This is a genomic window from Thalassospira xianhensis MCCC 1A02616 (assembly GCF_003326475.1).
GTDB lineage: Bacteria > Pseudomonadota > Alphaproteobacteria > Rhodospirillales > Thalassospiraceae > Thalassospira > Thalassospira xianhensis.
The window spans coordinates 1-47,664 of the sequence record NZ_JPWA01000037.1; the positions used below are offsets into that span (position 1 = coordinate 1).

At 54.3% G+C, this 47,664-nt stretch carries 46 protein-coding genes; 25 read left to right on the forward strand and 21 right to left on the reverse strand.

Annotation, left to right across the window (positions count from 1 at the left end; genetic code table 11):
* Positions 1–367: hypothetical protein (locus TH5_RS25695; protein WP_208638508.1), on the forward strand; the 367-nt coding region annotated here is incomplete at its 5' end.
* 157 nt (positions 368–524) lie between these two features.
* The gene (locus tag TH5_RS21170; RefSeq protein WP_114123539.1) at positions 525–2,105 is read left to right on the forward strand and encodes a type IV secretory system conjugative DNA transfer family protein; all 1,581 of its coding nucleotides are present in this window, start codon (positions 525–527) and stop codon (positions 2,103–2,105) included.
* Between the two features lie 29 nt (positions 2,106–2,134).
* Here the strand turns inward: TH5_RS21170 and TH5_RS21175 are convergent, their stop codons facing one another.
* Positions 2,135–2,905 carry an MOSC domain-containing protein gene (locus TH5_RS21175; protein WP_114123540.1) on the reverse strand — a complete coding sequence of 257 codons (771 nt, stop codon included), beginning with the start codon at positions 2,903–2,905 and terminating at the stop codon, positions 2,135–2,137.
* A 385-nt stretch (positions 2,906–3,290) separates the two neighbouring features.
* Here TH5_RS21175 and clpB point away from each other — a divergent pair, with 385 nt between their 5' ends.
* Both clpB and TH5_RS21185 read left to right on the forward strand, forming a co-directional pair.
* Positions 3,291–5,882 carry an ATP-dependent chaperone ClpB gene (clpB, locus tag TH5_RS21180; protein ID WP_114123541.1) on the forward strand — a complete coding sequence of 864 codons (2,592 nt, stop codon included), beginning with the start codon at positions 3,291–3,293 and terminating at the stop codon, positions 5,880–5,882.
* Positions 5,883–5,998: 116 nt separating this feature from the next.
* The gene (locus tag TH5_RS21185; RefSeq protein ID WP_244204994.1) at positions 5,999–6,805 is read left to right on the forward strand and encodes a DUF4197 domain-containing protein; all 807 of its coding nucleotides are present in this window, start codon (positions 5,999–6,001) and stop codon (positions 6,803–6,805) included.
* Between the two features lie 4 nt (positions 6,806–6,809).
* Here the strand turns inward: TH5_RS21185 and TH5_RS21190 are convergent, their stop codons facing one another.
* Positions 6,810–7,232 (reverse strand): ATP-binding protein, encoded by a 423-nt coding sequence (locus TH5_RS21190; protein WP_114123543.1) that lies wholly within the window; start codon positions 7,230–7,232, stop codon positions 6,810–6,812.
* A gap of 9 nt (positions 7,233–7,241) precedes the next feature.
* Positions 7,242–9,062, reverse strand: coding sequence for an AMP-dependent synthetase/ligase (locus TH5_RS21195; RefSeq protein ID WP_114111823.1), 1,821 nt, complete (start codon positions 9,060–9,062; stop codon positions 7,242–7,244).
* Positions 9,063–9,507: 445 nt separating this feature from the next.
* On the opposite strand from TH5_RS21195, the gene TH5_RS21200 reads away from it, so the two are divergent.
* The 5 genes from TH5_RS21200 to TH5_RS21220 all read left to right on the forward strand — a co-directional run bounded on the left by TH5_RS21200 (position 9,508) and on the right by TH5_RS21220 (position 16,390).
* Positions 9,508–11,283 (forward strand): M3 family oligoendopeptidase, encoded by a 1,776-nt coding sequence (locus TH5_RS21200; protein ID WP_114123544.1) that lies wholly within the window; start codon positions 9,508–9,510, stop codon positions 11,281–11,283.
* Position 11,284: 1 nt separating this feature from the next.
* A complete protein-coding gene (locus tag TH5_RS21205) occupies positions 11,285–12,664 on the forward strand; it encodes an ABC1 kinase family protein (RefSeq protein ID WP_114123545.1) in 1,380 nt (459 codons plus the stop codon).
* Between the two features lie 719 nt (positions 12,665–13,383).
* A complete protein-coding gene (locus tag TH5_RS21210; protein WP_114123546.1) occupies positions 13,384–14,544 on the forward strand; it encodes a Re/Si-specific NAD(P)(+) transhydrogenase subunit alpha in 1,161 nt (386 codons plus the stop codon).
* Positions 14,537–14,980: an NAD(P) transhydrogenase subunit alpha part 2 gene (locus TH5_RS21215; protein WP_114123547.1), complete on the forward strand. Its 444-nt coding sequence runs from the start codon at positions 14,537–14,539 to the stop codon at positions 14,978–14,980. The genes TH5_RS21210 and TH5_RS21215 overlap by 8 nt, the downstream gene beginning before the upstream one ends.
* Before the next feature lie 12 nt (positions 14,981–14,992).
* On the forward strand, positions 14,993–16,390 hold the full coding sequence (locus tag TH5_RS21220; protein WP_114123548.1) for an NAD(P)(+) transhydrogenase (Re/Si-specific) subunit beta: 1,398 nt from the start codon (positions 14,993–14,995) through the stop codon (positions 16,388–16,390).
* Between the two features lie 58 nt (positions 16,391–16,448).
* Here the strand turns inward: TH5_RS21220 and TH5_RS21225 are convergent, their stop codons facing one another.
* Positions 16,449–17,873 (reverse strand): hypothetical protein, encoded by a 1,425-nt coding sequence (locus TH5_RS21225; RefSeq protein WP_114123549.1) that lies wholly within the window; start codon positions 17,871–17,873, stop codon positions 16,449–16,451.
* A 221-nt stretch (positions 17,874–18,094) separates the two neighbouring features.
* Between TH5_RS21225 and TH5_RS21230 the strand changes: the two genes are divergently transcribed.
* The gene (locus TH5_RS21230) at positions 18,095–18,682 is read left to right on the forward strand and encodes a hypothetical protein (protein WP_114123550.1); all 588 of its coding nucleotides are present in this window, start codon (positions 18,095–18,097) and stop codon (positions 18,680–18,682) included.
* A gap of 89 nt (positions 18,683–18,771) precedes the next feature.
* Here the strand turns inward: TH5_RS21230 and TH5_RS21235 are convergent, their stop codons facing one another.
* A complete protein-coding gene (locus tag TH5_RS21235) occupies positions 18,772–20,253 on the reverse strand; it encodes a Na+/H+ antiporter family protein (RefSeq protein ID WP_114123551.1) in 1,482 nt (493 codons plus the stop codon).
* Between the two features lie 435 nt (positions 20,254–20,688).
* On the opposite strand from TH5_RS21235, the gene dctP reads away from it, so the two are divergent.
* From dctP to TH5_RS21250, 3 genes are read left to right on the forward strand one after another with little or no spacing between them, the layout of a single operon-like run.
* Positions 20,689–21,750: a TRAP transporter substrate-binding protein DctP gene (gene dctP / locus TH5_RS21240; RefSeq protein WP_114123552.1), complete on the forward strand. Its 1,062-nt coding sequence runs from the start codon at positions 20,689–20,691 to the stop codon at positions 21,748–21,750.
* 17 nt (positions 21,751–21,767) lie between these two features.
* Positions 21,768–22,286 carry a TRAP transporter small permease subunit gene (locus tag TH5_RS21245; RefSeq protein WP_114123553.1) on the forward strand — a complete coding sequence of 173 codons (519 nt, stop codon included), beginning with the start codon at positions 21,768–21,770 and terminating at the stop codon, positions 22,284–22,286.
* A gap of 1 nt (position 22,287) precedes the next feature.
* A complete protein-coding gene (locus TH5_RS21250; RefSeq protein WP_114123554.1) occupies positions 22,288–23,595 on the forward strand; it encodes a TRAP transporter large permease in 1,308 nt (435 codons plus the stop codon).
* Between the two features lie 64 nt (positions 23,596–23,659).
* Here TH5_RS21250 and TH5_RS21255 read toward each other — a convergent pair whose 3' ends face one another.
* Positions 23,660–24,397, reverse strand: a complete 738-nt coding sequence (locus TH5_RS21255) for a GntR family transcriptional regulator (RefSeq protein WP_208638509.1) — start codon at positions 24,395–24,397, stop codon at positions 23,660–23,662.
* Positions 24,398–24,534: 137 nt separating this feature from the next.
* The gene (gene rpsU, locus TH5_RS21260; RefSeq protein ID WP_062953404.1) at positions 24,535–24,738 is read right to left on the reverse strand and encodes a 30S ribosomal protein S21; all 204 of its coding nucleotides are present in this window, start codon (positions 24,736–24,738) and stop codon (positions 24,535–24,537) included.
* 329 nt (positions 24,739–25,067) lie between these two features.
* Between rpsU and TH5_RS21265 the strand changes: the two genes are divergently transcribed.
* Genes TH5_RS21265 through TH5_RS21280 form a run of 4 tightly spaced genes read left to right on the forward strand, consistent with a single transcriptional unit; the run spans position 25,068 to position 28,095 of the window.
* Positions 25,068–25,514, forward strand: coding sequence for a hypothetical protein (locus TH5_RS21265; RefSeq protein ID WP_114123555.1), 447 nt, complete (start codon positions 25,068–25,070; stop codon positions 25,512–25,514).
* Positions 25,507–26,739 carry an HlyD family secretion protein gene (locus TH5_RS21270; RefSeq protein WP_114123556.1) on the forward strand — a complete coding sequence of 411 codons (1,233 nt, stop codon included), beginning with the start codon at positions 25,507–25,509 and terminating at the stop codon, positions 26,737–26,739. The genes TH5_RS21265 and TH5_RS21270 overlap by 8 nt, the downstream gene beginning before the upstream one ends.
* 57 nt (positions 26,740–26,796) lie before the next feature.
* Positions 26,797–27,399, forward strand: a complete 603-nt coding sequence (def, locus tag TH5_RS21275) for a peptide deformylase (protein ID WP_114123557.1) — start codon at positions 26,797–26,799, stop codon at positions 27,397–27,399.
* Positions 27,400–28,095: a COQ9 family protein gene (locus TH5_RS21280; protein WP_114123558.1), complete on the forward strand. Its 696-nt coding sequence runs from the start codon at positions 27,400–27,402 to the stop codon at positions 28,093–28,095.
* Positions 28,096–28,191: 96 nt separating this feature from the next.
* On the opposite strand, the gene TH5_RS21285 is transcribed toward TH5_RS21280, so the two are convergent.
* From TH5_RS21285 to purE, 3 genes are all read right to left on the reverse strand, one after another.
* Positions 28,192–28,839: a thermonuclease family protein gene (locus TH5_RS21285; protein ID WP_114123559.1), complete on the reverse strand. Its 648-nt coding sequence runs from the start codon at positions 28,837–28,839 to the stop codon at positions 28,192–28,194.
* Positions 28,840–29,002: 163 nt separating this feature from the next.
* Positions 29,003–30,097, reverse strand: coding sequence for a 5-(carboxyamino)imidazole ribonucleotide synthase (locus tag TH5_RS21290; protein WP_114123560.1), 1,095 nt, complete (start codon positions 30,095–30,097; stop codon positions 29,003–29,005).
* 97 nt (positions 30,098–30,194) lie between these two features.
* Complete coding sequence (purE, locus tag TH5_RS21295) at positions 30,195–30,695, reverse strand: 5-(carboxyamino)imidazole ribonucleotide mutase (protein WP_062958324.1); 501 nt, start codon at positions 30,693–30,695, stop codon at positions 30,195–30,197.
* Between the two features lie 264 nt (positions 30,696–30,959).
* Between purE and TH5_RS21300 the strand changes: the two genes are divergently transcribed.
* Positions 30,960–31,802: a GGDEF domain-containing protein gene (locus tag TH5_RS21300; protein ID WP_114123561.1), complete on the forward strand. Its 843-nt coding sequence runs from the start codon at positions 30,960–30,962 to the stop codon at positions 31,800–31,802.
* Positions 31,803–31,879: 77 nt separating this feature from the next.
* On the opposite strand, the gene TH5_RS21305 is transcribed toward TH5_RS21300, so the two are convergent.
* Positions 31,880–32,086 (reverse strand): YdcH family protein, encoded by a 207-nt coding sequence (locus TH5_RS21305; protein ID WP_007091089.1) that lies wholly within the window; start codon positions 32,084–32,086, stop codon positions 31,880–31,882.
* 119 nt (positions 32,087–32,205) lie between these two features.
* On the opposite strand from TH5_RS21305, the gene TH5_RS21310 reads away from it, so the two are divergent.
* Together TH5_RS21310 and TH5_RS21315 are read left to right on the forward strand one after the other, a co-directional pair.
* On the forward strand, positions 32,206–33,312 hold the full coding sequence (locus tag TH5_RS21310; protein ID WP_097052993.1) for an ATP-dependent 6-phosphofructokinase: 1,107 nt from the start codon (positions 32,206–32,208) through the stop codon (positions 33,310–33,312).
* A gap of 39 nt (positions 33,313–33,351) precedes the next feature.
* Positions 33,352–33,825: a TIGR02444 family protein gene (locus TH5_RS21315; protein WP_114123562.1), complete on the forward strand. Its 474-nt coding sequence runs from the start codon at positions 33,352–33,354 to the stop codon at positions 33,823–33,825.
* Between the two features lie 15 nt (positions 33,826–33,840).
* Here the strand turns inward: TH5_RS21315 and TH5_RS21320 are convergent, their stop codons facing one another.
* Positions 33,841–34,458, reverse strand: a complete 618-nt coding sequence (locus tag TH5_RS21320) for a UbiX family flavin prenyltransferase (RefSeq protein ID WP_114123563.1) — start codon at positions 34,456–34,458, stop codon at positions 33,841–33,843.
* Positions 34,459–34,573: 115 nt separating this feature from the next.
* Here TH5_RS21320 and TH5_RS21325 point away from each other — a divergent pair, with 115 nt between their 5' ends.
* Together TH5_RS21325 and TH5_RS21330 are read left to right on the forward strand one after the other, a co-directional pair.
* Positions 34,574–34,738, forward strand: coding sequence for a YdcH family protein (locus TH5_RS21325; protein ID WP_007091085.1), 165 nt, complete (start codon positions 34,574–34,576; stop codon positions 34,736–34,738).
* A gap of 406 nt (positions 34,739–35,144) precedes the next feature.
* Entirely contained in the window at positions 35,145–37,085 is a 1,941-nt protein-coding gene (locus TH5_RS21330) for a propionyl-CoA synthetase (RefSeq protein ID WP_279627773.1), read from the forward strand.
* Positions 37,086–37,599: 514 nt separating this feature from the next.
* Here the strand turns inward: TH5_RS21330 and TH5_RS21335 are convergent.
* The 4 genes from TH5_RS21335 to TH5_RS21350 form a co-directional block, all read right to left on the reverse strand.
* The gene (locus tag TH5_RS21335; protein WP_147250153.1) at positions 37,600–38,070 is read right to left on the reverse strand and encodes a hypothetical protein; all 471 of its coding nucleotides are present in this window, start codon (positions 38,068–38,070) and stop codon (positions 37,600–37,602) included.
* A 208-nt stretch (positions 38,071–38,278) separates the two neighbouring features.
* Positions 38,279–38,974: a YfbU family protein gene (locus tag TH5_RS21340; RefSeq protein ID WP_114123566.1), complete on the reverse strand. Its 696-nt coding sequence runs from the start codon at positions 38,972–38,974 to the stop codon at positions 38,279–38,281.
* A gap of 157 nt (positions 38,975–39,131) precedes the next feature.
* Positions 39,132–40,376 (reverse strand): MFS transporter, encoded by a 1,245-nt coding sequence (locus TH5_RS21345; RefSeq protein ID WP_114123567.1) that lies wholly within the window; start codon positions 40,374–40,376, stop codon positions 39,132–39,134.
* Positions 40,373–40,945 carry a GNAT family N-acetyltransferase gene (locus TH5_RS21350; protein WP_114123568.1) on the reverse strand — a complete coding sequence of 191 codons (573 nt, stop codon included), beginning with the start codon at positions 40,943–40,945 and terminating at the stop codon, positions 40,373–40,375. The genes TH5_RS21345 and TH5_RS21350 overlap by 4 nt, the downstream gene beginning before the upstream one ends.
* A 107-nt stretch (positions 40,946–41,052) precedes the next feature.
* On the opposite strand from TH5_RS21350, the gene TH5_RS21355 reads away from it, so the two are divergent.
* Positions 41,053–41,952 (forward strand): LysR family transcriptional regulator, encoded by a 900-nt coding sequence (locus TH5_RS21355; RefSeq protein ID WP_114123569.1) that lies wholly within the window; start codon positions 41,053–41,055, stop codon positions 41,950–41,952.
* Positions 41,953–41,962: 10 nt separating this feature from the next.
* Here TH5_RS21355 and TH5_RS21360 read toward each other — a convergent pair whose 3' ends face one another.
* The 4 genes from TH5_RS21360 to TH5_RS21375 form a co-directional block, all read right to left on the reverse strand.
* A complete protein-coding gene (locus TH5_RS21360; protein WP_114123570.1) occupies positions 41,963–42,772 on the reverse strand; it encodes a DeoR/GlpR family DNA-binding transcription regulator in 810 nt (269 codons plus the stop codon).
* A 169-nt stretch (positions 42,773–42,941) separates the two neighbouring features.
* Positions 42,942–43,622 (reverse strand): DUF1013 domain-containing protein, encoded by a 681-nt coding sequence (locus TH5_RS21365; protein ID WP_040060006.1) that lies wholly within the window; start codon positions 43,620–43,622, stop codon positions 42,942–42,944.
* 12 nt (positions 43,623–43,634) lie between these two features.
* Positions 43,635–43,964, reverse strand: a complete 330-nt coding sequence (locus TH5_RS25390; protein ID WP_147250154.1) for a hypothetical protein — start codon at positions 43,962–43,964, stop codon at positions 43,635–43,637.
* Positions 43,933–44,955: an NAD(P)H-quinone oxidoreductase gene (locus TH5_RS21375; RefSeq protein ID WP_114123572.1), complete on the reverse strand. Its 1,023-nt coding sequence runs from the start codon at positions 44,953–44,955 to the stop codon at positions 43,933–43,935. The genes TH5_RS25390 and TH5_RS21375 overlap by 32 nt, the downstream gene beginning before the upstream one ends.
* A gap of 80 nt (positions 44,956–45,035) precedes the next feature.
* Between TH5_RS21375 and TH5_RS21380 the strand changes: the two genes are divergently transcribed.
* Together TH5_RS21380 and TH5_RS21385 are read left to right on the forward strand one after the other, a co-directional pair.
* Positions 45,036–45,230 carry a DUF1192 domain-containing protein gene (locus TH5_RS21380; RefSeq protein WP_114123573.1) on the forward strand — a complete coding sequence of 65 codons (195 nt, stop codon included), beginning with the start codon at positions 45,036–45,038 and terminating at the stop codon, positions 45,228–45,230.
* Positions 45,231–45,676: 446 nt separating this feature from the next.
* Entirely contained in the window at positions 45,677–46,126 is a 450-nt protein-coding gene (locus tag TH5_RS21385) for a DUF1465 family protein (RefSeq protein WP_114123574.1), read from the forward strand.
* 60 nt (positions 46,127–46,186) lie between these two features.
* Here the strand turns inward: TH5_RS21385 and TH5_RS21390 are convergent.
* A partial coding sequence (locus tag TH5_RS21390; RefSeq protein ID WP_147250155.1) for an adenylate/guanylate cyclase domain-containing protein occupies positions 46,187–47,664 on the reverse strand: 1,478 nt, incomplete at its 5' end.

Consider the following 47,664-nt stretch of genomic DNA (forward strand, 5'->3'; position numbering starts at 1 on the left):
CCGCCAAAGGCGGCGTCCGAAGACAGTGACCAGCCGTCTTTGGATATTGCGCCGGCTGACAATGCCGATGCGGATACATCCGCAGATGGCGAAGAAAAAAAACCGCGCAAAGCCGCTGCCGGAACAAGCCGCACACGCGGTCGTCATCCGACAGCTCGTCGTGGCCGCAGCCGCGCTGCCGGTCGTGAAGACGGCGAAGAAGGCTCAAGCGAAGATAAATCGGCGGAAACTGTTTCTGCCTGATTCTTTGCCTTACGCGATTACAACAGACCCCGTCGGAGAAATCCCGCGGGGTTTGTTGTTTTCTGGTTTTGAAAAGCAGCGTTTTGACTGGTTTATTTACCGGACTGTCAATTGGACTTCTTGATGTGAAACTGCCCGTCCATAAATAGGTAATATGGTGCAACTTCCGATTTTAACTGATATCACTTGATGGTCACGGGGCCTGCTGGCGGGGCTAAAGGCATAAAAATGCAACGGGGTCACTTCGCCAAAAGACAGGCAAACATTCTTGGGGGTGAATGATGGGAACAGGTCTGTTCCGGGTCGTCATGGTGCTGCTGTGGGCGCTTGGCGCGATGGTTGTCGCGCTTGGCGTGTTTAACGGTGACTATGAACTGGCTTTGCTAGGGGCTGTCTGTTTTATCATTCCGATGTTCCTGCCGCTGATTGTTATCGTCCTTAATCGTCTGCAATCGTCGCCGTCCAAGAAAAAGCAATCCGTTTCGCCGATGCAGGCCGCAAGAATGAAGGCCGAAGGCCAGTGGGCGAAGGTAGAAGACCTTGACGCTCGCAAGCTTCTTGATCCCAAGCCGTCAATCGTTCTCGGACGCTGGGGAACAGAGAAGAGGTTGATCGGGTCATCGGGACTGCGTCGGGTGATCACATTTTCCAGCAAACCCGAAGAGTATTACCGCGCCTCGGCAGAACCGAACGCCCTGCTGCATACTGGTGCGCTGTTTGTTTATGAACGTCATGGCAGCATTTACCGCGCCGTGCAGGATCGCCGCAAGAAGTTGGGGCAACGGGTCATTCTGATTGATCCACATGGGCAGGCCGGGGCGGAAAGCGATCAGTTCAATCCTTGCGATTTCATGCGCCAGCAGGGCGAAGGGTTGATTGCGGATGCAGGGTTGATTGCCGATACATTGCTGGCGCCGGTCTTTGTTCAGGAACTTGACGAACAGGAAACCCGTGCTGCACGTACTCTTTTGCAGGGGTTCATCGTTTACACCATGCAAAAGAGCCTGAAAGAAAACAGAAGCCTTGCCGAGGTACGGCGCAATCTGGTGATGCCGTCTCATCGGTTTTATAAAATCCTTGAGGAACTGATGGGAATCGAATCTGCCGATGGCAGGATTTCCGATATTGCCCTGACCATTCTTGATATGACCGAGGACCAGCGTCTGTCGATTATCGAAGCATGTCGCATGGCAACAGCAGATTTCGACAATCCCGCGATTGCACGGGTAGTAAGCAACAGCACGTTTGGCATTGATGATCTGACCGGTCGGCCCGTCTCGATTTTCATTGTCGGGCAGATGGGCGGGGAAACACCCGACACCCAGACTGCATTCAGCCGGGTGATGATTGGCGCCATGATGCAGCTTATTACCCGTCGCGACTGGAAAAGCGGGGATGCGGAGTTTCTGGTTCTGTTTGACGGGATCGAGGCGATTGGCCGCATGCCGCTATTTGAACGTCTTCTGGGTGGCGGGCTTGGCGATGGCATGATCATCTGGCCCGGTTTTTCCGGTGTCAGTGGCCTGATGGATGTTTGCCTGAACTGGGAAAACGTTGTCGGGCGGGCGGATGCGATTTCGGTGCTCAGCCAGGATGGCGCGTTTAACCTTGACTGGGTTTCCGGACTGACGGCGATGTCGAAGTTTAACGATACAGGTGGCGGTGCCAGTGGTGACCGGCCGGTGCATTTGCGACCACAGGACAATCAGCCGATCCTGCGATCAACTGAAGTCGCGCGGTTTCCGGTCGAAGAACAGATACTGTTTCGGAAAGGTGTCCCGCCGATCCGTGCATACCGGATTGACTGGTATCATGACGAGATGTTTCAGGGGATGGCAGTCCACGCCCCGACTTTCAGCTAGCTGACGTCGGGGCGTGACAATCTCGCGTGTCAGTCTTTGATAATGGCAATTTTGTCGCCGGGCTGGATCTGGCCGGAAGTGACCGGTTCGACGTAAACTCCCATGTAAAGGTGGTTCAACCCCTTGCGCAGCATCAGCGGAACGTTGATATCAGACTCGGCTGTGCCTGGATTTACACTGGTTGCCTTGCATCGCGTGATCGGATGGATGACCCGAAAATCAATGCTGTTGATCTGAACGATCTGGCCCTCTTCCCATTTCAGTTCGGCCCACGGCTCAAGCCCGTCAATCAGCAGATTGCCACGAAACCGCATCGGATCAATTTCTTTCTGCACAATACGGTCGCCGAAATCGCGTACCGATGCCAGATTGATGACCGATATATAGGGTTCCTTCATGTCGCCAAAGCTGACATTGGGGACCGAATAGATTTTAGGTGTCCCGGCGGCGTCATTTTTCAGGAAAGCCTTCAGAAAGTCCTCGACCACGGTGCGGCCCATCTTGTCTTCAAGATTGCCTTTGCAGATTGCACGACCATTTCGCAGGATCGATAACGTTGTTGTTGCGTCGTCATATTCGATGCCAAGTTCAGCGAGTTTCGGCGTGTTGACCAATTGCAGGAAATTGCTTTTGCGTGCCCATTCATGCACGCCGTCCTGTCCGACCGATGACTGGGTCGCGATGATAAAGCGACGGTCATCTTTCAGCATCTGATGAGCCGTGATGTCAGCAGCAGGCATTTCGATGCCGCTTAGCCCTTTGACCGGGTATCTTTTTATGGCTTTGAGTTCGATAGTCATGGCGTTCGATCCTGTGGGGCGCGGTTATCTTTCGGCAAACGGGGCGGGCCGATAGACGAGCCAGAAAAATATGAATGGCGACGTTAATGCGTTGTAATCCCGAGGGCAAGACTTCCCGCTAGTTGACAGCCAACAGATTTAGCCAGAATGACAACGCCTTTCGCCGTAATCTTGAATGGTGCCAGAAAATGGTGCTGCGGTGCACAAATAATTCTTGCAACTTTTGTAGGGGTATCGTCTTGCAAAGACCGGGAACTGAGACATATCAAAGACGTCGGCAATAGAATGATTGATAATTTCTATTGTGGATAAAACCACTTAAGGTCGCGGATGCTTCCAAGAAGGTCCGCATGATACGATACTGTTGGCTCAAGGAGTGACAGGCATGGAATTCGAAAAGTTTACGGACCGGTCCAAAGGGTTCCTTCAGGCGGCGCAATCATTGGCGTTGCGTGAAAACCATCAGCAATTTGTGCCGATCCATCTTCTGAAAGTGCTGCTTGACGATGAAGAAGGTCTAGCCGCAAATCTTATCAAAGCGGCGGGCGGAAAGCCCAAAACTGCACAGGATCGCTGTGCACAGGAACTGGCAAAACTGCCCAAGGTTTCGGGCGGCAATGGTCAGATTTATCTGTCATCCGAGTTTGCCCGTCTGATTGATCAGGCACAGGAAGTCGCCAAGAAAGCCGGTGACAGCTATGTCACAGCCGAACGGTTGCTTTTGACTATCGCGCTTGATCCCAAATCGGTGGCTGGCAAGGTTCTGGCCGATGCCGGTGTTACCGCACAGGCTCTGAACGGGGCGATCAACGACATCCGCAAAGGTCGTACGGCCGATAGTGCTGGTGCGGAAAACCAGTATGACGCGCTTAAGAAATATGCACGTGACCTGACGGCGGCGGCACGTGAAGGCAAACTTGACCCTGTGATTGGTCGCGATGAAGAAATTCGCCGCGCCATTCAGGTTCTGTCGCGCCGGACAAAAAACAACCCGGTTCTGATTGGCGAGCCCGGAGTGGGTAAAACTGCCATTGCTGAAGGTCTGGCGTTGCGCATCGTCAAGGGGGATGTGCCCGAAACGCTCAAGGATAAAAAACTTCTGTCGCTTGATCTTGGTGCGCTGATTGCCGGTGCCAAGTTCCGTGGCGAGTTTGAAGAACGCCTGAAAGCGGTGATGTCCGAGATTGAGGCAGAGGCCGGGCAGATTGTTCTGTTCATTGATGAATTGCACACGCTGGTCGGGGCCGGAAAGGCCGAGGGATCAATGGATGCCTCCAACCTTTTGAAACCGGCACTGGCGCGTGGTGAACTTCACTGCGTCGGGGCGACAACCCTGGACGAATATCGCCAGCATATTGAAAAGGACGCGGCACTTGCCCGTCGTTTCCAGCCGGTGTTTGTTTCCGAACCAAGCGTTTCTGACACGGTTTCGATCCTGCGCGGCATTAAGGAAAAATACGAACTCCATCACGGCGTGCGTATTGCCGATAATGCGCTGGTTGCGGCGGCGACGCTGTCGAACCGTTACATCACGGATCGGTTTTTGCCGGACAAGGCGATTGACCTTATGGATGAGTCGGCGTCGCGTCTTCGGATGGAACTTGACTCCAAGCCCGAGGAAATTGACGAACTTGATCGCCGCATCATTCAGCTGAAGATCGAACGCGAAGCTCTTAAGAAAGAGGAAGACCGGGCATCGAAAGATCGTCTGGGACGCCTTGATAAGGAACTGGCCGAACTTGAAGGCAAATCGGCGGAGCTGACTGCGAAATGGGAAGCCCAGAAAAAGGAACTGGCGGCATCGACCCACATCAAGGAACAGCTTGATCAGGCACGCGGCGAACTTGAACGTGCGATGCGTGACGGGCGTCTGGACCGTGCCGGGCAGCTTCAATACGAAGAAATCCCTGCACTGGAAAGGTTGCTTGAAAAGGCCGAAGACGATCAGGCCGACGGCATGAAAGAAGAAGCGGTGACTGAAAAGCACATTGCTTCGGTTGTGTCGCGCTGGACGGGTATTCCGGTCGATAAGATGCTGGAAGGCGAACGTGAAAAGCTGCTGGGAATGGAAGATATCCTGCGTAAACGCGTCGTCGGTCAGGATGAAGCTGTTCGGTCGATCTCGAATGCTGTACGCCGTGCGCGTGCTGGGTTGCAGGATCCGAACCGGCCGATGGGGTCGTTCCTGTTCCTTGGCCCGACCGGTGTTGGTAAGACCGAATTGACCAAGGCGCTTGCGCAGTTCCTGTTTGATGATGAACAGGCCATGGTCCGTATCGATATGTCGGAATTCATGGAAAAGCATGCGGTGGCGCGTCTGATCGGTGCGCCTCCGGGCTATGTCGGGTACGAGGAAGGCGGTTCGCTGACCGAGGCAGTGCGGCGTCGTCCCTACCAGGTGGTGCTGTTTGACGAGGTCGAAAAAGCCCACCCCGACGTGTTCAACGTTCTGTTGCAGGTCCTTGACGAAGGTCGTCTGACCGACGGGCAGGGGCGGACGGTCGACTTCCGCAATACGCTGATTATCCTGACCTCGAACCTGGGGGCCGACATTCTGGCCAATCAGGAAGAAGGTCACGACAGCAGCGAATTGCGCAGTCAGGTCATGGAAGTCGTGCGTGCATCGTTCCGTCCTGAATTCCTGAACCGGCTCGATGAAGTCCTTCTGTTCCATCGCCTGAAACGTGCCCAGATGGATACGATTGTCGATATCCAGCTTGGTCGCCTTGAAAAGCTGCTGTTTGATCGCAAGATCACCCTGCAACTTGACGAGTTCGCCAAAAGCTGGCTTGCCGATAAGGGGTATGATCCGGTCTATGGTGCGCGTCCACTTAAACGTGTTGTCCAACGCTATCTGCAAAACCCGCTGGCGATGCAGATCCTTGAAGGAACGGTTAAGGATGGTGATACCATTCCGGTTTCGGCCGAAGGCGGTCAGTTGCTGCTGAATGGCAAGAAAGTCGAGCTGGTCGACTGATCTATCAGCCTGAATTTGAAATGTTGCAAAACCCCGGTCATTGATCGGGGTTTTGTCTTTTCAAGGCCATGATCTGCTTGCAGGATGATGAAAATATCAAAACCAAGGGGACATCTATGCGAGCACAGCCACCGAAATCCACCACCTTTACCCGCCTGATCGTATCAGCCTCTTTTTGGGCTCTGATCGCCGGAATATCGGTTGATGCATCGGCGCAATCCTTTTTTGACAAGGCCAAGGAAGCACTTGGCAACGTGACGGGGAACAACACAACCAGCAGCGGTTCGGGCGGTAGTTCGGCATCGATGGCGGGGCTTTCGGATGAAACGGTTTCCGATGCCCTGCGTCAGGCGCTTGATAAAGGGGTTGAGGTTGTCACCACCGACCTTGGCGTAACGGACGGTTTCAATGCCGATCCGGTGGCGCATATACCGCTGCCCGATAGCGTCAAGCATGCCCAATCGTTGCTAAGTGCGGCAGGGCTTGGCAGTTACGGCGAAGAAATTGAATTGCGAATGAACCGTGCGGCCGAACAGACGATGCGGGATGCCGGTGATATTCTGGCCGATGCCGTCAGCCGCATGACGCTCGAAGACGCCAAGGGTATTCTGGACGGGCCTGAAGACGCGGCGACAAAATATCTGCGCCGTGTGTCGGGTGGCGATATCGAAAACAGGTTAAGACCGATGATTGGCGAAGCATTGGCTGATACCGGCGCACTGCAGCTTTACGATCAAATGATGGGACAGTACGACACATTGCCGATGGTGCCTGACATCAAGGCATCACTTTCCGATCACGCGACCAACAAGGCGATGGATGGCCTGTTTTATTACATCGCAAAGCAGGAAGCCGATATCCGCAACGATCCGGCACGCTGGACAACGGATGTTCTCAAGAAGGTCTTCTCGACCGTGAATTGAGCGGCTAGCGATAACTATCAGGAAGCTGTTGCCAGCGTTTGCGCATGGCATCGATTTTATCGTCGGGGACGCCGTGGACATTACGAAATTGTCCATGGCATTCGATGATCTGTAACGGCACGTCATGACGTTCTGCCATGTCGAGATAGGCCTGCATTTCCCAGATTTCACTAAATGTGTTGGAAACAACAACTCCTTGTCCGGCGGATAGATACCCATCGCATTCGGTTTCGCAGCGCGTGTGGACGTCACGCAGTTTTCGACCGTCAAACCGGTAATCGCCGTTGTGGTCGATCATGAACTGATCTGCTTCGAGATGGATGGCGTCGGTCTTTTCGCAAATCGTTGCAGCAAGAGTCGATTTCCCTGATCCGGGAAGGCCCCGGATCAGAGTTAATGTCGGTTTTGTTGGCGTACGGTTTGCCATTGGCCCGGCTTATTGGCCGCCGCGTTTGCGCTGATACAGGGTATCAAGCGCCTGACCATACGCCGCCTTGATCTTGTGACGGCGGATTTTCATGGAGGGTGTCAGCATCTCGTTTTCAATCGAGAATGGGCTTTCGGCGAAGGTAAAGCTTCGAACCTTTTCGATTGTTGAAAGGCGTCCGTTGACATGATCGACAGCCGCGCGGATTTTTTTGCGGAATTCCTCGTTCTCGCCAAGGGTATCAATATTGTTTTCAATCCCGTTTTCCTTGGCAAATTCACGCATAAAATCGTCATCCGGCCACAGAACGGCAACCAGATAGGGTTTGTCATCGCCGTAAACCATTGCTTGTGAAATCTCGGTTTCAAGGGTCAGAAGCCCCTCTATCCGCTGCGGCGAGATGTTATCGCCGCCGGAATTGACGATGATATCCTTCTTGCGATCGGTGATGACAAGGCTGCCTTCTTCGTCGAACTTGCCGATATCACCTGTATGAAGCCAGCCATCAATGATGGTGGCGGCGGTGACTTCGGGCAGGTTCCAGTACCCTTTCATCATGCTTTCGCCGCGCAGAAGAATTTCACCGTCATCGGCGATTTTTGCCTCGGCCCCGACCATCGGTGGGCCAACCGAACGCAGTTTATTGTTTTCAGCACGGTTGCACGACACAACCGGGGCGAATTCGGTTTGGCCATATCCCTGAAGGATGCGAATGCCGCATGAAACAAACAGGACGCCCAGTTCGTAGTTCAGGGGGCCGCCACCCGATACCATCGCCTTGATCCGGCCGCCGAAACGCTGGCGTAATTTACGGCGCAGCAGGATTTCGCAGATGAAATTCTGAAATTTCTCGATCAGATTAAGCGGTTCTTTTTCGTAGGTTTTGCGACCAAGCCTGAGTGTCAGGTTAAACAGCTTCTGTTTGAAGCCACCTTCCTTTTCGACCATGCGGCTCATACGCTGATAGAGCATTTCATAAAGGCGCGGAACGGCCGTCATGATTGTCGGGCGCACTTCGGCCAGGTTCGCGGCAAGCTTATCAAGGCTTTCGGCGTAGTAAATCTGCGCGCCGATGCTCATCGGGAAATAAAGGCCTGCCGTATGTTCATAGGAATGCGACAGCGGGAGGAAAGACAAAAAGACTTCTTCGTCAATTCCGAGCGTTTCGATGATGTCAAATGCACCCATGCAGTTTGACAGGATCGCCCCGTGGCTGAGCATCACACCCTTGGGTGCCCCGCCGGTACCCGATGTGTAAATCAGGCAGGCCAGTTGATCACGCGCAATTTCCGACACCCATGCATCGACGTCGTCTGTCAGTCCGCGACCTTGCGAAATAACATCTTCCCATCGGGTTATGGTGATATCGCCGACAAAGCTTTGGCCCCAGTCTTCCATCATGATGGCATGACGGCAACGCCCGCTATCAAGGGCTGCGTGCAGGAAGGGCTGGGCGAGTTTCTTGGTCGAGATAATGGCAATGCCCGCACCACTGTCTTCGATCGCGTGCAGGTGGTCGCGCTCGGTATTGGTGGTATAGGCCGGAACGGTCAGGGCGCCGACACACATGATCGCCAGATCGGCAATGCCCCATTCGGTGCGGTTTTCCGAAACCAGCAATACCCGGTCACCGGGGCGGACGCCAATTTTGTATAGCGATCGTGCTAGCGCGCGCACCTGATCGGCGGCGTCATTCCAACTTGTCGGGACAAAATCACCCGCTTCACCATCCTTGGTCCACAAGAATGGTGCATCCCCGTATTTTTCAGCCTGTTTGAAAAACATCGACGGCAAGTTCTGCCAATCGGCATAATCCTGCAAATTCGTCATGACGCTTCCTTGCCTTGTTGTCGTTTCTCTTGCCTTCATACAGTGATCTTGGCGTCACTGTTCAAGTCTGTCACTGCAAAGTGATCGCAAATGTTGGTGACGACTCTCAGCAGTCCGGACTTTCCATCATGGATACACCTGACCCCATTGATTTAGTTATCAGGGATTGCTTCGTTACGCAGCCGGAAAATGATGTTTGAACGGTTCAAATGAGTACGACTTCACATCATCGGAAAAATTCATTGATATCCATCGATGTTAGCGATTTCACAAGGCGGGATCAAAACGCTATTGTCGATCTCTAATTCGCCCTGTTTGGTGCGTCTGTAACTGCAAAGCCGTGATCGGCACTGGCGCAGATCGCCCGTCCATCATATATCGGGGCATGACTGTTTCAGGCCGGAATGTATAGGCCCGGTTACATAATCGACTGTCTGGAGGACAAATGAACGCGATCGACAAGAATTTGCCGACATGGGATCTTACCGATCTCTATAACGATCCCAAAGACCCGGCCATCCGGCGCGATCTTGATGATGCCAAATCCCGCTCAGACGCCTTCCAGAAGACCTATCAGGGCAAGCTTGCCGATCTTTCGGGCGATGAACTTGCCGCCGCGATTGCCGAATACGAAGCCGTCAGCGAAATCTGCGGCCGGATCGGATCGTTCGCGCAGCTGCTGTATGCAGGCGATAGCTCGGACGCCGCGATTGGCCAGTTCTATCAATCCGTTCAGGAAGAAATGACCAGCATTTCCAGCCTGTCGTTGTTCTTCGGTCTTGAAATCAACCGCATCGAAGAAGAAGTCCTTTCGGTCAAGTATAGCGAAAGTGCCGCCCTTCGCCGCTATCGCCCGTGGCTTGATGAAAACCGTGCTTTCCGTCCGCACCAACTTTCGGACGAGGTCGAGCAGGTCCTGCATGAACGCCGTGTTGCCGGTTCAAGCGCATGGGTGCGTTTGTTCGATCAGACGATGGCCGATTTGCGGTTCCCGATGAATGGCGAAGAACTGACCATGTCGGATGTCGCCAACATGCTGTCTTCGACCAAGGTGGCGGAACGCAAGGCGGCGGCAAAATCGATTGGCGATGTGCTGGGCAAAAACATCAAGCTTCTGGCCCATATCACCAACACGTTGGCGAAGGACAAGGAAATTGACGACCGGCTGCGTAAATTCGCAACCCCCGTGTCGGCGCGCAACCTGTCCAACCAGGTCGAGGACGAAGTTGTCGAAGCGCTTAATTCCGCTGTCGCCAGCAGCCATGCCGATCTGTCGCATCGCTATTACCGCCTGAAAGCCAAATGGTTTGGTGTTGATCAGCTTGATTACTGGGATCGCAATGCGCCGCTTCCCGATGATGATGATCGCCATATCGATTGGGATACCGCACGCAAAACCGTCCTTAAGGCATATGGCGAATTTTCGCCCGAGCTTGCAGAAGTCGGTCAGAAATTCTTTGATAATCCGTGGATTGATGTGCCGCCGCGTGCCGGTAAATCATCGGGGGCGTTTGCCCATCCGACTGTGCCGTCGGCCCACCCATATTTGCTGCTGAACTATCATGGCAAAACGCGTGACGTGATGACGCTGGCGCACGAACTTGGTCATGGTGTGCATCAGGTTCTTGCCGGGGAGCAGGGCTATTTCCTGTCCGACACACCGCTGACCCTTGCGGAAACGGCATCCGTTTTCGGTGAAATGCTGACCTTCCAGTCGATGCTACGCGCGGAAACCGATCCGAAGATGAAACGCATCATGCTGGCCGGCAAGGTTGAGGATATGCTCAACACCGTCGTGCGCCAGATCGCGTTCTTTGAATTTGAAAAACGCGTTCATACCAAACGCCGCGAAGGTGAATTGACGGTCGATGAGATCTGCGAGATCTGGCTTGCCGTACAACATGAAAGTCTGGGTGATGCGATCCGGTACGAGGACGAGTACAAATATTACTGGTCCTATATCCCGCATTTCATCCATTCGCCCTTTTATGTTTACGCCTATGCGTTTGGCGATTGCCTCGTGAATTCTCTGTATGACGTTTATGAAAATGCCGAAGACGGTTTCCAGCAGAAATATTTCGACATGCTGAAAGCTGGTGGCACCAAGCGCCATCAGGAATTGCTGGCACCGTTCGGTCTGGATGCCTCCGATCCGGCATTCTGGCAGCGTGGCCTTAACATGATCAAACGCATGATCGACGAGTTGGAGGAACTTTCCTGAGATGAGCAATGACGACGAAGATTTCACCGCCCAAAACGAGAGCAATCGGTTCGGCGGGAGGGTTCGTCGTTATGCGAAGGTGGGGGCGTCGGCTGGAAAGCTGGCTGCACGCCTTGCCACGGGAAAAATGTTCGGCGGTGATATCGATCATGCGAAATATGCCGCCGAACTGACATCCGCCTTGGGCGGGCTTAAGGGCCCGTTGATGAAGGTCGCGCAAATACTGTCGACCATTCCCGACGCCCTGCCAAAGGAATATACCCAAGCTCTGGCAACGCTTCAGGCCGATGCACCCAGTATGGGATGGCTGTTTGTCAAACGCCGGATGCGCACCGAACTGGGGGCGGGATGGCAGGAAAGATTTGGCGATTTCAGCCATGAAGCGGTTGCCGCGGCGTCACTCGGGCAGGTTCATCGTGCGACACTTGAAGATGGCCGCGAGGTCGCCTGCAAGCTGCAATATCCCGATATGTCGGCGACAGTGGAAGCCGACCTTAAGCAGCTTCGCGCTGCCTTTGCGATCTATCGCCGGTATGACAGCGCGATTGATGCCGAAAATATCCAGTTGGAACTGACCGCGCGCCTGCGTGAAGAACTCGATTACGAGCGCGAAGCTCGCAACATGCTGCTTTATCGCCACATGCTGGCCGATGAGGATTGTGTGCATGTGCCCGAACCGGTGATGGACCTTACGACCAAGCGGCTTCTGACCATGACGTGGCAGACCGGGCAGAAATTCCAGAAATTCCTTGATAGTGATCCGTCGCAGGAAGCGCGCAATCAGGTGGCGCTGAACATGTTTCGTGCGTGGTATGTGCCATTTTACCGTTATGGCGTGATTCATGGCGATCCGCATCTGGGGAACTATTCGCTGCGCGACGATCTGTCGGTCAATCTGCTTGATTTCGGCTGTATCCGTATTTTCCCGCCTGCTTTCGTCAATGCCGTCATCACGCTTTATGAAGCATTGCGGGATAAGGACGAGGAAAAGGCGGTTCATGCCTATCAAAGCTGGGGATTCGATAACCCGTCACGAGAACTGATTGATGTTCTTAATATCTGGGCTGGTTTTGTGTATGGCCCGATCCTTGATGATCGTGAACGCCGGATGGATGAAACCAATTCGGTGGCCTATGGTGCCGAAGTTGCGGGCAGGGTGCATAGGGAATTGCGCCGCGTCGGTGGGGTCAAGCCGCCGCGCGAATTTGTTCTGGTGGATCGTGCGGCCGTTGGGCTTGGTGCGGTGTTCCTGCGCCTTGATGCGCACCTGAACTGGTATCAGATATTCAACGATCTGGTCGGAAACTTTGATGCGGACATATTGGCCCGCAATCAGGATGCTGCCCTTTCCAAAGTCGGGCTGGATCGTCCAGAAAACTGATCCGATTTCCCTGTTTTATAATTTTATTTTTGACGTTCCGGATCGAAAGAATCGGTTGGGTCGATTTGCTAATTGATCGGCTATTTCGGAACAATACGGTTTTACATGATCCTTTTTCGGCTATTTAATCCGAAATTTCCCGACTTGAACGACCCGGGGTATTGAAAACTTTTTCCTTTCTTTGCTTGCGTTGTGATGGGTTTGATGAAAACCTGCGGGTGTGTTTTTCAAATAATATTCACTTACCGCGATGGCGTGAAATAGGGGAAACTTCCATAAATCAAGGGATTGATTCTATCTGTTCGGGATAAGGACCTGTTACAGGGTGGAAATAATATGTGCGAAAAACCGCTCATATGTGTTTTGATATAATGTAAACTGAAATTAAGTTAAAGTGATTTTTTATAGGGTTTTGATGTTGTCGCAAGCCGGAAGAAATCGCATCTTGCATCCAACGCAGACAAGGCAGGGCGTCATTGATTGTTTGTCCTGAGCACCAATGGCGGGTGGGACCTGACTTGTCGCCAAGGCTTTATGCCTCGGAATGCGTGGTGGGAAAGTGGGCGGTTTCTTCTGTTAAAGCGGAAGAACCGCCTTTTTTCTTGCCGGGCAAGGGTAATCGTGGCCCGTCTGATGCAGGTGCACCAGATGCGGATCGCGTCACAAAAAAACAAAAATGCCGTGCTTATTCATAATGATAGGGAAGGAGGTTGAACGCGATGAAACTGGCCGTTCCAAAGGAAATATGGCCCGGGGAAAAGCGCGTTGCCGTTACACCAGATACCGTCAAGAAGCTGATTGGTCTAGGGTTTGACGTTGCAATCGAAGCTGGCGCCGGAATTAACGCCGCCATACCGGATGATCGCTTTGCCGATGCCGGTGCAACCATTGCCAAAACAATGAAAACCACCGTCAAGGATGCCGATGTCATCCTGAAGGTGCGTCCACCGGTCGTTGATGGCAAAACCGACGAGCTTGCTGCCTATAGAAAAGGGGCTGCCGTCATCGCCTTGCTTGATCCCTATGATCGCAAGGACCTGATTGAAAAAATGGCGGCGGCCGGGGTTTCGTCCTTTGCCATGGAACTGATGCCGCGCATTTCACGCGCCCAGTCGATGGATGTGCTGTCGTCGCAATCCAACCTGGCGGGCTATCGTGCGGTGCTTGATGCTGCCCATGAATTTGGCCGGATTTATCCGATGATGATGACGGCGGCCGGAACTTTGCCGCCTGCACGCATTGTTGTTGTCGGGGCCGGTGTCGCCGGTCTTCAGGCGATTGCGACTGCCAAACGCCTAGGCGCGGTGGTTTCCGCATTCGACGTGCGACCGGCGGTCAAGGAACAGGTTCAGTCGCTTGGCGGGACCTTTATCGAGGTTGAGGATGACGCAGCCGACGGCGAAACCGCAGGCGGTTATGCCAAGGAAATGTCGGATGAATACAAGGCCAAACAGGCCGCCAAGCTTAAGGAAGTTCTGGCAAAGACCGACATCGTCATCACGACCGCATTGATCCCGGGCCGTCCGGCACCGGAAATCGTTACCGCCGATATGGTCGCAGGCATGAAGCCGGGATCGGTCATTATCGATCTTGCCGCCGAACGCGGTGGCAACGTTGCGGGTGCGAAACTTGGTGAAACGGTTGTCACGGCCAATGGTGTGAAAATCATTGGCCCTGAAAACATCACCAGTTCCGTCGCAACCGATGCAACGGCGATGTATGCCAAGAACCTTCTGAATTTCATCACGCTGTCCGTTGACAAGGAAAAGGGCACGCTGGCCTTCAATGCTGAAGACCAGATTATTGTCGAAACCATGCTGACACGTGATGGCAAGGTTGTTCATCCGAAATTCGGTGGTGAGGAGGTCGCAAATGGCTGATCAATCCGTAACCCATAATGCCGCCCAGAACGCCAACGAGTTGCGTGATGCAGCCCTTGGTCTGGCCGAAAAGGCCGCAAAACTTGCCGATAGCCTTGCCAATCAGGCGGGCGATATGGCCAGTTCGGCCACCACGGTTGTCCATGCAAGCGGTGTCAGCCCGACGGTGCTTGGCCTGACGGTTTTCGTTCTGGCCTGCTTTGTCGGCTATTACGTCGTGTGGAAAGTAACCCCGGCCCTTCATTCGCCGCTGATGGCGGTGACCAATGCCATTTCATCGGTGATCATTGTCGGCGCGCTTCTGGCGGCAGGCCCGATCGAGATGAACCTGTCCAAGGCGATGGGGTTCCTCGCCGTGGTGCTGGCGTCGGTCAACATCTTTGGTGGTTTCATCGTGGCACAGCGCATGCTGCACATGTTCAAGAAAAAGAAGTAGGGGGAACACACAATGTCGGAAAACCTATCGGCTTTCCTGTATCTGGTGGCGTCCGTCTGCTTCATTCTGTCGCTGCGCGGTCTGTCTTCACCTGAAACGGCACGTAACGGGAATATCCTTGGCATGGTGGGGATGGCGATTGCCATTCTGACCACCCTGGCATCACCCGAAGTCGTGTCTTATACCACCATCATTGTCGGCATTTTGCTTGGCGGGGCCATTGGTACGGTCATCGCGCTCAAGATCAAGATGACGGCATTGCCGCAACTTGTTGCTGCCTTCCACTCGCTAGTCGGTCTGGCAGCGGTGTTCGTTGCCGCCGCCGCCCTTTATTCGCCGGGGGCCTATGGCATTGGCACGGCAGGCAATATTGGTGCTGCCAGCCTGATTGAAATGGGCCTTGGTGTTGCCATTGGTGCGATTACCTTCACCGGCTCGCTTGTTGCCTTTGGCAAGTTGCAGGGGATCGTATCGGGTACGCCGGTTCGCTTTACCGGGCAGCATATGCTCAATCTTGCAATTGCAATCGGGATACTGGTGTTTGGCATCATCGTTGTGACCACCGAAAGCCACATGGCTTTCTGGATTTTGGTCGCGCTTGCACTGGTGCTTGGCGTGACGCTGATCATTCCGATTGGCGGGGCGGATATGCCGGTTGTTGTCTCGATGCTGAACTCCTATTCGGGGTGGGCGGCATGCGGCATCGGCTTTACGCTTCAGAACAACGCCCTGATCATTACCGGCGCGCTTGTCGGCGCATCGGGTGCGATCCTGTCCTACATCATGTGCAAGGGCATGAACCGGTCGATCTTTAACGTCATCTTTGGTGGCTTCGGGACCGAGGGCGATGCAGGCCCGGTGGCCGGAACCGATGGCGACCGTTCGGTCAAGTCGGGCTCCAGCGACGATGCGGCCTTCATCATGAAAAACGCGTCCAGCGTGATCATCGTGCCGGGTTACGGCATGGCGGTCGCACAGGCCCAGCATGCGCTTCGTGAAATGGGGGATATCCTCAAGGCCGAGGGCGTTAATGTCCGCTATGCCATCCATCCGGTGGCGGGGCGTATGCCAGGCCACATGAACGTGCTTCTGGCGGAGGCGAATGTCCCCTATGACGACGTGCTTGAAATGGAAGAAATCAACCGCGATTTCGGCACAGCGGATGTGGCCTTTGTGATTGGTGCCAACGACATCACTAACCCGGCGGCCAAAACCGACCCGTCATCGCCGATCTTTGGCATGCCGATCCTTGAGGTCGAAAAAGCCAAAACCGTTCTGTTCATCAAGCGTTCAATGTCGGCAGGTTACGCCGGTATCCAGAACGAGTTGTTCTTCAAGGACAATACGATGATGCTGTTCGGTGACGCCAAAAAGATGTGCGAAGAGATTGTCACGCATCTCGACGAGTGATTTAACAATCCAAATACTGCGACAAGAGGGCAACCTATTGGTTGCCCTCTTTTGTAATCTAAATCAGCCTAGAAGCTGATGCTGGTTTGAACTCCGCCTCAACGACTATAAAATCTATTGTAAAATCGTTGTTGCTATTTATTTCATTAACTATCTTCCTAAGGTCTTTAATCTTTTCAAGTTCTTTCTCTGTGTGAACGATAACCACGAAAACTCCGTAATCAATATTTTCAGCCTCTAAGTATTTTTTTAGTTGTTTTTTGGGGCCATTCCAGAATTTTGTGTTGGAGGCGAGTTTGAGCTCTAATAACGCTTTTTTCTCGCTTCCCTGAGATGTTTTAAAATCAACAGGACCTCTTCCTATATTTACTTCTCTGGATAGGTCGATGTTGTTCGCTCGACAGTAATGAGTAACAATTCCAAGAAAAGAGAACTGGCTTGCTTCTTCTGATTTTGGTCTGCCGTTATCGTTGTATATAAGTTGCCATCCACCTTGGTTCTCAATGTAATTTTTGAATATTTCACATATTTCAAAAATAAATTTGTTGAATGTATTGGAGGATGAGAAGGAAAGTTCCTGCGGATTAGATAGAGCAAATTCTTTTGTCTTATTATACCACTTTATTAAACCTTTTGGATCTTTTTCCATATCATATGGGGTTCCTCCGATTTTTTCGATAAATCTGACAAAGCTTTCAACGGAAGAGAAATCTTTAATGGCTTTTTCTAATATTATTTCTTTTTTTACGTTCCTTTTAATATCGTCTCCAAACTCTTCTCTAAGTGATTTTGAGTCAAAATCACAACAAAACCCCCAGTAGTCATCGGGGTTCAATGTTGGAAGTGGTCTCAAGTAATCTTTGGGACAGAGTAGTATTGGTTTCTTATTCCAAGGGTTGTGAGGTAAGTTGTAGTGTTGTTGTTCCCAACGGCCTGAAGCAGTGTTGAACTTTCCTCGAACATAGGTTGATCTTTGTATTGCAGTAATTCCGTGCTCTTTACATACAGATTCAGTATAATCAGCAAAACGATGACGCAAAATATTGCCCGTTGCGTCGGAAATAAGGTCTGGTCCGATCCCTTCTTGCAGTAATTGTATGGTTTCAAAGTGTGCTGAGTCCATGATTGAGAAATTGATTGCACGCTCAATACCTGCTGCAATCAGTTCAGCTTTTTTTGTTCCGGTTCCACCACCACGTGTTCCAAAAGCTGTATATCCTAACATTAGCTCCTCCATCTCTGGAAACTTTAGCAGGTTGGTCGCTTTTCTGCGGAGCCTCGGGACGTTATTGGCTGAAGCCATGATTTCGAACACTTCATTGAAATATTCAACTAGTTCATTGTGGGCGCCGACAAATGGGCCAAATTCATTCTGGAATATTAGGAATGGGTCAATGAATAACTTCGTATCAATGGTTAGCAGCGGGTCAAACCAAGGTAGATCATCGGTGTAGTCAACATCGAAAAATTCTGAGAATTTCATTGTTCCTCACCACTATATTTTGATTTGCTAATTTTGTGTGGGTTGGATTTTTTGTCAACTTTTAATTGATTTTTTCTGGATTTTTCAGTTTTTGGTTATTTTTGTCGGTTTGTGAAGAGGCTAGCGCAAAAATTAGATTAATCAATTTGACTAGTTAGCTTTCGGTACTAAGTCTGACGCTTGGCTATTTACCGAGATTGTCCAGTATTGTTGAGGACTTGATGTTCCGACTTCTGAAAGTATCCGCTTTTACGATTATGCTGTTGTCGCTGGCGGTGGTGGTATCGGTTTCTGGTATTTTCATCACCTATTTCCGGCTGACAGCCGAGGAACCGGTGGCGCGGATCACGTTTGAGGAAGTCGGAAATCAGGAATACAATGCCTATCTGACACTGCCCGGTAATGACATTCCTGGCAAATACGTGATTTACGGCGATCAGTGGCGGATTGATGCCGAGTTTGTGAAGATCAAGCCGTGGGCCAATATTCTTGGCGTGGATTCCCGTTACAAGCTGGTGCGGCTGGAAGGCCGATACCAAGATATCGAAGATCAGAACACCCGCCCGCATATGGCCTATGACCTTGGTGCGACCAAGGGGATTGATATTGGCAAGCTGGTGGCAGATTGGAATTTCCTGATCGATGCCGAATATGGCAGTTCGACTTTTACCGATATCGAGGTCTCCAATACCTATATGGTCTATAAAAGCCAGTTCGGGCTTTTGGTGCGCGAAGACGCTACACAGTCTGATGACGCCAGAAAGGGAGCTGTTGAAGGGGTCTTTGACTGGCTGTTCGGGTCGAAATGATACCCGGGTTTCAGTCAGCAAAATAAAACCCGTCCGACGGATATCGGACGGGTTTGTTGTTTGGTCACGGCTTTATTGTGCGGATTTGATCAAAGGATCATCGCCGCAATCCATGCAAACAGGACCATGCCGAAATTGGCGTGTATGAATGTGGGGATCACGGAATCCTTCACATGGTCGTGCTGCCCGTCGGCATTAAGGCCCGATGTTGCGCCAAGGGTGATGGTGGATGCCGGTGATCCGGCATCGCCAAGGGCGGCCGACGCCCCCAGAAGCGCAATGGTTGCCATGGGCGAGAAGCCAAGGGCCAGTGCCAGAGGGATATAGATCGGAGCCAGGATCGGCACGCTGGCGAAGCTGTCGCCAAAGCCGATGGTGATGAAGAGGCCGACCAGAAGCATGATGAGCGCCCCAAGTGCCTTGTTATCGCCGATCAGTTCGGCACTGGCCTGCACCAGCGGGGCAATTTCGCCGGTGGCATCAAGCACCCCGGCAAAGCCCGATGCGATGGTGATGATCACGGCAATCTGGGCCATCATTCGCATGCCTTCGGTGAAAACATCATCCTGTGCCCGCCATCGGAAAATGCCTGCCGCCGCCAGAATGACAAAGCCGATCATCGCACCGACCAGAAGGCTGTCAAACTGCAGCTGGCAGATCAGCGCAACGGCAAGGGCTGCAACGGTTGCCAGCAGTTGAAGCGGATTGATCGACACCGGCTTGGCCGGGTTGATATGGTTCTCGGCAGATGGATCGGTCACATAATCGCGTGGTTTGCGATAGGTGATGAAGACTGCAACCAGCATCCCGGCAACAATCCCCATAACCGGCAGGAACATGGCCTTGGGCGCCATATCGGCCGTCATGGAAAGGTCATAGGCTACGCCAACGTCGTTGACATTGGCCATCAGTATTTCATTAAGGTAAATCGCCCCAAAGCCTGTCGGCAGCAGCAGATAGGAAAAGCTGATCGAGCAGGCGAGGATGCAGGCAATGGCCCGACGGTCTATCCGCAGGCGATTGAATACCGCCAGAAGCGGCGGGATCATCACCGGGATAAAGGCGATATGAACCGGCACCAGATTCTGCGAAATCAACGAACAGAAAATGAAGATCGCAAACAGGAACCACTTAAGGTCCTTTGAAGTACCTTGCGCATCACTTCCGACACGGGCGGCGATCTTTTGGGCAAACAGGTCAAGAATACCCGAACGCGCAATCGCAACCGCAAAGGCACCGATCATCACATAGGTCATGCCGACCTGTGCGCCGACCAGAAGGTTGTCATTAAGCGCGCCGATGGCGGTGGTTGTATCCATCCCGGCGTGTAATGCGCCAAGCAAGGCGGCCGAGATAAGGGCGATCGGCACTGGCACGCGCAAAAGACACAGTGCAATCATGACAACGATGGTCAGCAGGACAGCATTGATATGGTAATCGACCAGTGCGGCAATGCCATATATCGCGGCCATCACGGCGATGGCGGGCAGGACGCGGGTCAGTCGATAATATCCATTGAAATCAGATCCGGCGGGGGCGCTGCCGGTATCGGTTTGTGTGTTCACAGTCATGTCTCCCCGATTGACTGGTTGGTGGTGGCGCAAAGGTGTTTTGCGCATGGCGAGTGAAGACCTGCCGGGGAATTGTTTAAAACAATCCGATGCCAAGACAAAAAACTTAGCGGGAATGACAGCTATGCGATCCGGGGAGGTGGGCTGGAAACAAGGGTCCCAAACCTGTCTACGCTTGGTCCCATAATCCCGGTGTGGTCAGGGCATTGATGTTGAAAGATTTTTAAAGGATCGGGAGTTCTGATCGGCTGAGCGCGGCATCAATTACGACGATAAAATTCAGCGTTTCGGAGAAGGATTGCCTCGCAAGTAGTTGTGATTTTGAAATTTGTATATTGTATAAATTTTAAGTCGACAACAAGTATACATTATGTTTTCCTAGCCAGAGGCACAGGATGAACCATCCTTGCTGGTGCAAAAATCAGGGAAGCAAATATGTTCAATCTTCTTAAAAAGGGCGCGTTTGCGGTGGGGCTGTCCATGGTGGCGATGCCCGCCTTTGCGGCAGATGTGACGTGGCGTGTTCCGACTTCGGTGCCGGAAGGTTCGCCGTTTTATGTCAATTTCCTCGAACGGTTTGCGGGTAACGTGAAGCTTCTGACCGAGGACAAGGTTGAAATTCAGCCTTTTGGTGCAGGCGTTCTGGTTCCGGCGCTTCAGGTGTATGACGGTGTTCGCGACGGGATTGTCGAAGCCGGCCATTCCACGCCGAGCTATCTGGTGAACAAGGATCCGGTTAACGCGATCTTTGCCGGTTTCCCGGGTGGTATGGGCCCGGAAGCCTTCACGACCTGGATTTATGAAGGTGGCGGCAAGGAAAAGCTCTCCGAAATCCGTGCAGCGGAAGGTTTCAAAAACCTGATCGTTGGTATCGGTTCATCGGAAATCCTTGCACATGCCAACAAACCGATCCGTTCTGCCGAGGATCTTAAGGGCCTGAAATACCGTACGTCGGGTCCATGGGCCAAAGTGATGGCGGAATATTTCGGCGCGGTTCCGACCGTTGTACCGCCGGGGGAAATCTATACGCTTCTGCAGCGTAAAGGCGTTGATGCCATCGAGTGGGGACCGCCGTCGGGCAACCTGCCTGAGGGTTTTCACGAAGCTGCCCCCTATATCATCGTGCCGGGCGTGCATCAGCCGACTTTCCTTTGGGAAGTGGTTGTGAAGCAGGAAACCTGGGATGCGCTTGATGATGAGCTGAAGCCGTTGATCGAAGCGGCAGCCGAACTTACCACCCTTCAGGGGCTTGTCAGCTTCTACGACAAGGACATGAAGGCGATGGAAGAATTCAGCAAAGGCAAGAACGAGATCATCACGCTGGAGCCGGAATTCGTCAAACAGCTTTCGGATGCGGGGAATGACTGGGTTTCCAAAACTGCGGTCGCGGAAAAGGAAGCCGGTCGGGCACAGATGTCTGACATTCTTGCCGATTACAGCGCCTTCAAGGACCGCTGGTCTGCCGAAAGCGGCTATCTGATCCGTAACCAGAACTAAAACTGGCGGAGGCGACCATGTTGTCCAGTCTGTTTCGTTTCGTCGACCGGCTTTCCATTGTGTTTTCCCGCGTGGCGGAGTTTGTCGCAATGGCTCTGGTCGTCTCCATGATCTATGAGGTATTGGCGCGTTATCTGTTTAACGCGCCGACACTCTGGGCCTTTGATATTGCCTATATGGCAACCGGGACACTCTTTGTACTGGGGGCCGCACAGGCCCTGCGCGAAGATGCCCATGTCCGGATCGATTTCCTGTCGTCCAGGTTTCCGCAGAAAGTCAGGGCAGGCATTGAAGGCACGGTCTTTCTGATCTTGCTGTGCCCGATCTTTGCCGGGTTATCCTGGGTCGCGACCAAAAAAGCGTGGCGGGCATTTGAAACCGGAGAGGTCGAGACCGTAAGCCCGTGGGCACCTTTGATGTGGCCGTTCTATGGATTGCTTGCCATCGGGCTGTTTGCCCTGTGTCTGCAATTATGTGTTCAGGGTCTGCGCGCCTATCAGGGTACTGCCGGATCTCCAAAAGAGGTGGATATCTGAGATGCTTGTTGCGGGCTTGATGTTTCCGGGGCTGTTTGCGCTTGTCCTGGCGGGCATTCCGATCGCCTTTTCGCTGGCGATTGTTGCCGCGGGGGCCGGGTGGTTTGCCTTTGGACCCCATATCTTCAATCAGCTTTATGGCAGTTTCTATTCGGCGGCGACGAACTTTATCCTGTCGGCGATCCCGATGTTTATCCTGATGGGCGCAATCCTTGAACGGTCAGGTATTGCCGAACGATTGTTCAAAACCATGCAGCTTTGGCTTGGGCGTCTTCCGGGCGGTCTTGCGGTGGCGACCATTGCCATGGGGGCAGTTTTTGCCGCTGCGGCCGGTGTTGTCGGTGCGGTCGAGGTCATGATCGGCATGATGGCAATCCCGGCCATGCAGAAATACCGTTATGACAACAGTCTGGTCGCAGGAACGATTTGTGCCGGTGGATCGCTGGGGACGATGATCCCGCCATCGGTCATTGCGGTGATGTATGCATCCCTTGCGCAATTGTCGGTGGGCGAAGTTCTGGCCGGAATGGTTTTCCCGGGGCTGATTATGATCGCGCTGTTTATCGGTTATCTTCTGATCCATGGGATGGTATGGCCGCCCGAAAAGATCGAGGATGACGAACCGGTAATGCCGTTGGGTGAAAAGCTGCGGATTACCTTTTCAACATTGCTTCCGGTTGTTGCGCTTATTGTTGCGGTTCTCGGATCTCTGTTGGCCGGGATTGCATCGCCGACCGAGGCGGCATCGGTCGGTGCCATCGGTGCCCTGATCCTGTGCATTGCCTATGGCCGGTTCAATTTGCGGGTCCTTCGGGAATCGCTTGCGATTACGGTCCGGATTTCTGCGATGATCCTGCTGATCGTTGCTGCCGGGACGATGTTCATGGGGGTGTTTGCTGCAAACGGTGGCGGCATGCTGATCCGAAGCTTCATCACCAGTTCCGGGCTGGGAACCGTCGGGATGATCGTATTCTTTCTGGTGATTGTCTTTGTGCTGGGATTTGTTCTGGACTGGACGGCAAACGTGCTGATTTGCGTGCCGCTTTTCATGCCATTTATCCGCAGTGCCGGGATTGATCCGATATGGTTTGCAACCATGGTGATCATCGTCATTCAGACCGGATATCTAACGCCGCCCATGGCATCGTCGATTTTCTATCTGAAATCGATCGCCCCGCCGGACATGACTTATGGCCAGATGTGCCGGGGCGTAGTGCCCTTCATCATCTTGCAGATACTGACTCTGATACTGGTTGCCGCCTTTCCGGTGACGGCAACCTGGTTGCCATCAAAGATCGTCGGTTTCTAGCAGGGAGCGGGTTGTCATCAGAACGGGATCGGTGGAAACGCCGGTCCCGTCTTTTTTATCTACGTTAACCCAGATCAAGTCCGGATTGCTTGCCGTTTCCCAGATAGCTTTGGATCTGCTGTACGATCTGCTCGGCATGGGCTTTGGCGAGGCTGTCGCACAAGCTGACATCGCGGGCGGCAATGGCGCGCACCATGTCTTCGTGTTCCTGAACATACTGGCGCGGTAGCCTGTCATCGAACGACGTATAATAAAGCCGCAATATCCGCCGGCCTTCATCAAGGAGGCGCGCGAAAAAATCGGTGTAATAGCTGTTGGCGCCTGCAAGTGCGATGGCGACATGGAACTCGCGGTTTTCCGATATCATTGACAGGGCGTCGCGCCGTTCGACCGCATCGGCAAAGGCCTGCTGATAATGGCGGATGGTAACCATGTCCTGTTCGGTGTGGTTCTGTGCAGCAGAACGGGTCGATACCCGGTACATCAGTGTCAGGGCGTCGAAATATGCCGGCAAACGGGCGAAATCGATGGCTGGAACAATGGTGTTGCGATTGGGCAGAGTGGTAACCAGATTTTCGGCCGCCAGTTTTACAAGTGCTTCGCGGATGGGGGTGCGCGACATGGCAAAGCGTGTGGAAAGCTGTGCCTCGTCAAGCAGGGTTCCCGGCGGAATTGAAAGATCGAGAATGCCGCGGCGCAGTTCTTCATACACGGTTTTGACGCCCGAGCCGCGTGGACGGACATTTTCGGATTGCATGCCGTTCTTTAGTGCGGGGCTGTTGGGCGATTTGCTGTGCGCCATCTGCTTGCTTTCATGCTGGGCTACAAAAACCAAACCCGCCCGGATTGCTCCGAGGCGGGCTTGGCGCACGGGTCCGGTTTTAGCAAGCCAAAACCGATCGTACAGTCACGTTCGAGGAACCCCGAAAGTGAAAAAGACTAGAAGCCTTCGCGCTCGACGCGCTTACGCTCCAGCTTGCGGGCACGACGGATTGCTTCCGCCCCTTCGCGAGCTTTCTTCTCCGACGGCTTTTCAAAGTGGCGACGGAGTTTCATCTCACGGAAAATGCCCTCGCGCTGCATCTTTTTCTTAAGCGCTTTCAGAGCCTGATCGACATTGTTGTCGCGAACGATTACCTGCACGGAAACCACGCTCCTTTCAAAAAAACAAAAACACCCGGAAGAGCATCATGCCCTCCGGTTGGTTGCACGGCCTGTATGACCGTGGGCTTTATATAGTGTAAAGCTGCGCAAAAGAAAAGAGGGAAGGGGATATTCGCCTGTGGCGTTCATTGGATGACCAGGTAGTCCCGGTGCCAGGATTCCAAAAGTTCGAGGCGGATGTCGTTAGCTTTATGCATACCAGAAGTAACGGCATCCTTTTGAAAAATATACCCTTGGCAGTTGCAATGAGGGTATAGTGATCAGACACGAACAATTCGAAGCCTTCAGGGCAGGGGCGGGGTATAGCGATGGAAATCAGTTTGCGGGAGGCGGCAGTTGCGCATGCGCCGTTCTTCATCACCGGACCGGGGCAGTCGGATGTGCTGTTCACGATTGTTATCTGGTCTGTCGTTCTGGCGGTGTTTGGCCTTGGCGCGCTTTATCTGAGTTTGCACGCGCTGCCCGAAAGATTGGCCCATCATGCCAATCACACGCAAATACAGCTTATCAGTATCCTGACGCTTCTGGCGCTGTTTACCCATAATAACCTGTTCTGGCTGGCGGCCTTGGTGATCGCCGTGGTTCAGGTTCCCGATTTTTATACCCCGATCAATGCGATTGCCGATGCCGTGAAGGCAATGGCAAGGCAGAAGGGGGCAATGAGCGACTCGGTCAAATCAGAACATGTTGCTGATGGCGAAGTCGCGACCGGTATCCCCAGCGTGACAGAGCAGGAGGACCGTAAAGATGTTTGAACTTATGTTATGTTCCATTTTTACCATCCTGCCTGACTACCTTGTACGCCGATATGCGCAGGGTAAACGTATCGGCAAGGAAATCACCCTGTTTTCGGTCTGGTACGAGTTGCGCTACGGGATTGTCGGATGTGCGATCCTGACGATTTCGTTGATTACGCTGATTTTTTATTACCACCCGTCAAGTCAGAACGTTGCGTCCTTCTATCGTACCCTGACCATTTTGCCGGAGAAAAACGGCCGCGTGGTCGAGATTTATGTCGATAACGATGATCGGGTAAAATCGGGCGAGCCGTTATTCCGCCTTGATGATCGCACGGAAACCGAGGCGGTTGAAATCGCCCAGCAGCAGGTGCAGGAAATCCGTGCACAGATGGCGGTAACGCAGGCTGATCTTGCGGTGGCGAACGGGAATCTTGAAGAAGCGCAAGGGGCGTATGAGCAGGTGCGCGAGGAATTAGCGGTCAAATCCGATCTTCTGTCACGCGGTACCAATGCGGTTTCACGGCGGGAGGTCGAACGGCTTGAAGTGGCCTTAACCACGCGTCAGGGAGCGGTCAATGCGGCAAAGGCCAACGTCAATGCCGTGGAAACCAAAATGGAAACGCTGTTGCCAGCCCAGCTTGCCAGTGCGGAAGCATCCCTGCGCTCGGCCGAGGTTGCCCTTGGCAAAACCGTTGTCAGGGCTGGTGTCGATGGCGAGATACAGCAGTTTGCATTGCAGATCGGTGATGTGGTTAACCCGTTACTGCGTCCAGCCGGTATCCTTATACCAGCCGAACCCGAGGAGGTCGTATTCCAGGCCGGGTTCCAGCAGGTTTCCGCCCAGGTTGTCAAAGCCGGAATTCTTGCGGAAATGTCGTGTGCGTCGCTGCCGTTTGAAGTAATTCCGATGTTGGTAACCAGCGTGCAGCCGGTGATCGCCGCCGGTCAGTTCCGCCCGACCGACAGATTGCTTGATATCTCGGAACGGGCCGTGCCGGGCACATTCCTTGCCAAAATGATCCCGCTTTATCCTGAGCAGATCAAGGATGTGCCAAGGGGCAGCCAGTGCGTTGCCAATGCCTATACCAATACCCATGCTCAGCTTGAAAACCCGGAAATCGGTACGGGCGAATGGTTGTTCCTGCACATGGTGCAGACGGTCGGGATCGTGCATGCCTTGCTGCTGCGTATTCAGGCGCTGCTCTGGCCGGTACAGACGCTGGTTTTGTCGGCTCATTAGGTGACTGATCACGTGTAGGGGCTTTACAGCCATGCCGTTTTGGTTGGATATAGGGCCATGTCGATCCTTAAAATTGCCCGGATGGGCCACCCGGTTCTGCGCAGGGTCGCAGACCGGGTCGAGAACCCGCTTGATCCCGAAATCCAGCGTCTGATCGCGGATATGAAGGACACCATGAAGGATGCCGGAGGCGTTGGTCTTGCGGCGCCACAGGTGTTTCAGTCCAAGGCGATCATGGTTTTTTATGTCCCGGCCTTTCGCAAAAGCGATGATCCTGATGATGCGGAAGTACCGTTAAGCGTACTGATCAATCCGGAAATCGAGGCGATTGGCGATGAAATCGTTGATGGCTGGGAAGGGTGTCTTTCCATTCCGGGGCTGCAGGGCGTTGTGCCGCGCTGGAACAAAATCCGTTATCGCGGGTTAAATGAGTATGGTGACGAAGTCGAAAGCATTGCCGGCGGGTTCCATGCGCGCGTCGTTCAGCACGAATATGACCATCTGATCGGGGTGATGTACCCTGAACGTATGGAAGACATGGCGCTTCTGGGCTTTGCCGATGAACTGCGTGACAATCCGCCCGAAACGACCTTCAGACAGGCGGCATCATCTGGCGAAGGTTCGGATGAAAATGCCGATGACGACAGCAAGGAGGCCTGAATGACCGTTTCCGAAAGCATGAACCGCCTGCGTATGCAGCGCGAGGCACTGGTCACAGCGGCACTTGAGCATGTGCCGTTCGACGGCTGGACGATGGCCGCCCTTCGTAGCGGCGCCGAAGACCTTGATCTTGCCATGGGCGAGGTTGACCGTCTGTTCCCCGGCGGTATTCGTCAGGCAATCATTACCTATGTCGAGATGACGGATCGCAAAATGGTCGAGGAACTCGACATGCTTGATCTGCCATCGATGAAAATCCGCGAACGGATTGCAACCGCGGTCAAAACCCGACTGTCGCTGGTGGAACACGAAAAGGATACGGTGCGCGCCGCCCTTTCCTATCTGACCCTGCCGCAAAACGTACCGCTTAGTCTTAAGCTGACGCATGGTACGGTGGACAAGATGTGGATTGCGGCCGGTGATACATCGACCGATCATAACTGGTACACCAAGCGGATGCTGCTGGCGGGGGTTTATGGCTCAACCCTTGTCTACTGGCTGGATGACAAATCCGAAGGCCATGCAGACAGCTGGGCTTTTCTGGATCGCCGGATCGGCAATGTCATGCAAATCCCGAAAATCACCGGAACGGTGAAAAAGGCGGGTAAATTTGCCGCGACCCCGTTCAAGCTTGGCGCGAAGCTGGCGAAATGCATGCCGACGCCCGGTCGGGTCCGCCGCCAGTTCAGCGCATAGAACAGGACAGATTTCGGCCCATTTGTTCAAACAAAACGCCACCCCATGCAGGGCGGCGTTTTGCGTTGGATAACAGCGGTAACAGCGTGATTGCGCCTAGCGCATCAGGAAACTCAGAAGCGTTGTGTCGGGTTTGTTTGCCTGTTCCATTTCGGCGGCAAGATTGATGCTGAACGGTGCGCCAGTATTATTTGCCGGGGCCGCTTTGTCGTCGCGAAGGTCGGCCTCAATCAATTTTGGTTTGGCGGCCAGTGCAACCAGTTCGTGGGGCAGGTCACCCATCCACATGCCTTTGCGGTTTTCCTTGGCGTGAGCCTGATCTGCCAAATAGGTCAGGCAGTTTGGATTGCCGTCGCAACTGTTCATGTCGACAATTGCCCAGCCGGCACGCAGCAGCAAACGGTTGATATCGGTCTGCCCCATGCGGCATTCGGTCAGCATCGGGAACAGCTGGGAGTCTGAGACCTGCTGGCAGGCGACGGCATAGTTTTCGATGATGCGATCAAGCGCCTGTGCTGCAGCCGCACCACATTGAAACTCGACATTGCCCGCCCGGCAGATCATGCCCGGTCGTGGGGCGCGGATACCAAACAGTTCGACAATCATATTGCCAAACCGGAGCTGATCGCCCTGCAACACATCGGGGAAACCGGCGGCCCCCGGTGCGGCATTGGCGGCATTGTTTGCGCCATGGGCTGATGCAAAGCCGGTTATGATTGCGAGGACGAGAAGAAGTTTTTTCATCAGACTGTTACCCGAAAAGAATTTCCTGCCGGGATAACAGCAAGCGCAATGCCAGTTTGACAGGAAGAAACTGCCTGCCAGGCGATGTGCCTGTGATCTAACGAAAAATGCCCCGAAACCGTGATGTTCCGGGGCATTGATGCAAATTGTATGAAGGGTGAAATCAGCCCTCTTTGGGCAGGAGCCAGGTGATATGGCCCATCTTGCGTCCGGCTTTGGCTTCGGCTTTGCCGTAAAGGTGCAGTTTTGCATCCGGCTCGGCCAAAATTGCCTGCCAGTCATCTATGTCATGCCCCAGAAGGTTCTTCATCCGCGCATTTGAATGGTGGGCCGGATTGCCCAAAGGCAGGCCGCACACGGCACGGATGAATTGTTCAAACTGGCTGGTGATGCAGGCATCAATCGTCCAGTGGCCGGAATTATGCGGGCGCGGTGCAACTTCGTTTACCAGAACGTCGCCATCGGTCGTGACGAACATTTCGACGGCCAGCAACCCGACAAATTCCATGGCCTCGACCAGACGGGTGGCGATGTCTTCTGCCTTTTTGGCAAGATCAGCGGGAATCTTTGCCGGGGCAATCGTGACATCAAGAATGTGATTGGTATGAACATTTTCAACCGGGCAGAAGCAGGCGGTGTCCCCCTTGACCCCGCGCGCGACAATGACCGAGATTTCGCGTTCGAACGAAATAAAGCCTTCGAGAATGGCTTCGGCACCGTTCATTTCAGCCCATGCGTCATCGAGGCTGGTTTCGTCGGTGATTTTGACCTGACCCTTGCCGTCATACCCCATTTCGGTGGTTTTAAGCACGGCGGGACGCCCAAGTTTGGCAATGGCGGCTTTAAGATCGGCAAGTGAGAGGACGGCGGCAAAAGGTGCCGTGCCGATACCATTTTCATTGCAGAAGGTCTTTTCACGCAGGCGGTTCTGCGACAGATGCAGGCATTTCCAGCCCGGGCGGACCGGCACCAGTTGGGATAGCAGTTTCACGCTGTCATGCGGCACGTTTTCGAACTCGAACGTCACGACATCTACATCGGAGGCAAAGGCGCGAAGCGCATCCAGATCGGTGTAATCGGCAACTGTTGCCTTGGCACAGACCTGTTCGGTCGGGCTGTCCGTTCCGGGGCCGAAAACATGGACCTTATAACCAAGTTCAGCCGCGCAAAGGGCGGCCATACGGCCAAGCTGGCCATTGCCCATGATGCCAATCGTGCTGCCCGGTGCGATGATGCGTGTCGCGAAATCCTGCGTCATTTATTCCTCGAATTCCTTCACATTCCCCAGTCGGGGCGGGCATCATTGACCTGAATGATGCCAAAGAAAAACGCGCCCGTTTGGGCGCGCTGAAAGCTTACGGTGCGGGATCAACCGGTTCTTCGGCGACCGCGTCAGTCTGCTGTGCGCGCCAGTCATCAAGACGCCCGGCCAGCGCATCATCCATCAGTGCCATGATCCCGGCGGCCATCAGGCCGGCATTTTTCGCCCCTGCGGAGCCAATTGCCAGTGTTCCGACCGGAACGCCGCCCGGCATCTGAACGATCGACAGAAGGCTATCAAGGCCTTTAAGCGTGCGGCTTTGCACCGGAACACCCAGAACCGGAAGCGGGGTCATGGCCGCAGCCATGCCCGGCAGGTGGGCGGCACCGCCTGCACCGGCGATAATCACCTTAAGGCCGCGCGACTTTGCGGATTTGGCATAGTCATACAGACGATCCGGGGTGCGATGGGCTGATACGATTTTGGTCTCGTAGGGGACTTGCAGCGCATCGAGGACATCTGCTGCATTTTTCATGGTTTCCCAGTCGGACTGGCTGCCCATGATAATGCCGATGACCGGGCGTTGATCGCTCATGCTGGCGGCTCCGTTTGTCGCGCGTTATCAGAAGGCCCGCATTATAGGCAGGAAGGGTGATCATGCAAGCCTGCCGGTCGCCTGATATGGCACTGTTTTCGGGATAATTTCGCGGGGCTTTTCCTGTCGTCGTCAGGTAGCCATAAGGGTAGGTATCTTATCCTTGCTTACAGTTGATAATTTAAGTGAAGTATAAGTATTTTGGGTTTATAGTTATTCATATCAATTTTTATCTCTGTGCAGGTAGCACAAGAGAGGGCAGACATGAAAGTCACGAGACCCGGTTCCGCCACGCCATCATCGATGGCGGCGGGAGATGGACGGTATCCATCCAATCCCTATGCCGCGTACACCTATGGCAGGCCTGTGCGTAAAAAAGGTGTGCCTGATCCCGATCAGCATCAGGTTGATATCGTCAATCGCGATATCCTGAGCGCCGAACCTCCGGTTCCGGCCAATATTCATGACATTGCGGATGTTCTTGGCATTCCGGACGCGCAGGTGACACCGGCTGTTGAAAAGGCGATTGCGCGGTTGATGCTGCGTGTGAACGGCCTGACTGAAAACCTTGCGGAACTGCAACGTCATCAGATTGAACTGACCCGGGCAGAGGGCCGAGACCCATTCACCGGGGCGTTAAGCCGCAACAGCTTCATGCAGATTGTTGAAAACGAAATGGCACTGGTCGGATCGGACCGGACGACGCGCGCGCTTATGTTGTGCGAGATTGCAAATCTTGATGATGTTTTGCAGCGTCATGGCCATGGCTGCAAGGAAGGGGTGTTTACCTTCCTGTACCGGACGATAACCGAATTCATCATGCTGCCCCATCAGGTTGGTTATCTTGGCTGCAACGATTTTATCGCGCTGCTTTACAACATGGATGAACAGGATGCCTGGCAACGTGGCGATGCCATCACCCGGCGTTTGAAAAAGCATCCGTTTTTCTGGAACGGCAAATACGTCACCATTATTCCGGTGTTTGGTATTTATCATGTCAAAGCGGGCGACACCGCCCACGAGGCACTGGTATCTGTGGATTATGCCCTGCGTGCCGAAAAGGAAATGAAATCGGCTCAGTTGCAGCGGATTCCAAGCGGGCTTTGAAGTGACCGCGTATGTTGTGATCCGAATGCAGGATTTGGTCTGTAACCCGCGCCCGTTACCAACGGGCGCGTTGCCTTTCAGGCAATAATATCCGGGACCAGCTGCGACTCGAGATAGAGAATCTCGTCCTTGAGTGCGAGTTTACGCTTTTTCATGCGGCCCAGACGCAACTGATCGTGATGGGCCCCATGGGCCAATTGTTCGATTGCTATATCGAGATCACGATGTTCCTCGCGCAGAAACAGCAGTCTTTTTTCAACCGCGATCTGATTGATTTCGTCCATTTTTGATCCAGCTTGGTTAGCGACGCGAAGAGCCTGTAATACTATCAGAATTCGGGTTGGCAACCCATATGATTTGTAATCTGACTAGTGAATAAGACCAGATGAGACGGAGGATACGGATGCGGATCGGAATTCTGACGAGCGGTGGCGATTGTGCGGGCCTGAATGCCGTCATTCTGGCAGTGGTGCGTCGCGCAGTGCTTGGCTATGGCTGGGACGTGGTCGGCATCCGGCAGGGAACCCACGGATTGATGCAGGATCCGCCGCAGGCGATTGATCTGAACGATTACGTGAATAATGACGGAATGCTGCGCCTTGGCGGTACGATTCTTGGTACCGTCAACAAGGGCGATCCGTTCCATTATCCGATGCCAGATGGCAGTTTTGCCGACCGTTCGGCCGAGGTGATCGCCGGGTATCATAAGCTTGGGCTGGATGCGCTGATCGGTGTTGGCGGGGATGGCAGCATGGCGATCCTGCACCGGTTGGCCGAAATGGGTGGCATCAATCTGGTGGGGATTCCCAAAACCATCGATAACGACCTGGCGCTGACGGAATATTCGGTGGGCTTTACCACGGCAGTCAATGTTGCGGTCGAGGCACTTGATCGTTTGCAGCCGACTGCTGCGTCGCATGACCGTATCATGATCCTTGAGGTCATGGGGCGCGATGCCGGGCATATTGCACTGTTTGCCGGGGTTGCCGGCGGGGCGGATGCGATCCTGATCCCGGAAATGGATTACGATCTGGATGCCCTGACCGAGCATTGCCTGAATATCCGCAAACGCGGGCGCAATCATGCATTGGTGATCGTCGCCGAGGCGGTCAAGCGCGATGACGGGGCCGCGGTCACGCAAGGTGATGACGGCCAGAAAGTACGCTATGGCGGGATCGGACACTGGCTGGCGGACGAATTGGGCGCGCGGACCGGATGGGAAACCCGTGTGACCGTGCTGGGCCACGTGCAGCGCGGCGGGATTCCATCGCCGCGTGACCGGGTCATTGCATCGGCATTCGGGGTGCATGCGGTGGACCTGATTGCGCAGAAAAGTTTTGACCGTGTGGTCGCCTGGTCAAAGCGCAAGGTGATTGATGTTGCAATGGCCGATGTGATTGTCGGCCCGCGGCTTGTCGATACCAATGGAACCATGGTATCGACCGCAAAGGGGCTTGGTGCCTATATCGGCCATCCGCCCAAAACGGCTCGGACGGCAAAAACGGTCTGATCAACAGGCCGCATTTACATAAAAACAGACAGGTTGGATATGAAGGCTGAGGAAGTCTGGACCTTTACGGTCGAGATGTATGGACGGAACGGCGTTGCGCCGTTGTGTCTTGAATTGCAGGAACGATGTGATCTGGATGTGAACATGCTTTTGTTTATGTTCTATCTTGGCCAGAAGGGGCTGGCACCGCATAGCATATCCGCCCTTGAAAACGCGGTACGGGACTGGCGTGAACAGGTGATTGTGCCATTGCGCAATATCCGTCGCTTTTTGCGGAATGCTGATTGGGACAGTGCGCAAAAGCTGCGCACCAAAATCAAGAATGACGAACTGAACGCCGAACGGATCGAGCAGGAGCTGTTGTGCGACGCGGTCGAAACCATCCCGGCCGGTGATCGGATGGCCCCGGCACGGGCTTATTTGTCGCCGACCCGCTTTGATCTGAGCCAGCCGGAATGTGATGCCGCGCTGGAACGGCTTCGCGCCTGCATGCTGTTAAGCCCGAAGGCGTAATAAGGTGGCTGCTGATTAATCCGTTTTGCGCGCTTTGCCAGTGACCGGGATGTGGTTTTCGGCGTCCGTATCGCCCCAGCGTGCCGTTTCCGGCAGATCAATATCAAACAGATCGAGAATACGGCCGCAGCTTTGCGTGACCATTTCATCGAGCGATTGCGGCCGCGCATAGAAGGCGGGCACCGGCGGTGCGATGATGGCACCGTTTTCGGTGGCCAGTGCCATATTGCGGATATGGCCGGCATGAAGCGGCGTTTCGCGCGCCATCAGAACCAGTCGACGGCGTTCTTTGAGAACCACATCGGCGGCACGGGCGATCAAATTGTCTGCGACTCCGCTTGCGACCTCGGCCAGGGACTTCATCGAGCAGGGGGCGATGATCATGCCACGTGCGCGAAATGAACCCGATGCGATCGATGCGCCTATATCCGCATTGTCATGGATGACGTCTGCCATCTCTTTGATATCGCGGATTTTAAAATCGGTTTCATAGGCGATTGTGCGCTCTGCCGCCTTTGAAAGGATCAGGTGAGTCTCGATTGGCGAATTTTTCAGCAGCTGTAAAAAACGGATGCCGTAAATCACCCCGGACGCGCCGGTTATGCCAATGATAAGTCGATCCTTTTGAGACATTTTATGTTTTATCCGGGTCACTATTTGAACGATTGCGTCGTCGAAAGACTGGAAATCATATTACAGAATTACTACCATCAATGTGTGGGCAATGTCAGAACTGAGGAGTAGGCGAATGAGTGTTCAATCCCATGTCGAAGCTCTCACTGCCAAACATGCTGCACTTGAGCAGGAACTCCACTACGAGCAGCGCCGCCCGGCGCCAGACAATTCCCGTGTCGCAGACATTAAACGCCGCAAGCTCGAAATCAAGGACGAGATAAGTCGAATAACCCATTAGCCGTCAAGAGGATGCTGGCAAAATCCGCACAGCGTGATGGTAAGGCTGCGCCGATTGCCTGAAAAATGCATCTCCTGACGACAGGATCAGTCCCTTCATTTTTTGCCGCCTCCGCTTGTCGCCCACAACGAGAGGCGGCATTCTTGTAAGCATCCTCCGGCGTTCCGATCTGTATGAAACAGCATACGCGGAAAGATGTTTTCTGGATTGATTTCAATCCGCAAAAATCCCGGTTTTCCGCCCTCTACCAATGTCTAAGGGGCATTGGAAATTTAAATCGGTATTATGATGCCGAATTATGGGTGAGCCCTATATTTCACCCTTGATACAGATCGGGCAGGCGATGTCACAACGGTTGCGGATGATGATGTCGCGGTAACGCAGCACACAAGCCAGACGCGTATATTTGGGCAAAGATCCAGACGCGCGGGAGGAAGTTTCACAAATGACGGGTCGCTATCAGGAAATCTATGATCGTTCGATCACGGACAGGGAAGGTTTCTGGGCCGAGGCTGCGGAAAATCTGTCCTGGTACAAGAAATGGGACCGTGTGCTTGATGACAGCAACGCGCCGTTTTATCGCTGGTTTGAAGGGGGGATGGTCAATACCTGCTTTAACGCGCTGGATCGTCATATCGAAAACGGTCGCGGTGAACAGGCAGCCCTGATCTATGACAGCCCGGTCACCAATACGATTGAAACATTCACCTATAACCGGTTGCGCGATGAAGTCGCCCGCCTTGCCGGGGCCCTGCACGCCAAGGGGGTGACCAAGGGGGACCGGGTGATCATCTATATGCCGATGATCCCGCAGGCGGCGATGGCGATGCTGGCGTGCGCGCGCATTGGTGCGATCCATTCCGTCGTGTTTGGCGGGTTTGCATCAAACGAGCTTGCAACCCGGATCAATGACGCGAAGCCCAAGCTTATCCTGAGTGCCAGTTGCGGTATCGAAGGATCGCGGGTGATCGAATACAAGCCGCTTCTGGACCGGGCGATTGATCAGGCGAAGCACAAGGTCGAATCCGTGCTGATGTTCCAGCGTGCGCAATGTTCGGCCCCGCTGATTGATGGCCGTGATTTTGACTGGATGGCGGAATGCGCCAAGGCGGCACCCGCTGATTGTGTGCCGGTGGCCGCGACCGACCCGCTTTATGTCCTTTACACATCCGGCACCACCGGCCAGCCCAAGGGGGTCGTGCGCGACAATGGCGGGCATATGGTGGCGCTTAACTGGTCAATGAAGAATATCTATGACGTCGATGCCGGTGATGTGTATTGGGCAGCATCCGATGTGGGGTGGGTCGTCGGGCATTCCTATATCGTTTATGCGCCGCTTCTGGCCGGATGCACGACCGTGATGTATGAAGGCAAACCGGTCGGAACGCCGGATGCCGGGGCATTCTGGCGGGTGATATCGCAGCATCGCGTCAAGGTCCTGTTTACCGCGCCGACCGCGTTCCGGGCGATCAAGCGTGATGACCCCAAGGCCGCGTTGATGGCCAATTATGATCTTTCGTGCCTGAAGGCGCTTTATCTTGCCGGGGAACGATCCGACCCCGATACGCTGCACTGGGCCGAAGACAGCCTTGGCGTGCCGGTGATTGACCATTGGTGGCAGACCGAAACCGGCTGGTCGATCTGTGCCAATCCGCGGGGCATTGAAATGCTGCCGATCAAGTATGGCTCGCCGACGGTCGCGGCCTGTGGCTGGGACGTGCAGGTGGTGGATGAAGGCGGCAAACCATTGGAGCGCGGCAAGATCGGCGCATTGGTGGCCAAGCTGCCCCTGCCGCCGGGAACATTGCCGACCCTTTGGCATAATGATGACCGGTTCAAATCGGCCTATCTTGAAGAATTTCCGGGCTATTACGCGACGGGGGATGCCGGTTTCATTGATGAGGACGGCTATATCTATGTCATGTCGCGAACCGATGACATCATCAATGTTGCTGGACATCGACTGTCGACCGGGGCGATGGAAGAAGTCCTTTCGGGGCATCCCGATGTTGCCGAATGTGCCGTGATCGGGGTGCATGATGACCTTAAGGGGCAATTGCCACTTGGCTTTGTGGTTCTGAAATCCGGGGTGGACCGCCCGCACGAGGCGATCATCAAGGAAGTGGTTGCGATGGTACGCGATCAGATCGGGCCGGTTGCGGCGTTTAAGCAGGCAACCATCGTGGACCGCCTGCCCAAAACCCGGTCGGGCAAGATCCTTCGCAAGACCATGCGATCCATCGCGGATGGGGAGGCCTACAACGCCCCGGCAACCATTGATGATCCGGGCATTCTGCCGGAAATTGCTGAAGCCCTGAAAGATATCGGTTACGCCAAATCGGCGTGATCTGACGGAATGAAAACTCCCAATGCCCGGACAAGCACGGGACAACTTGACCGCCCGCCGGATTTATCCTGCGGGCGGATTTTATTCGGGCCGGGGTGGATTGACTGCGCGGTCTTGCCAGAGGCAACGGTGTAGGGTGGTATTCATAAGATATTGAAAAGTATGTCATTTTCTGAGGTATGGGTTTTCCACCGGAAGTTTTCTCGATTTTTCAGAAAAATGTTCTTGATTTGTTCTTTTGTTTATGGCATAAAGACAAAATCAACGGGATAAATGGGCCCGGATCGAAAACCCGCAAAGCGTGATGCGCTTTGCGGGTTTTTGCGTTTCGGGCCGGAGAGACAAGAAATGACAGGAAAACGAGAATGATTGTTCAGCGATATGACAGTCCGACAGGGCGACGGCGACGTCGCCAAAGGGGCATCAATGACGGGTGGAAAAATCATTACGGGGGATGTGCGTCCGGGCGGTGACGTCCGATAGCCCCGTAAGGGGTATTTGCGAAAAACGGTTGTTAATCATGACGGGAGAAGTGTGTCCCTTGGGCATGGGGACGTGCCGGATGTGTGGGCAGGCCGAGAGAGGCGAGCCCGGCACTGGCGACGATGGCGACGACGATGGTTGCAGCAGAGCCGAATTGCGGCTGGATCAGATCGACAGGGGCGACAGTTCCGTCGATGCCAGATGGCCAAGCCGCGAAACCGCCAGGCCGCCAGATCACCAGACCATGCGAACGCCGAGCATGGGATTTGTCCGTTGCCCGTCCTGTATCACGTCCGCCAAGCCCGGCCAGTGTGGCAAGGGCCGCATCGGAATGGCGGGGGCATGGTGTGGGGCAGACCGTGGGAGCCGAGCAGGCCAGAACGGATTGCATGGCGGTTCGACCGTCCTGCGGATCGATCATCTTTGCGCAAGGCAGCGACAACTCGGGCATGGTCAGGAGACTTGTGGAATGACGCATGACCTTGGACAGAAAGCTACGCACATCTCATGTCGATGGCCCATAGTTTTGGGCCAGTTTGCCACAATTTCCTGCAATATTGTGGACGTTCAGAGTGAGGAGCGTCACCGTCCGGTCCTCATCGGAGGAGACGTAAAGGGGCAGTATAACATCGGCGGGATAATTAGTCGTGTGGGGCACCTAACTCGACATAGTGAATACTCGCGATATTAGTGCAGAGCGCTCCTGCCGATTAGGTGTCGAGCTTCAAAAGAGCAGTCACCTCACTCAATGAGAGCCTAATCGTTTGGCGCATACCAAGATTTGCACGGATCGGTTCAAACTTCTGCGCCATTTGCGCATATCGGGTAACAACCGGTCTATGGGAATTCAGTTCACGTCCCTTGAACCGCTGAAACCGTTTCATCCGATTGATCAAGTGGTCTGCTACACCCACATAGTCAGATTCATAGTTCCCGTCAAAGCCGTGGAATTTTGGGGTTTCTCCTATCGCTCCCAATTCGTCCACGAGCTTTTTGCGTTCCGTGGAGGAAAATTTTTCCACGGCCTCCTCGATAAAGTTCCACATATCGAGAACATCTACCACCAAGCTAACCACGCCGGGGCTATCTACATGGTTATGAAAAAGCCCCTGCATTTCCCACTTAAGAGCCCAAAGATGGCCGCCATAAATTGCTTCCATCACTTTTGAGGTATCAATTTCGCGGCGTCTTTCTTCTTTGTGAAGATCGGCCAGCATAGCAATTATCAACTTCTCCCCATCGGAAAAATGGACACCGTGCCGATTGGTTCTGTCCAAGCCATGCAGGATTAGTTCGCGCGCCGCTTCTGCTCGCGAAACGCCACCATTTTCGGCACTCCATTGGTCCAGTCTGCTCATGAGAGTTGGGTCGAGGCGCATTTCGAATCGTTCGGTCTTCGGGGTCATTCCAAACTCCTATAGAGAATTTTGATATTTTAATCCGTAAGTACGTACGAGTCAACCGTACAAAAGTACGTATCTTTGCGGGGCCATATTTTTGGCTACACGACAACCTGACCGCCCGCAGATTTGATTGGCGGACGGCTTTTATGAGAAAGGCCTATCAGGCGGTGGGGGAAGGGCGGGGTTCGGAGCTTTGCGGTTGTAGCAGCAGGTAAAGCCACATGGCTGCACCGAAGGCACAGGCCAGCAGGCCGATGGAAAGCCAAAGGGCACCCGTGGGGCCCCAGTGTGCGATGGCGCGTTCGTAAAGGCTGGGCGCAAGGGCGGAGAGGATAAAACCCGGCACCAGTAATCGACCGACCTGATGACCGTAGCGCGCATTGCCAAATATCATCAGGGGAAGGGTTCCGCGGGTGATCGTAAGAACCCCGTTTGCCGCCCCGTAAAGCAGGGTGAAGGTCATGGCGGCAATCGCAAACTGATCCCCCCAGAAAGCCAGGACGAAGCATAGCGGCAAAACGGCCGTGGCAAACAATGTCAGACTTGCCGGGGCGATGCGTTTGCCAAACAGGATTTCGGCCGCACGGGCGGCTGATTGTCCGATGCCGCGGAGTGATGCGGCTTCGATCGCGGCGGCGGTTGTTAAGCCAAGCCCGATCAGGATGGCGATCATATGGGCCGACATCGCGGCATTCACGACATTGAGCAGGGTGACGATCACGGCATACAGAAAACCGCACAATCGTTGATGTGTTGCCAATCCCTGATCATCGGCGTCCCCGGCGTCACCGGTGTCACCGACGTCGTTGGCATTATCGGTCGGACGGGTGTCGGTTCCCGAAGGTCTGCCATGTCGGGCATCGGGGATGGCGGCGTACATCGGAACGGTCAGCAAGGCAAAACCGGCATAGGCAACAAGGGCGATTGTGATGCCAAATTCCGACTGGATCAAATGCCCGAGCGGCCAGAAGACGGTTGATGCCAGACCGCCAAAAAGCGTGATCTGCCCCATTGCCCGTCTGGCATCGCGCCCGCCAATCCGGGCGAGTGCTGCAAAGGCGGCATCATAAAGACTGGCACGCATGGCAAGCCCAAGAACGATCCAGCCGATGAAATGCAGCACCTGCTGATCGGCGAATGCAAGGATCAGACAGCCAAGGGCATTGAGGCAGGACCCCAGCGTCATGATGATCCGCCCGCCGTGACGGTCGATCATCCTGCCGCAAAAGGGCGAGACGACCGCCATGGTCAGAAGGCTTGTCGAAAAACCGGCATAGACCACGCTGCTGGACCAGCCGTGATGTTGGGCGATCAGGGTTCCGAAATTGCCAATCAGATAATAGGCCGTGCCCCAACTGATCAACTGCCCCAGCCCCAGCTTTATGACAAGTGCGCGGGTGATCATTTATCCGCCGGGCCGGGGATGAGTGGTTTATCGGAGCCAAGCGGGCGTTGCATCATGACGGAGTCCAGCCATTTGCCAAATTTGTAGCCGACATTGTGGAAGGTTCCGGTCATGTCGAAGCCGAATTTCCGATGCAGGGCAATGGATGCGTGGTTTTTGCTATCGCCGATGGCCGCCACCATCTGCCGCCATGGACCTGCTTCGCAGCGTTCCAGAAGAGCCGCCATCAAGGCTGCACCGATCCCGTTGCCGATGCAACCCGGCGCGACATAGATCGAATTTTCCACCGTGTGGCGATAGGCCGAACGCGGACGATAGAGACTGGCATAGCAATAACCGACGACGACATCACCGCGCAGGGCGACCAGATAAGGCAGGCCATAGCCACGAATGGCATCAAAGCGATTGGTGATTTCGGTCTCAGACGGCGGGATTTCTTCGAACGATGCGGTGCCGGTCAGAACATGGTGGCGATAAATCGCGGTGATCGCGGCAATGTCGGAAGGGTCGGCATCGCGTATGACGAGATCGGACGTTTTGGCGGCGGCGGGCAGTGTATCGGTCGACATTGATCGGGATTCCATATCAGAAATTAACTGTATGGCGTGACATTAGCCGGTCGCATGAGATAAGATAAGATTTGTATTCTTATGCAAATCATAAGGAATAGTTTTAGATGCGTGGCCTTAACCTTGATCAGATGCATGCCTTTGCCGATGTGATCGAACTTGGCAGTTTTTCCGCCGCTGCGGCACGACAGAATTTAAGCCAGCCTGCGATCAGTCAGCAGATCCGCCAGCTTGAAGATCGTCTTGGCGTGCGTCTGATTGAGCGTGTCGGCAAGCGTGCGATGCCAACACCCGCCGGGCAGGCATTGCTGGACCGTGTGGGGGAGATTGACGCGTCCGTTCAGAATGCCCTGGATGCGGTGGCAGGATTTGCCAGCGGCACGGTGGGGCAGGTGCGCATCGGGACCGGTGCGACGGCGTGCATCTATTTCCTGCCAAAGGTTCTGGAACAGTTGCAGCGCCGTTTTCCGAAGCTGGAGATCATCGTTCGCACCGGGAATACCAGTGACGTTCTGAAATCGATTGAGGAAAACAGCCTTGATATCGGGCTGGTGACATTACCCGCCAGCGGGCGCAGTCTGGATATCGTGCCGGTTCTGACCGATCCGTTCGTCGCGATCTTTCCCGACGGGATGGATGTGCCCGATCTGGTCCGGCCGGCTGATCTGGCAGATATTCCATTGGTTCTGTATGAACGCGGTGGCCAGACACGCACCATTGTCGATGACTGGCTGCGTGCCGCGGGTGTTGCCGGGCATTCGATCATGGAGCTTGGCAGTGTCGAGGCGATCAAGGAACTGGTTGGGGCCGGGTTGGGGGCAACGATTTTGCCTGCCATGGGCGCGCGGCTGGGCCGCACGCAGTTCCCGATCAAAACCCGCAAGCTGGCACCGGACCTTGCGCGCAGTCTGGCGATTGTGGTCCGGCGGGACAAGGTGATGGGCAGCGGATTGCGTGAAGTCCGCAACGGATTGATTGCGGCGGCACGGGACTGGACCGGAGCTTAGAGTCCTGACTCTAGTCTTCTTCGGGGACGTAGAAAGTCGGGAATTCGGCGTTCGGTTCGGGGATATGCAGCGCAACCCCGTTTTTTTCGATCATCTGGGTGATGGCAGCGGGTGGCGGGCAATCGGTGAAGAAGGCGGTGACCTGTGTGACGGAGCCACCACGTACCACGGCGTTACGGCCAAACTTGGTATGATCAGCCACCAGATAGGTCTGGCGCGAATTGGTCAGAATGGCAGAACGTGCGCGGACTTCCTGTTCGTCAAAGTCAAGCAGGCTGCCATCGGCATCAATGCCGCCAACGCCGAAAATGCCGTAATCGACCTTGTAGCTGTTAAAGAAGGCCTCGACCTCTGGTCCCAGGACATCGCGGTCGCGATTGCGCAACCGGCCGCCAATCAGGGTGACGTCAAAGCTGTCATTGGTGGCGGCGACATAGGCCACATTGAGGTTGTTGGTGAAAATCCGCAAACCGCGATGCTGCAAAAGCGCACTTGCCACCAGTTCGGGCGTGGTGCCGATTGAAAAGAACAGCGAGGCGCCATCGGGAATGGCGCGCGCGACCAGTGCCGCGATCTTGCGCTTTTCATTCACATGCAGAACCTTGCGCGCCCGATAGGCGATGTTTTCATGTTCAAGTGCCGGTTCAACCCCGCCATGGCGACGGCGCAGCAATCCTTCGTCGCAAAGAGCGTTTACATCGCGTCGGATGGTTTGCGGGGTTACCTGAAAACGTTCGGCAAGCTGTTCAATGGTCTTGAAACCGTCAGCGCGGACAAGTTCAACGATACTGGCCTGACGTTCTGTCGGACGTTTTTGCATGAGATGCTTCTTTGGCGATTGTTTTGCGGTTTTTGTTTAAACGAATGTTATGTCGTGTTCATTTCAGGAATATTACCGTTTCACGGCATTCATATGAAACAAAACATATTCGCTTTTGGGTTGGCCACCAAAGAGAAAAGGCCGCCCCGGTGGGCGGCCTTTGCATCGATCAGGAGCGGAACAGGTTTTCTGCTGCTTCCATGTAATCGGATGTTTTGGGTTCGTCTTTTTTGCGATCGTCTTTCTTGCCGGGATAATCCGGTTCCGGATTGATCTGCAATTCTTCGGGCAGCGGATCGGGCTCGACATTCTTGACGACCTTTTCCGGGTTCTTGCTGCGTGCGATCACGACCTGTTTTTCAAGGTCAAGTTCGATGCAAAGACCCATGGTCACCGGGTTGCGCGGCGTCAGGTTGGCCGAGTTCCAGTGCGTACGGTCGCGGATTTTGCCAATCGTGTCCTTGGTGGTGCCGATCAGTTTGCAAATCTGCGCATCCGAAAGTTCCGGATGGTGTTTCAGAAGCCATGCAATCGCATTCGGGCGATCCTGGCGTTTGGAAACCGGGGTGTAACGTGCCCCTTTGCCGTGCGCACGCGGACGCGGCAGGTCGGACTTTGCCATTTTCAGCAATGCACGCGGATCGGCTTCGCAGCGGGCGATCTCGTCTTTGGTCAACTGACCATTGGCAACCGGATCAAGGCCGACAATCCCCTGATTGACATCGCCATCGGCGATGGCCTGAATTTCCAGTTCATGCAGCTCGGTAAAGGCTGCAATCTGCCGGAACGACAAGCCGGTATTGTCGATAAGCCATACGGCCGTTGCTTTGGGCATGAGGGGCTGAGCCATAATTCCTCCTGTTTACTCTTTCTCATCTGGAGACCGGCGATGGGATGAACCCCAAAAACGCGGGAATATTTGCCCCAGAATATAATCTGTTTTGGTGTTCCGGCAACGCTGCAAAGGCAACCCAAAGTGGGTGCCGCGCGTCGCTGGAACCGCCACAGCGCTCTTTTCGATCAATGTGCGGTTAAAAGCAACAATCTGTTGCAGGTTATCGAAAAGAATATTTCTTTTCGTCCCGCAATCAAAGGCCAGTTGCCGGGAAAGGGTGAAGTCGATGGTGATCGATATGCCTTCAACCCGCATCCGTAAACGATCAAGGCACTTCCAGTACCACTTTTCCAACATGTGCGCCACCCTGCAAAATCTCGTGCGCCTGTTGGGCCTGATCCATCGGCAGGGTTTTGTAAATGACCGGTTTGATCGTGCCGTTTTCAAATAGCGGCCAGACCTGTTCGCGAAGTTTCCGGGCGATTGCGCCCTTGTTGGCGACGGGCTGTGCGCGCAGGGTTGATCCCATCAGGGTCAGGCGTTTTAACAGAAGCGGGGTAAAGTTGGTTTCGGCCTTGGGACCGTTCAGGAAGGCAATGATCAGAATCCTTCCTTCCATAGCAGCCGCCTTGAAATTGCGGCTGACATAATCGCCTGCGACCATATCAAGGATGACATCCGCCCCCTTGCCACCGGTTGCGGTTTTGACCTCTTCGACGAAATCCTGTGTTTTGTAGTTGATGGCGATGTCCGCGCCAAGGTCCAGACAGGCCTGGCATTTGTCATCAGTCCCCGCCGTTGTGATAACGCGCGCGCCAAATGCCCTGGCAAGCTGGATCGCGGTTGTGCCAATCCCCGATGTCCCGCCATGAACAAGGAATGTTTCGCCCTGTTTCAGCCCGGCCTTGTCGAACACATTATGCCAGACGGTAAAGAAGGTTTCGGGAAGGCTTGCGGCTTCTGTCATGGAAAGACCGGCCGGGATTGGCAGGCATTGCGCGGCGGGGACAGAGGCGTACTGGGCATAGCCGCCGCCGGTGACCAGCGCACAGACCCGATCACCAACCTTCCATGTCGTGACATCGGGGGCGATGGCGACAATTTCTCCCGAAAGCTCCAGCCCCGGAATTTCCGATGCGCCGGGCGGCGGCGGATACATACCGGCCACCTGCATCAGGTCGGGCCGGTTGACCCCGGCGGCATGGATGCGAACCAGAACTTCGCCCTGCGCAATTTCCGGCATCGCGACTTTGCCAGCGGCAAGATACCGGTTCTCGCCGTCAATACGGATTTCGATTGCCTTCATGTCTTTGGCAAGGTCTGGGGCAAGGTCGTCTGGCAAGGTCATGACAAAACTCCATAGCGAATGATAAATTCGGTCACTATGTAATAGCGGCAAAACCGCCAAGGGCAAAATGTCAAAGGAGGATGACTGTGGAAGAAGACGACCTGCAAAAACCTTTGGCCGCGATGTTCGGCCTGCCGCGGAACCTTGACGGAATGTCGGTTGAAAACCTTGTCGATTATCGATCCGCACTTGAACAGGAACTGGTGCGCGTCGACGCGGCCATGGAGCATCGCAATGGCGTGCGTGCCGGGGCCGAGGCGCTTTTCAAGAACTGACGGGATGGGTGCGCCAAAACCTTAAACGTGAGGATATATTTTTAAACCTCCGGTTAATTGAATCTTAAACTTCCCGTCTTATATATGAGTAGTGGGCCAGAGCTTGGCCCCTTGTCGAACGTGATGTTTCGATGCCTCCCTGTTAAACTGAACCGCCCAAATTCAGGGCGGTTCTTTTTATGTTTTCGCCTTCTACGTACTCTTTATGCGCATTTCGGTACGTATTAATACGTACTGTCATATTTCCGACATTTATTACCTTGACCCCTTGCCAACCGCTGGCTAGAGTTCGGCCACAAACAAGATCAAGAATAACAAAAAAGTCCGGCAAGTTTAGCAGGTTGAGGCAAGGCCGCCCTTTGGGGCGGTCTTTCTATTTCGGGGCAAATTCAGGGCAAATTCTGGCGGATGCTTGAAGCCCGGTCTCCGTTTCCCATATAAGCGGTATGGCAAATAAGGATCACCCGACCGAGATCGGGCACCCCTATCAAAGCAACTTCGCGATCGTTCCTTTTTCGCGAACCTATGACGAGGCTTTCACCCTGCTGGTGGAGGCGCGTAATTATCTTTCCGCCAATCGAACCGCATCCCGCCGTGGGCTTCATGGCAGTGCCAGAATGACGCAATTCGTTGAAGAGATGCGCATGACCAGTCGCCTTATCCGGGCGATGGCCTGGCTGCTTGCGGTGCGTGCGGTCGAAGAGGGCGAGATTGATTGGGAAGATGCCGTTGATCTTGATGATCTGATGGTTGATCTGCAAATCTGTGTTCGTGGCGATTGCGACGAAGCAACAGAATTCCCGCCAGCCCTTCTTGATCTTATGGAACGTGCCCATTCACTTTACATGCGAACGGCGCGTATGGAACTTCAGGTTGCCGCACGCTGTTCGGCCTGAACAGGGTTTTGGCTGCTTTGCTAGGGGGAGGGGTGTTTCGTGTGCGCGTGACGACGTCAATCAGGCGCGCGATGTGGCGGCAAAGACTTCTATCGGTTCGGCAAAGCCCTTCATCTGGCGTGTGCCTTTGGATGTGAAGGCGGCCCGGCTACCGGCATAGGTATCCTTGACGTTCTGTGACACCAGAATTTCATCACCACCGGCCTGTGCGCAGACACGTGCGGCAAGTTGAACAACGCTGCCAAACAGGTCGTTTTCTTCGGTAATGGCTTCGCCGGCATTGATGCCGATGCGAATCTGGAATTTCAATTCATCGCGGCCATTATGCTGGGCCATGTTGCGCTGTATCTCGATTGCGGCTTCGACGGAGCTTGCAGATGACGGGAAGACAGCCATGATGCCGTCCCCCATATGCTTCACTTCCTTGCCATAATTGTTGATCAGGGCGGTGCGCACGATCTGGTTATGGATATGGACCATCTGCTGGGCGCCGACATCGCCCAGTTGCTGTGTCATCTGGGTCGAATTGACGATATCGGTAAACATCAGGGCATGCAGCTTCTTGCCGCCAGCGGCAGCCGGTGCGCCGGTCGGCTTCTCGGTCCAGGCCGCAATGGCGCGGGATACCGATGTGGTGATGCTGCGCTCGTCCTTCATATAGGCGTCCATGGAGCTTCTGCCCGCGCCATACATATCCTTGTATTTCGGTTCCAGGATATAGCTGTCGACATTCTTGCAGAAGGTGTCGGCCATACTGCCGGTCGCGCCAAGGGCGGAAATGCAGTCCTTTAAGACACTGCGTCCCTGCCGCCCTTCAAGGGCGTTCTTTTCGCTGCAGGCATCGCAGGCACCGGCAACGTAAAGATTGACGCCGAATTTATGATAGGCGTCCATATTCGGAACCGTGCGCTTGATGGCTTCAATCGAACCGGCGATAAAGGATTTCATGACCTCGCGCGTGGCCTGGAGTGCGGGCGTTACGGTCATTGGCTGATCGGGGATGCCGTCATCGCACTGTTCGGATGCGGATTTGGCATCGTCGGTTTCATCCGCGTCCGTATCAGGCGTTGCTTCGTTTTCAGAACGCGCAGCCTCGGCCGCCATTTCGGCAAAACCGCGGGATAAGGACGGTCTGCTTGGTGATGCTGTCTTGCGCACGGCTTTGACCGGTTGCCGGGCAACGGGTTGCTGCATCGGTGCCGTGCGGGCCTTGCCCTTGAACTTGCGTGTGATGCTCATCAGCATCGGTGTCGCGCTGGCAAGGAAGCCGACAATGAAGGATATGAAATTGGCTTTGTCGTAAAAGCCCTGACTGATCGAAACACCCATACGCGGCAGATATTCAAGCCCGTGCGAGGCACCAAGCATTGCGGCCAGACCAATTGCAATCGCAACGCAAAAGGCAATCATCAGTTTCAGAACGACGCCGACCAGACTGGGGCTTTCGTCCCGGGCAGATGGCTTTGCCTTTGAGGGCAGCGGTTTCGGGTCCGGGCTTGAAACCGGTTGGGGGTCGACGGCGGCCGGGGCCGGGGCAC

Excerpts from the sequence above, each read along its gene's own strand:
- TH5_RS21170 (WP_114123539.1), top strand. The coding sequence starts at position 525 with ATGGGAACAGGTCTGTTCCGGGTCGTCATGGTGCTGCTGTGGGCGCTT.
- TH5_RS21175 (WP_114123540.1), bottom strand. The coding sequence starts at position 2,905 with ATGACTATCGAACTCAAAGCCATAAAAAGATACCCGGTCAAAGGGCTA.
- clpB (WP_114123541.1), top strand. The coding sequence starts at position 3,291 with ATGGAATTCGAAAAGTTTACGGACCGGTCCAAAGGGTTCCTTCAGGCG.
- TH5_RS21185 (WP_244204994.1), top strand. The coding sequence starts at position 5,999 with ATGCGAGCACAGCCACCGAAATCCACCACCTTTACCCGCCTGATCGTA.
- TH5_RS21190 (WP_114123543.1), bottom strand. The coding sequence starts at position 7,232 with ATGGCAAACCGTACGCCAACAAAACCGACATTAACTCTGATCCGGGGC.
- TH5_RS21195 (WP_114111823.1), bottom strand. The coding sequence starts at position 9,062 with ATGACGAATTTGCAGGATTATGCCGATTGGCAGAACTTGCCGTCGATG.
- TH5_RS21200 (WP_114123544.1), top strand. The coding sequence starts at position 9,508 with ATGAACGCGATCGACAAGAATTTGCCGACATGGGATCTTACCGATCTC.
- TH5_RS21205 (WP_114123545.1), top strand. The coding sequence starts at position 11,285 with ATGAGCAATGACGACGAAGATTTCACCGCCCAAAACGAGAGCAATCGG.
- TH5_RS21210 (WP_114123546.1), top strand. The coding sequence starts at position 13,384 with ATGAAACTGGCCGTTCCAAAGGAAATATGGCCCGGGGAAAAGCGCGTT.
- TH5_RS21215 (WP_114123547.1), top strand. The coding sequence starts at position 14,537 with ATGGCTGATCAATCCGTAACCCATAATGCCGCCCAGAACGCCAACGAG.
- TH5_RS21220 (WP_114123548.1), top strand. The coding sequence starts at position 14,993 with ATGTCGGAAAACCTATCGGCTTTCCTGTATCTGGTGGCGTCCGTCTGC.
- TH5_RS21225 (WP_114123549.1), bottom strand. The coding sequence starts at position 17,873 with ATGAAATTCTCAGAATTTTTCGATGTTGACTACACCGATGATCTACCT.
- TH5_RS21230 (WP_114123550.1), top strand. The coding sequence starts at position 18,095 with ATGTTCCGACTTCTGAAAGTATCCGCTTTTACGATTATGCTGTTGTCG.
- TH5_RS21235 (WP_114123551.1), bottom strand. The coding sequence starts at position 20,253 with ATGACTGTGAACACACAAACCGATACCGGCAGCGCCCCCGCCGGATCT.
- dctP (WP_114123552.1), top strand. The coding sequence starts at position 20,689 with ATGTTCAATCTTCTTAAAAAGGGCGCGTTTGCGGTGGGGCTGTCCATG.
- TH5_RS21245 (WP_114123553.1), top strand. The coding sequence starts at position 21,768 with ATGTTGTCCAGTCTGTTTCGTTTCGTCGACCGGCTTTCCATTGTGTTT.
- TH5_RS21250 (WP_114123554.1), top strand. The coding sequence starts at position 22,288 with ATGCTTGTTGCGGGCTTGATGTTTCCGGGGCTGTTTGCGCTTGTCCTG.
- TH5_RS21255 (WP_208638509.1), bottom strand. The coding sequence starts at position 24,397 with ATGGCGCACAGCAAATCGCCCAACAGCCCCGCACTAAAGAACGGCATG.
- TH5_RS21265 (WP_114123555.1), top strand. The coding sequence starts at position 25,068 with ATGGAAATCAGTTTGCGGGAGGCGGCAGTTGCGCATGCGCCGTTCTTC.
- TH5_RS21270 (WP_114123556.1), top strand. The coding sequence starts at position 25,507 with ATGTTTGAACTTATGTTATGTTCCATTTTTACCATCCTGCCTGACTAC.
- def (WP_114123557.1), top strand. The coding sequence starts at position 26,797 with ATGTCGATCCTTAAAATTGCCCGGATGGGCCACCCGGTTCTGCGCAGG.
- TH5_RS21280 (WP_114123558.1), top strand. The coding sequence starts at position 27,400 with ATGACCGTTTCCGAAAGCATGAACCGCCTGCGTATGCAGCGCGAGGCA.
- TH5_RS21285 (WP_114123559.1), bottom strand. The coding sequence starts at position 28,839 with ATGAAAAAACTTCTTCTCGTCCTCGCAATCATAACCGGCTTTGCATCA.
- TH5_RS21290 (WP_114123560.1), bottom strand. The coding sequence starts at position 30,097 with ATGACGCAGGATTTCGCGACACGCATCATCGCACCGGGCAGCACGATT.
- purE (WP_062958324.1), bottom strand. The coding sequence starts at position 30,695 with ATGAGCGATCAACGCCCGGTCATCGGCATTATCATGGGCAGCCAGTCC.
- TH5_RS21300 (WP_114123561.1), top strand. The coding sequence starts at position 30,960 with ATGAAAGTCACGAGACCCGGTTCCGCCACGCCATCATCGATGGCGGCG.
- TH5_RS21305 (WP_007091089.1), bottom strand. The coding sequence starts at position 32,086 with ATGGACGAAATCAATCAGATCGCGGTTGAAAAAAGACTGCTGTTTCTG.
- TH5_RS21310 (WP_097052993.1), top strand. The coding sequence starts at position 32,206 with ATGCGGATCGGAATTCTGACGAGCGGTGGCGATTGTGCGGGCCTGAAT.
- TH5_RS21315 (WP_114123562.1), top strand. The coding sequence starts at position 33,352 with ATGAAGGCTGAGGAAGTCTGGACCTTTACGGTCGAGATGTATGGACGG.
- TH5_RS21320 (WP_114123563.1), bottom strand. The coding sequence starts at position 34,458 with ATGTCTCAAAAGGATCGACTTATCATTGGCATAACCGGCGCGTCCGGG.
- TH5_RS21325 (WP_007091085.1), top strand. The coding sequence starts at position 34,574 with ATGAGTGTTCAATCCCATGTCGAAGCTCTCACTGCCAAACATGCTGCA.
- TH5_RS21340 (WP_114123566.1), bottom strand. The coding sequence starts at position 38,974 with ATGACCCCGAAGACCGAACGATTCGAAATGCGCCTCGACCCAACTCTC.
- TH5_RS21345 (WP_114123567.1), bottom strand. The coding sequence starts at position 40,376 with ATGATCACCCGCGCACTTGTCATAAAGCTGGGGCTGGGGCAGTTGATC.
- TH5_RS21350 (WP_114123568.1), bottom strand. The coding sequence starts at position 40,945 with ATGTCGACCGATACACTGCCCGCCGCCGCCAAAACGTCCGATCTCGTC.
- TH5_RS21355 (WP_114123569.1), top strand. The coding sequence starts at position 41,053 with ATGCGTGGCCTTAACCTTGATCAGATGCATGCCTTTGCCGATGTGATC.
- TH5_RS21360 (WP_114123570.1), bottom strand. The coding sequence starts at position 42,772 with ATGCAAAAACGTCCGACAGAACGTCAGGCCAGTATCGTTGAACTTGTC.
- TH5_RS21365 (WP_040060006.1), bottom strand. The coding sequence starts at position 43,622 with ATGGCTCAGCCCCTCATGCCCAAAGCAACGGCCGTATGGCTTATCGAC.
- TH5_RS25390 (WP_147250154.1), bottom strand. The coding sequence starts at position 43,964 with ATGTTGGAAAAGTGGTACTGGAAGTGCCTTGATCGTTTACGGATGCGG.
- TH5_RS21375 (WP_114123572.1), bottom strand. The coding sequence starts at position 44,955 with ATGACCTTGCCAGACGACCTTGCCCCAGACCTTGCCAAAGACATGAAG.
- TH5_RS21380 (WP_114123573.1), top strand. The coding sequence starts at position 45,036 with ATGACTGTGGAAGAAGACGACCTGCAAAAACCTTTGGCCGCGATGTTC.
- TH5_RS21385 (WP_114123574.1), top strand. The coding sequence starts at position 45,677 with ATGGCAAATAAGGATCACCCGACCGAGATCGGGCACCCCTATCAAAGC.